Source organism: Kocuria sp. CH-021, from assembly GCF_049716185.1.
Taxonomy (GTDB): Bacteria; Actinomycetota; Actinomycetes; order Actinomycetales; family Micrococcaceae; genus Kocuria; species Kocuria cellulosilytica.
Genome location: NZ_JBNAFK010000014.1, coordinates 65,838 through 106,596 on the forward strand (window position 1 = coordinate 65,838; position 40,759 = coordinate 106,596).

A 40,759-nucleotide genomic window follows, 5' to 3' on the forward strand; every position below is an offset into this window, starting at 1 on the left:
CCCCACTGACCCCGTCCCCACTGACCCCGTCCCCACTGACCCCGTCCCCACTGACCCCGTCCCCACTGACCCCGTCCCCGCCCCGCCCGTCCGCGCTCGGGCACCGGGGACGGACGGTGTTCTCCACAGGGGTTGTCCCCATCTGTCGACAAGTTGCACCGGTGGAATTCCACACCTGTGATCAACGGTGTGGACAGCGCCGGGGCGGCTTCCACAGCTGTTAATAACGCTGTGGAGAGCGAGCTGTGCACACGGTTCTCCACACCTGTGGACAACTTTGTGCACCGGTTGGGGAGAAGATCGCGGCGCGGCCCGTCCGGAACGGTCTTCTCAACCGATCCTCAGCCCGCGTGCGGAAGACTGGGCCGGGGCGGGACCCTCCGCGCCCACGGACGAGAACGGGAGGACGCGTGCGCGTGCTGCTGGTGGAGGACGAGGCGGACCTCGCGGAGTCGTTGCGCCGCGGCCTCACGAACGAGGGCTTCGTCGTCGACGTCGCCCACGACGGGATCACCGGGGAGTGGCTGGCCCGGGAGAACCCCTACGACGTGGTGGTCCTGGACCTGATGCTGCCGGGCCGGAACGGCTACGCCGTGCTCGAGAACCTGCGGGCCGCCGAGAACTGGGTCCCCGTGCTGATGCTCACGGCCAAGGACGGCGAGTACGACCAGACCGACGCCTTCGACCTCGGCGCCGACGACTACCTCACCAAGCCCTTCAGCTTCCTCGTGCTCGTGGCCCGGCTGCGCGCCCTCATCCGCCGCGGAGCGCCCGAGCGGCCCGTGGTGCTCGCGGTCGGGTCCCTCCGGCTCGACCCCGTCCGCCGGACCGTGACCCGCCGCGGGCAGGCGCTCGAGCTCACCGCGAAGGAGTACGTCATCCTCCAGTACCTGATGCAGAACGCGGAGCAGGTCGTCTCGAAGCACCAGATCATGGACAACGCCTGGGACGCCGGCTTCGAGGGCTCCGAGAACATCGTCGAGGTGTACGTGGGCTACCTGCGCAAGAAGATCGACGCCCCCTTCGGCCTCTCGACGCTGCAGACCGTCCGCGGCATGGGCTACCGACTGGTCGCCGACGAGCCCGGGACACCGGCGGCGTGATCCGCAGCGGAAGGCGTCCCCTCGACCGGTGGGGAGTGCGGGAGCGCAGCACGGCGGCCGCGGCGCTGCTCATCCTCCTCGTGATGGCCGTGGCCGGGGCCGTGCTGCTCGAGGTCCTCAGCCGCGCGGCGGTGGGGGCCGCCCACGACCAGGCCGTGGCCCGCCAGACGGAGATCCTGCGGGACCTGGGTCTGCCGTGGGGGCCGCGCAGCGCCGGGGGCACGGCAGGGGAGACGGCCGTGTTCACGCGGACCGGCCTCGGCGAGCTGATGCTGCGGCTCGGCCGGCCGGGGGTCATCGTGCAGCTCCAGGACGTGGAGGGGCAGGTGGTGGCGGCGTCCCCCGCCAGCGCGCTGGACACGGACCTGTCCGTGCCGGTCCTGGAGCCGGGGGAGTCCTCCGACTCCGCGGCGACCGGGGAGGGGCCGGTGCCCGGGACCGACGACTTCGTGTATGTCGCTCACGGCATGTACATCAACGGGGAGCCCCTGACGCTGACGGTGGCGGTGCCCATGGCGCTGCAGCAGGGCACCCTCCGGACGGTGTCCCTGTTCCTGCTGGTCGGGGGGCCGGCGCTCGCGCTGCTCGGGGCCGCGCTCATGTGGTTCCTCGTCGGCCGCTCCCTCGCCCCGGTGCGGCGCATCACCGGGCAGGTCCGGCGGATCGGGACGGCCCGCCTGGGGGAGCGGGTCGACGTGCCGCCCACCCGGGACGAGATCGCGGAGCTCGCCACCACCATGAACGGGATGCTGGACCGGCTGGAGGCCTCCGACCGCGCCCAGCGCAGGTTCGTCGCGGACGCCTCCCACGAGCTCCGGAGCCCGCTGACCACCCTCACCACCACGATCGAGGTCGCCGCCTCGGACCCGTCCGGGGCGGCGTGGCCGGAGGTCGCCCCCGTGCTCAGGTCCCAGTCCCGCCGGATGGGGCGGCTCGTGGAGGACCTCCTGACCCTCGCCAAGATCGACGACGCCGGACTGCGGCTGCGCACCGCGGACACGGACCTGGACGAGGTGGTCCGGGAGGAGCTCGCCCGGATGCGTCCGGCCTCGCGGCACGAGGTGCGCGTGCAGGTGGACCCCGTGCGGGTGCGCGGGGACGCCAGCCGGCTGCAGCAGGTGGTGCGCAACCTGCTCTCCAACGCGGAGCGGCACGCGGACACCTGGATCGAGGTCTCCCTGCGGGCGGAGGGGGACGAGGCCGTCGTGGACGTGGTCAACGACGGCGACACCATCGCCCCGGAGGACCGGGATCGGGTCTTTGAGCGGTTCGTGCGGCTCGACGACTCCCGGGCGCGGGACACGGGCGGATCCGGACTGGGCCTGGCGATCAGCCGGGAGATCGCCGCGGCCCACGGGGGCACGATCAGCGCGGGCGAGGACCCGCGGGGACACTGCCGCTTCGAGGTGCGCCTCCCGCGGGAGAGCGGGGACGACGGGGGCTGAGCGCCCGGGCGGGCCGGCCACTGCCGTCCAGCGTCCGGCCGCACCTGTTCCCGCTGCTCCGTTCCCGCTGTTCTGTTCCCCCCTCCTCCTCGGGACGGTGCCACCAGGGTGCCCGGCCCGGACGGCACTCCGGTGACCGGAGGGTGGACCGGAGGCGACGGCTGCGCCGCCGGGGACGTCCGCCCGCACGACGACGCCGAGGACCCCGGCACCCGGTGTTCAGCTGCCGTTCGTCGTGGCGCCACCAGGGACTCCTACGGTGGTGCCGGTCGGCAGGAGCCCCCCATTCCTGCTCGGCCGGCACGGGTGCACCCCCGGGCAGCCGTGCCGGATGCCCCAGCCCGCCGACGGGCCGGCTGGGGCATCCGACCGCCCGTCGGCGCAGACGCGCTCAGCCCCGGACGGGATCGGCGGGAGCGCACCCCCGTTCGGTCCCCATCGTGGCGCCAGCCCCGGACCCCGGCCCAGCACCGTGGCCCGGCACCGTGGCCCGGCCCTGCGGCCCGGCACCGTGGCCCGGCCCTGCGGCCCGGCACCGTGGGCCGGCGCCTCGTCTCAGTACCCTGCGGAGGCGGCGTCCCACACCTGCGCGGTGAGCTCCTCGACGCGCTCCGCGGGCGTGCGCCGGGCGAGCAGCGCCTGGGCGACGAGCCGTCGCGCGGTCGAGGCGAGGTGCTCGCGCATGGCGCGCGCCGCCGCCTTCTCGTCGCGGGCGAGCACGGCCCGCACCAGGGCGTCGTGCTCCCGTGCGAGCTCGTCGACGGGCCGCCGCGACGCGGCGGCCACGACGCCCAGGAAGGCCGTGGTGGTGCGCAGCCGCTCGACGAGCTCGAGGGCCTGGGAGTTGCCGGCGAGCAGCAGCAGCAGCCGGTGCAGCCCCTCGTCGGCCCGGGCGGTCGCCTCGAGGTCCCCGGTGCGGGCCGCGTCGTGCATCGTCTGCCACTGGGCCCGGACGCGGTCCAGCTCCTCGGGCCCCGCGAGCCGGGCGGCCCGCCGGGCGGCGGGCACCTCCAGCGCCGTGCGCACCGCGAGGATCTCCGCGACGTCCGTGGGGCTGACCTCGACGATCTCGAAGCCGCGGTTGCGGTGGAACCGGATCAGTCCGGCCTCGCCCAGCCGCAGCAGGCCCTCCCGCACCGGGCTGCGGGAGACGTCCATGGCGGAGGCCAGCTGCTGCACCGAGTACAGCCGCCCGGGCTCCATCTCCCCCGCGGTGATCGCCCGGCGCACCGCGGCCATCACCTGCACGGCGAGCGAGCTCCCGGTCGTGGCGGCGACGGAGGGCAGCGCGGGCAGGGCCGCCCCGGGGCGGCCCTCGTCCGGCGACGGGGCGACGGCGCGGGGTGCGGTGGTCACGGGGTGATCGTCAGCTTGATGTCCCCGGGCCGGTGCTCCTCGGCCCGCTGCATGGCCTCCGCGATCCGTTCGAGGGGGTACTCGGGCCCGAGGCAGTGCTCCACGTCGATCTCGCCCTCGGAGATCCGGCGGAGGGCCTCCCGGAAGGACGTCAGGCCGGGCTCGGCCTGCGCCGCCACGGAGCACTGCAGTCGCAGGTTCTTGCGGAACGCCGTCCACAGCGGGACCTCGGTGGGCCCGTGCCGCTCCGGCAGGCCGAAGAAGCCGACGATGCCCCGGTCGGCCGCGAGCTCCACCGCCTGGTCGCGCAGCACGTCGTGCCCCACGGCCTCGATCACGAGATCGGCCCCACGGCCGCCGGTCACCTCGGCCACGACCGCGGCGAGGTCCTGCTCCGGCACCCGCACGGGGACCGCGCCCAGCCTCCGGGCGACCTCGAGCCTCCCGGCGTCCAGGTCGGAGGCGACGACGTGCTCGAAGCCCAGTCTCCGGGCCTCCTCCACGAAGAACAGCCCGGCGGAGCCCGCGCCCATCACCACGCACGTGTGCGAACGCCGCGCGGGCGTCTCCACGGGCCAGAACTGGCGCATGGCGTAGAGGCAGGTGCCGTACTGCTGCGCCATCATGAGCCGCCGCAGCTGCCGGGAGTCCGCCGGGTCCGTGCCGGCGGGCAGCTCGACGACGTGCAGGTCGTCCAGCAGCTGGAGCTCCGCGAAGCACCCGCCCATCTCGCCCTGGGGGACCGTCAGCACCAGGGCGCCCTCCGGAACCCGCTCCGACCGGGACGCGACCACCACGCCGACCCCCTCGTGGCCGGGGTAGCCGGGGCGGCGCGGCCCCTCTGCGTGGAGCAGCCCGTGGAAGGTCGCGTGCAGGTCGGACCCGCAGATCGAGGCGTGCAGCATGCGCACCACCAGCTGACCGGGCTCCCGGGCCTGCGGGTCGGGCCAGTCGGTGACGGTGATCGTGCCCGTCGCGGGGACGTGGGACCCTCGCATGCGCGCCTCCTCGTGTCGGGCGCGCCGGGCGCCGGTGGGTGACATGCTACCCACGGAGGTGCGTGCGGGACCTGCGTGACGCGGGATTAAACCCGGGGCGCGCCCGCGGCCGCGCCGACGGATCCGGCGGGGACGGCGAAGAGGGGCCGGGGGGACTGCAGCCGGGCCGGGGCCGGCAGCTCCCGGCGCAGGACCCGGTCCCCGCGCTCGAGCTCGAGGGAGAACCCTGCGACGGCGTGGTGGACGTTCTCGCTCAGCACCGTCCGTTCCACCACCTGCTCAGGGCCGGGCGCCCCGTGCAGGAGCAGCACGGGTTCGCCCTCCCGCAGCTCGTGCTCCACCCGGGCCACCGCCTGCATCCAGTGGCTCTCCCGCACACCCTCCGGGACGCGGAACGGCACGAGGACGGCGCCGCCCGCCGCCTCGTGCGCCGCCGGAGCCAGGACCCACGCCCGCCGGCCCTGCGGCGGTTCGGCGGGGGGAGTGCGGCCCTCCGCGGGCACGGGCCACACGTAGTCCAGCCCGGCGGGGTCGTCGGGGAAGACCTCGCGGTAGAACTCCTCGTCCTTGCGCAGCAGGTTCGACCGGTGGGAGCGGTGCAGCGCCTCGTCGCCGAGCCACGGGGGCGGCGGGGCCACGTCGTCGCCGGGACGGCGGTCCCAGGCCTCGGGGGCGAACTCGCGGATCTGCCACCCCGTGCTGTCGGCTCCGCCGCGTGCGGTCCACTCGTCGACCATCGCGCGGCCGTAGGCCACCAGGGCGGGAACGTGCCCCGCCCACATCGCCGTGGCCGGGTGGCGGTACCACCCGTAGCCGGGCACGGTGGCCGCGCGGAGCACCTGCAGGGTCTCCACCCGCTGCTTGCCGAGCCGCTTGCGGTCGAGGACGCGGGCGGAGCGGGCGAAGTCCGGGTACGGGAGGAACGTCTGCACCGCCCCAGTGTCCTACGGATCCGCGGCCGCCACCACCGGAGCGGCCCGTGCGCAGGGGACGGCACAGGGGGACACTGGGGGCATGCCCCTGCCCCGTGCGCTGGAGCCGTTCCGGCTCGGCCGGTACCGCGTGCTCGCCTTCGCGATGTTCCTCAGCGTGTTCGGCACGGGGATGTGGGCGGTGGCCCTCGTGAACCAGGTCCTGCAGCTGGACGGGACGGCCGTGGACCTCTCGGCCGTGACGGCCACGGGCGCCCTCGGCATGCTCGTCTTCGTGCTCGTGGGCGGGATCGCGGCCGACCGCTTCCCCCTGGCCTCGGTGCTGCGCCTCGTCGAGGCGGCCAACCTCCTGACGGCGGCGGCGGTCACCGTCCTGGCCATGGCCGGCGGGCTGCGGATGTGGCAGCTCGCCGCCGCGGCGTTCGTGTTCGGTGCCGGCTTCGGCTTCTTCTACCCGGCCTACTCGGCCTCGCTGCCCCGGATCCTGCCGGCTCGGCAGCTGCTCGCGGCCAACGGGACGGAGGGCACGGCCCGCCCGCTGCTGCAGCAGGCGGCGGGGCCGGCCGTGGCCGGCGTGCTCATCGGGGTGGCCGCGCCCGGTGGTGCACTCGCCCTGATCGCGCTCTGCCACGCGGCCGCGCTCGCCCTGCTGCTGCGCCTGGACGTGCCGGGCCAGGACGCCGGACCGGGCGCAGAGCCCACCGGGGGAGCGGCCGCGGAGCCCGCCGCGGGGCCTGCCGGGGGAGCGGCCGCGGAGCCCTCCGCAGACCCCGCCGGGGTGCCGCGCGCCGGGGCGCCGCTCCCGGCACCCGGCGCCGCGAGCGGTTCCCCGCCGCAGGAGCCCGCCGGCGCGCTCCGCTCCGTGCGGGACGACCTCATGGAGGGCGTGAGCTACACGGTGCGGACCCCGTGGCTGCTGTGGACGCTCCTGTGGGCGGTGCTCGCGGTGTTCCTGCTGCTGGGGCCCCTGGAGGTGCTCGTGCCCTTCCTGGTCCGGGACCGCCTGGGCGGGGACGCCTCCGTGTTCGGCTATCTGCTGGCGTGCTACGGCGGTGCCAGCGCGCTGGCCTCGCTCGTGGTCGCGTCGCTGCCCCTGCCGCGGCGCTATCTCAGCTGGATGATCGTGCTGTGGGGCTTCGGGACGCTGCCCTTCGGTCTCGTCGCCACCACCGACTCGTTCTGGGTCATGGCGCTGTGCCTGGCCTTCGTCGGCGCCGGGGACGGCGCGGGCATGGTGCTGTGGGGCACGCTCCTGCAGCGCCGGGTGCCGCGCCACCTGCTGGGGCGGGTCTCGAGCCTCGACTTCTTCGTCTCGATCGCCCTCATGCCGGTGTCGATGGCGGTCGCCGGGCCCGTGGCCCAGGTGGTGCCGCTGCCGGTGATCTTCTGGACCGTGGCCCTGCTGACCCCGGCACTCGGGCTCGGTGCCCTGTGGGCCGGACGGATGCGCGAGGACGAGCTCGCGCATCCGCTGACCGGCTGAGCGGCACCGCCGCGGGCCACAGGAGCACGGCCGGGGCCGCGTCCCGGGCGGGCGCGGCCCCGCCCGGGACGCCGTGCGGGGCGGTGGACGTCCGGCGGGTCAGTACGCCTTGACGCGCTGCTCCACGATCAGGTGGATCAGGGCGAAGCGGCCCTGCTCGTCGATCGCCTTCAGGGCGGCCTCGAGCGCGCCGGGGATCTCGGCGTCGGTCTCCACGCGCACGCCGTACCCGCCGAAGGCCTCGGCCATGAGGGCGAAGTCAGGGTTGACCAGCTGGGTGCCCGAGACCCGGTGCGGGTAGTCGCGCTCCTGGTGGGTGCGGATCGTGCCGTACTCCTGGTTGTCCATCACGATCACCAGCGGGGTGGCCCCGTACTGGGTGGCGGTGGCCAGCTCCTGGCCGTTCATCAGGAACTCTCCGTCACCGGCGATGGTCACCACCCGCCGGCCGGGGTGGCGCAGGGACGCGGCCACCGCGGAGGGCACCGAGTAGCCCATGGAGCCGTTGCGGGCCGAGATCATCGAGGCGTAGCCGCGGGTGGGGAAGTAGCGGTGGGCCCAGTTGGTGTGCTCCCCGGCCCCGAAGGTCACCATCGCGTCGGCGGGGAGGTCCTTGACCAGCTCGGCCATGAGGGTGTCCATCCGCGCCGGGCCGTCACCGGGGGTGGCGGTGGGGGTGGAGAACTCGACCTGCTGCGCCCGCAGCCGGGCGGTCCACTCCTTCCACGCCTCCTTGGCCGGAAGGTCGATGCGCACCAGGTCGCGGACGAACACGTCGGGCTTGGCCACGATCTGGTAGGACACCGGCCCGGAGCGCCCGCGCAGGGAGGGGTCGATGGTGACCAGGAAGTTCTTCTTGTTCCAGTCCTGGCGGACCAGGAACCCGTTGGTGATCACGTCCCCGGGCACGGTGCCCACGAAGACCAGCAGATCGGTCTCCTCGAGCATGTCGAAGGTCGGCTGGGGGCGGCCGTAGCCGATCGGGCCCACGTAGGAGTCCGAGTCGAACGGGACGGTGCCCTCGGTGCGCCACTCGGCCGCGGCCGGCAGGTGGTGCTCCTCCAGCCAGGTGGTGAGCCCGGCCGCGCCCTCGTGGGTCCAGTCGTTGCCGCCGGTCACGAACAGGGGCTTCTCCGCCGCCGAGAGGGCCTCGCGCAGGGCCTTCCAGTCGTTGACGGTCATCCCGCCGTGGGCCACGGGGATCGGCGGGTGCAGGGTCGCGTCGATCTCGGCCTTGATGATGTCCTCGGGCAGCCCGACCACCACCGGGCCGGGCCGGCCGGAGTTGGCGGCGAACATGGCCTCGGCCACGATCTCGGAGGCCCGCTCGGCGTGGTCGAGGACCATCACCCGCTTGGCCCCGGAGTCGAACCAGGCGTGCGGGTCGAACTCCTGGAAGGCCTCCTTGTCGCGGTGCTCGAAGGGGATCAGGCCCACGAACAGGACCATCGGGGTGGAGTCCTGCCAGGAGGTGTGCAGGCCCACGTGGGCGTTGGCCGCGCCGGGGCCGCGGGTCACCATCGCCACGCCGGGCACGGGGCCCATCTTGCCGTCGGCCTCGGCCATGTAGGCCGCACCGCCCTCGTGGCGGCACACGACCGTCTCGATCGGGGACCGGTGCAGCCCGTCGAGCACGTCCAGGTAGGACTCGCCGGGCACCACGTAGGTGCGCTGCACGCCGTGCGCCACGAGCGTGTCCACGATGACGTGGCCCGCCGACTTGCGGGCAGTGGTCTGTGCGGGGGATGCGGGGTCCGCGGTGGTCTGGGTCAACGTGGGTCCTTTTCGCCGTTGAAAATGGAGTGGTGGGGCTGGGCAGGCCGGAGCCGGGTCGGGGATCCCGGCCTCGCGCAGTTCTCTCGAAAATACCCGATGAAGGGGACGAACCGTGTCCTGGGGGTCACGGAGCGGTAAAGAAGCACGCACGGCGGCCGGGGTGCGCCGTGCGGTCCCGGGCCGGCACGGTGCTCCGTGCGGCCGGGCCCGGGAACGACGACGGCGGTGGTCCTCCCGTGAGGGGAGGTCCACCGCCGACGGTCCTGCGGGACGCTCAGTCCATCATGTCCTCGAGCTCGATGCCGGTGGTCTCACGGACCATCTTGACCGTGAAGAGCAGGGACATCAGCGCGAAGAAGGCGTAGAGACCGTAGGCGACGCCCAGGGAGAAGGCGGCCAGGGCGGGGAAGGTCACGGTGACCAGCCAGTTGGCGATCCACTGCACGAACCCGGCCACGGCCAGCGCGGCGCCGCGGATCCGGTTCGGGAACATCTCGCCCAGCAGGACCCACATCATGGGTCCCCAGGAGACGCCGAAGAAGACCACGAAGAGGTTGGCGGCCACGAGCGCGACCGGGCCGGAGGTCGGGCCGAGATCGGGCTGGCCGTTCACGACGTCCGCGGTGGCGAACACGACCGCGAGGGTGGCCAGCATCAGGGTCATGCCCGCCGAGCCGACGAGCAGGAGCCGGCGCCGTCCCACCTTCTCGACGAGGGCGATCGCCACGATGGTCACCGCGACGTTGACCACGGACGTGATCACGGTGATGGTGAACGAGTTCGACTCGGTGAAGCCCACGGCCTGCCAGAGCACGTTCGAGTAGTAGAAGATCACGTTGATGCCCACGAACTGCTGCAGCGCCGCCAGGCCGATGCCGACCCACACGATGGGCTTGAGGCCGGCCATCCGGCCCCTCAGATCGGACAGCCGGGGCTTGTGCTCGCTGCGGAGGGACTCCTTGATGAGGCGCACGCGTTCGGTCGCCGAGGCTGAGCCCTGCAGGTTGGCCAGCACGGCCTGGGCCTCTTCCGGCCGGCCGTCCTCCACCAGGTAGCGGGGGGACTCCGGGATCGTGAAGGCGCCGATCAGGTAGGCGAGAGCCGGAACGGCCTCCGCCATGAACATCCACCGCCAGGCGTCGAGGCCGAGCCACAGCTCCTCGGTGGAGCCCCCGGCGAGCCCGGCGAGCCAGGCGTCCACGGCGAGGGAGATGAAGATGCCGAGCACGATGCCCATCTGCTGCAGCGAGCCGAGCCGCCCGCGCACCGCGGCGGGGGCGACCTCCGCGATGTAGGCGGGGGCGATGACGGAGGCCACGCCCACGCCGACGCCGCCCACGATGCGCCAGAAGATCAGCCAGCCGAAGCTGTCGACCACGCCGCAGCCGATCGCGCTGACGAGGAAGAGCACCGCGGCGATCTTCATGACGGGGACGCGTCCCAGGGCGTCGGCCACCCGGCCGCCGAAGAAGGCGCCCGCCGCCGCGCCGAGCAGCGCGGAGGCCACGGCGAAGCCGAGGGGGCCCGGGCTGACGCCGAACTCCTCCTGGATCGCGGAGACCGCGCCGTTGATGACGGCGGAGTCGTAGCCGAAGAGGAAGCCGCCGAAGGCGGCGATGATGCTGATCCGGAGGACCGCCGAGGTGTTCGGGTGCTCCTCGACCGTGGGGGTCGTGGCGTCTTGGCTCATCGGACAGCTCCCTTGCTGGTGGGGAGATCGGCGTGGAGCCGGCCCGTGCCGACCGCCGCACCCCGGGGTGGACGCGCCCGCCGACGCCGACGGGTTCTTGTGACGCGGTCCACACTAAAACTCGGTGCGCAGAATGTCCATTAGTCGAAGACGAGCGTGGCGCGGCGCGTCATCCGCCCGGACCGGCCCCGGAGGGCAGCTCCGCGTGCTGCAGCGCGAGGATCACGGCGCCCGCCACGTGCGCCTCGATCCCCAGCCGGGCGGCCTCGATCCGCAGCTCCTGCACGCTGCCGCGCACGCCCTGGCGGGAGACGACCTCGCGCATCGGGGCGAGCAGCAGCTCACCGGCCCGGGCGATCTCACCGCCGACGACCACGAGCTCCGGGTTGATGGTGTTGCACAGGTTGGCCACCGCCGTGCCGAGCAGGCGGCCGGTGTCCCCGATGACCCGTCCGCAGCCCACGTCGCCCGCGAGGGCCGCCGCCACGAGATCGGGCACCGTCAGGTCGGCGCCGTGGGTGGCGGCCAGCAGCTGGGTGACGTCCCGGGAGGAGACGTAGGTCTCGAGGCACCCGCGGTTGCCGCACCGGCACACCCTGCCGTGCTCGTCGACGGTGGTGTGGCCGAGCTCCCCGGCGGACCCGGTGGCGCCGCGGAACAGGGTGCCGTTCAGGATCAGTCCCGCGCCCACGCCGTGGCCGATCTTGAGGTAGGCCATGTGCTGGGCCCCGCGTCCGGCGCCCCGGGCGTGCTCGCCCAGGGCACCCGCGTTGGCGTCGTTCTCGACGACGACGGGCAGCCCGAGCCGGCGGCCGGCCTCCTCGCGCACGTCGATCCCGCTCCACGCGGGCAGGATCGCGCTCGCGCTGACGAGCCGGCCCTCGAGATCCACGGGGGCCGGGAGGGTGAGCCCGGCGGCGAGCAGGCCGGACCGGGGCGTGCCGTGCTCCCGGAGCAGGGCGCCGAGGGTGCGGCCGACCAGCTCGAGGTCCTCGGCGAAGCGGTGCTCGTCGGGCAGCTCGTGGCGCCGCTGGGCGAGGATCCGCTGGTTCAGGTCCGCGACGGCCACCGTGACGTGGCGGTGGCCCACGTCGATGCCGACCACGTGGCCGGCCGAGCTGCGGAAGCCGACGAGCTGGCCGCGGCGGCCGGCACCGTCCGTCTCCATGACGAGCAGTCCGGCGTCGATCAGCTGGTGCACGATGTTGGACACGGTCGAGGGTGCCAGCGCGGTGCGCCGGGAGATCTGGGCCTGGGTCAGATGCCCGTCACGGCGCACCGTGTCGAGCACGCGGCGCTGGTTCGCGTTGCGCAGGGACGTCTGCGAACCGGGCGGAACGGGGAACCCCACGGGCTCGGACATCAGCGCCCTCTTTCACCGGTGAACGTCGAGAGGAATGTCATCCTAATCCGCGTTCACGGCTTGAAGACAGAGGGGCGACCCGGTTTCTCCCGTCCGCAGGGGGCTCAGAGCACCTTGGCGGCCTTCGCGATCAGTGCCCTGGTCGCGGCGACCTGGGCGGGGGAGGCCGCGACGAAGTGCTCGCTGCGGGTCACCACCGTGGGGACGGTGGCGTTGCCGTCGTTGAGGGACTCGACGAACGCGAGGGCGTCCCGGTCCTCCCAGATGTTCGTCCACGCGGCCCGCCCGGCGTCGGCGCCGAGCCCGCGCTCGAGCATGCCGCAGAAGGGGCAGCCGGGCCGCCAGTAGACGGCCACCCCGCCCTCCTGCACGTGCTGCACGGCCTCGGCGTGGGAGAGGGCCGGTCGGGTGCTGCGGGACGGGTCCTTCTTGAACACGGGTGCTCCTCGCGGGTCGGCGGCGGGGTGGGAGTGGCGGCCCAGTCTAGCGGCGCTCGGGACCGGCACGAGCTGTCCCCTGATCGGGGGACAGGTCCCCCGGGTGGTGTCGGACGCCAGTTCCCCGGCGGATGATGCATCCGACGTCCTGATCAGCCTTTGCGGATTGATCACGCACTTCTTCCATGCGGTTCCACGTGGAACGGCACGGAAGAAGAGAGACATCACCCTTTGCCGGATGATGGGCGCGAACAGGGGCCACGAGGGACGCAGAACGTCACACGAACGCCCGGGCAGAGGAATTCCCGGCCGCAAGCTTCATGATTTGTCATTCTCTGTACCGATTCGGGCAATTCTCCCCGAACTCTCTTGCCAACCGGGCGCGCGGGAATCCGGCCGACGTGACGTGTGCCATGGTGGTGGGCATGGCACAACCGGCGCAGCATTCTTCCCCCCGGCCGGCCCGCTCCACCTGGTCCCTCCCCCAGCTGCACCAGTGGGTGGTCGTCCCCTTCATCGTCGTGCTGGCCACGGCGACCGTGGGACGGCTCCTGGTGTACTCCCCGGGGATCGCGGCCCAGGAGACCGAGGTCCTGCACCGGCTCGACGCGGCACGCCTCGGCGTCCTCGACGCCCTGGCGCTCGTGCTGCACCACGCGTTCTCCACCCCCGGGGCGTTCGCGATCATCGCCGCCCTCACGGCCTGGCTCGCCCTCGCGCGCCGGCGCCCGTGGGACGCCGCCGGTTTCGCGGTCACCGCGCTCGCCGGCTGGGCCGCGGTCGGGATGGTGCAGGTCGCCGTCGGCCGCCCCCGGCCGGCGGCCGCGGCGTCCCCGGAGCCGCTCGTCCTCGTGGAGGGCCTCACGTCCTTCCCCTCGGGGCACGCGGGAGCCGCCCTGGCCATCGCGGTGGCCTTCGGCCTCGCCGTGCGCCGGTCGAGGCTCGCCTCCACCGCGCTCGTCGCCGGGCTGGTCACCGCCGTGCTCGTCGGGCTGTCCCGGCTCTACCTGGGCGTGCACTACCCCCTCGACGTCCTCGCGTCCTTCCCCGTCGCGTGGGCCGGCGTCGCCGTGGGCTGCGGGCTCGCCAACCACCTCGTGCCCGCCCTGGCCTACGGATTCGGCTGGCGGCAGGAGGACGCGGTGTGGCACGACGTCGACCAGGAGCCCGTCGCCGCGGGAAACCCCGCGGAGACCGCTCGTCCCGACACCGCCCGGGTGCCGGTCGTGGCCCGGCGGGCGGACCACCGCGCCGCCTGACGCACCGCCCGGCCCGGCCGGGAGGAGCGCCGGCCGCCGGATCGGCAGGGCCGCCCGGGACGCAGGGGCGTCACGGGTCCTGCGGCGGGGGCGCCCGGTGCGACGGCTCGGGCGCCACCGCTCAGGGCTCGGTCCGCCGGTGGAAGGGCCACCAGATGGCCCGGCCGATGTCGTAGGTCAGTGCCGGCACGAGCAGCGACCGGACGATCAGGGCGTCCAGGAGCACGCCGAACGCCACGATGAACGCCAGCTGCACGAGGAACATGATCGGGATGACGGCCAGTGCCGCGAACGTGGCCGCGAGCACGATGCCGGCCGAGGTGATCACCCCGCCGGTGAGGGTCAGTCCCCGGAGGATGCCCGCCCGGGTGCCGTGGACCAGCGTCTCCTCCCGCACCCGGGACATCAGGAAGATGTTGTAGTCGATGCCCAGCGCCACGAGGAAGACGAAGCCGAAGAGCGGGACCGAGGGATCCGCCCCGGGCAGGTCCAGGACGTGGTTGAACACCAGGGCGGAGACGCCCAGGGCCGTGAAGAAGGAGACCACGGTCGTGAGGATCAGCAGCACCGGCGCCAGGACGGAGCGCAGCAGCAGCATGAGGATCAGGGTGATGACCCCGAGGATCACGGGGATGATCAGCGTGCGGTCGGCGATCGAGGTCTCGTTGGTGTCGATGTTCGTCGCCGTGGTGCCGCCCACGAGGATCTCCTCGTCGGCCGCGTGCAGGCTCTCCCGCAGCTCGCGGACGGTCTGCTCGGCCTCCGGGGAGTCGGCGGCGTCGGACAGCGTGGCCTGGAGCTGGTAGAGCCCCTGGGCCTCGGTCGGCTCGGCCCCGGCGAAGGGCCCCGCCGGCGGGGGAGCGTCCTCCCCGAGGGGCAGGGTGCCGGAGGGCGAGTCCGCGGAGACGGCGACGACACCGGCGACCCCCTCGGTGTCCTCGACGACCTCGACCGCGGCGTCCAGGGAACCGGTGGGCACCAGCAGGACCGCGGGGCTGCCGGAACCGCCCGGGAAGTGCTGGGCCAGGGCCTCCTGGCCGTCCCGGGCCTGGGACTCGCCGAGCACGAGCTCGCTCTGCTCCACGCCCGAGGCCTGGAACTGGGTGCTGAACCCGGCGAGGACGAGGAGCACCACCGTGGTCACCACCCAGATCGCCCGCGGGGCCCGGGCCACGAACCGGGCCACCGAGGCCCACACGCCCCGGCCCTCGACGGTCGGGCGGCTGCCGGGACCGTGCTCGACCACGCGCACGCGCTCCGTGCCGGAGGCGTCGTAGCGGGGCCGGAACGGCCAGAAGGCCGCCCGTCCCGTGGCGTGGAGGACGGCGGGCAGGAAGGTCAGGGCCGCCAGGATGGACATGACGATGCCGACGGACGCCACCGGGCCCAGCGCCTTGTTGGAGGCGAGGTCGGACAGCAGCAGGCACAGCAGGCCCGCGATGACGGTGGCGCCGGAGGCGACGATCGGCTCGACCGAGCCCCGGAGGGCCGCCCGGGTGGCGTCCGTCCGTCGCCGGTGGTGCAGCAGGGCGTCCCGGTACCGGGCCGTGTACAGCAGCGAGTAGTCGGTGGCGGCGCCGACCACCAGGATGAACAGGATGCCCTGCACCTGCCCGCTGATGGTCACGAGCTCGTTGGCCGCCAGCCAGTACACGACCAGGATCGCGGCGCTGAGGGCGAAGACGGACGTGAGCAGCACCAGGACGGGCAGCACGGGGGACCGGTACACCACGAGGAGGATCACGAAGACCACGGCCAGGGCCACGCCCAGCAGGAGCCCGTCGATGCCGGCGAAGCCGGCCACGAGATCGGCCGTGAAGCCGGCGGGGCCCGTGACGTAGCTCTGCAGGCCCTCGGGGCGGTCCTGCTCGAACCGGTCCGCGAGGGCCTCGACGTCGTCGACGACCTCGCCGTCGGGCAGGGGCACGACGAGCTGGAAGGCCTCCCCGTCCTCCGACGGGATCAGCGGCGAGGTCTGGCCCTCGGCGAGGCCGCTCTCCTGCACGGCGGCGGCGGCCTCCTCGGTCCACGCCCGGTCCGCGTCGTCGAGCCCGCCCTCCCGGACGAGGAGGACGATCGCCGGGATCGCCTCCGAGTCCCGGAACTCGCTCTGCAGCCGCGTGACCTGCGTGGACTCGGTGGACTCGGGCAGGAAGCTGGACTGGTCGTTGGTGGAGACCTCGGAGATCTTCCCGAAGTAGGGCCCGCCCACGCCCGCCACCGCGAGCCACCCCACGATCAGCAGCGCCGGCAGCAGGATCCGCAGCAGCGTGGCCCAGCGGGGACGCCGGGGCGGCTCGGGGGCCTCGGCCCAGGGGGCAGGGCGGGATGCAGGAGGGGCCGAGGTGGTCATGGCGGGCCTTTCGGGTGCGGCTGGAACAGGTCGGAGCCGCGGAGACCGACGGACCCCCGCGCGGGACCGGAGGCGCCGGGGTCTGGGACCAGCCTAATATTTCGAAAACAGAAATAAAATCCCGGATCAGTCGTAGACGGCCTTGACGCACAGCACCGGGCAGGGGCTCTCGAGCAGGACGCGCTGGGCCGTGCTGGCCATGATGATCTTGCCCACGGGCGAGCGCCGCCGGATGCCCAGCACGATGAGCTCGGCCCGGGAGTCACGGGCGGTGTCGAGGATGACGTCGGCGGGGTCGCTGTCGTGCTCGGGCTCCCGCAGCTCGTAGCGCAGCCCCGAGCGGGTGAGCTTCTCCTGCTCCACGTCGATGTCCGCGCCGATCTCGGGGGGCTGGTGGCGCTTCGGCCGCGGCTGCACCACCACCAGGTCGGTGCCGCGGCGCTCGGCCTCCAGGATGGCCGCGTCCAGGGCGGCGTGTCCGGGGGCGGTGGGCATGTATCCGACGACGACGGTCACGGGTTCTCCTCGGGTAGCGGCGCGGCAGGGGGCGGTGGACGGCCGGCTCAGGGGCCGCGGTGCGGGTCGGTCCCCTCGGGTTCGTCCTCCATGCGGGCGAGGTCCTCCGGGTGCTCGAACCGGACCTTGCGGCCGAGGAACAGGCGGTCGTAGAGGAAGTTGACGAGCCACAGGGCCAGCCCGATCAGCAGCAGGACCACGGCGATCTGGTACTCGATGAGGTCCTGGGCCCACGGCCCCACGAGATAGGCGCAGGTGATGGCGCCCAGGTAGGGCAGGACCCGGGGGGCGTGGAAGTAGTCGTGGGTGGGGGAGTGGTCCTTCCGCAGGATGATCGCCGCGATGTTGACGATGGTGAACACGCCCAGGAGCAGGAGGGCCGTGGTGCCGCCGAGGGCGCTGGCCGTGCCGCTGCCCAGGAGGTTGTTGATCACGACGATCAGGGCCATCGCCAGGAGGGTCGTGAACACGATGGCCGACCAGGGGGTGCGCCGGCCGCGCAGCACGTGGCCCAGGAAGTCCGGCAGCACGCCCTGGCGGGACATGCCGTAGAGCAGCCGGGAGGCCATGAGCATGTTGATCAGGGCGGTGTTCGCCACGGCGAAGATCGTCAGGAACGGATAGATGGTGTCGATCGGGATGTTCGGGGCCCCGATCCGGACCATGTCCAGCAGCGGCGTGGTGGACTCGCCGAGCACCCCGATGGGCACCACCGCCACGGTGAAGATGGACACCAGGATGTAGACGACGCCTGTCAGGCCCAGGCCGAAGAGCATCACCCGCGGGAAGTCGCGGCTGGGGTTCTTGGTCTCCTCGACCATGTTCACGGAGTCCTCGAAGCCCACGAAGGAGAAGAAGGCGAGCGAGGTCACGGCGGTCAGCGCGAGGAAGATGCCCTTGTCCTCGGAGGTCTCGAAGACCATCGTCTGGCTGAAGTCGGCCTGGCCCTGGAAGGACGCCCAGAAGCCCACGAGGATCACGATGAGCAGCCCGGTGAGCTCGATGGACGTCAGCACCACGTTGAAGGCGAGACCCTCGGTGACGCCGCGGATGTTGATGGCGCACAGGATCGCGATGAAGACCACGGCGATCACGGTGATGGTCGTGGTGGTCACCTCGAGGCCGAAGCCGCGGGCGAAGTTCGACGCCACGGCCGAGGCGGCCGTCGAGGCGGAGGTCAGGCCCGAGCTGAGCACCGCGAACGTCACCAGGAAGGTGACGAAGTGGACGCCGAACGCCTTGTGCGTGTACAGCGCGGCACCCGAGGCGCCGGGGTACTTGGTCACGAGCTCGAGGTAGGAGAACGCCGTGATGGTGGCGACGATGAACGCCACGAGGATCGGGGCCCAGGCAGCACCACCGATCTCGCCGGCGATGTTGCCGGTCAGGGCGTACACGCCGGTGCCGAGGATGTCGCCGACGATGAACAGCAGGAGCAGGCCGGGGCCCATGACGCGCTTGAGCTCGGGCTGCGGGCGGGACCGGGTCTTGGAGTCGGCGGACTGGGCCATCGGATGCCTCGAATCGGTGGTGTCGGGCGGCGGACCTCGGCGGCGGGTGATCGTGGCCACAGCCTATGCCACGTCCTGTGCCGCGCCCAGGGGTGACGCGCCCCCTCCGTCTGCCTAGCCTGGTGGCATGGTGAGCACCCCGTACCTCTTCCGGCTGAACGACCTGTCCGTCCCGTTCGTGGGCGCGCCCATGGCCGGAGGGCCCTCGACCCCCGCGCTCGCCGCGGCCGTCACGGCCGCCGGCGGACTGGGGTTCCTGGCCGCGGGCAACCGCCCGGTGGACGGCGTCCGCGCCGACGTCGAGACGGTGCGGGAACTGACCGAGGGCCCCTTCGGCGTGAACCTGTTCGTCCCGCAGGCGGCGAACACCGCGGCGCCCGGGACGGCGGTCGATCCCGCCGTGCACCTGTCCGTCGGGGCCTACCGGGAGGCCCTGCAGGACACGGCCCGCCGGTACGGCGTGGAGCTGCCGGACACGGACCCGGCCGACGACGACGGATGGGCGGCCAAGCTCGAGCTCGTGGAGGAGCTGCGGGTGCCGGTCGTCTCCTTCACCTTCGGGCTGCCGGCGGCCCCCGTGCTGGAGCGGCTCGCGGCGGCGGGTGTTGCGACGTCCGTCACGGTGACCTCGGTGCCGGAGGCCGAGGCCGCGGTGCGGGCCGGCGCCCACCTGCTGACGGTGCAGGGCCCGGCCGCCGGCGGGCACCGGGGCACCCACCGCACGGAGGACGTCCCGGGCGAGGAGCCCCTGGCCGAGCTCGTCGCCGCGGTCCGCGCCGCCGTGGAGGTCCCGCTCGTGGCCGCGGGCGGCATCGCCTCGGCGGCGGAGGCGGACGCGGCCCGGGCCGCCGGCGCGGACGCCGTCCAGGTCGGCACGCTGCTGCTGCGCACGCCCGAGGCGGGGACCTCCGCCGCGTACCGGGACGCCCTCGGCTCGGGCCGCTACACGGAGACCGCCGTGACCCGGGCGTTCTCGGGCCGGTTGGCGCGGGGCGTGCGCAACGGCTTCGTCGAGCGCTTCACGAGCATTGCTCCAGCGGCATATCCGCAGGTCAACCAGTTGACGAAGCCCATCCGGGCGGCTGCGGCCGCGGCCGGGGACCCCGAGGCCATCTCTCTGTGGGCCGGCCCGCACTTCGCGGCCGCCCGGGAGGTCCCCGCCGCGGAGGTCGTGCGGGACGTCGTCGGCGGCCCGTCCGGCCCCTGACAGCGGGTGCCCGTCCCGGCCGTCAGCGCACTCCGCGCATCATCCGCCGGATCCAGCGGGACAGCACGAGCAGGGTGGCGCCGATGACGATCGTGACGGCGCCCAGGATCCCGAAGTACGCCGCCTCAGTCTGCTCGCTGTAGTAGCCGGCCAGCGCGCCGGACAGGGCCGTGCCCAGGGCCACCGACAGGTAGAAGAGGGCGACCATCAGCACGGGATAGGCCCGCGGGGCCAGCCGGGTGGACAGGGACAGGCCCACCGGGGAGACCATCAGCTCGCCCAGGGTGGCGACCAGCAGGATCAGCGCGGCCCACAGGACGGGCACCGAGGACACCCCGACCATGGGCAGGAAGATCAGGAACGCCGATCCCATCAGCACGATGCCGAGGCCGAACTTGGTGGGCGTGCCGGGCTGGCGGTCGCCCAGCCTCGTCCACAGCACCGCGAACACCGGCGCGAGCAGGATGATGAAGAAGGGATTGAAGGACTGGACCCACGAGATCGGCATGGTCCAGTCGCCGAGCGCGCGGTCCAGCCGGGTGTCCGAGTAGATCGTGATCACCGTGAACTGCTGCTGGAACAGCGCCCAGAAGGCGGCCGAGCCGATGAACAGCGGGATGAACGCCCGCACGCGGGAGCGCTCGTCGTCGTCGACCTTCCTGCTCGTGAGCAGGAGGGCGAACAGCGCCACGGCCGCCACCACGATCACGCCCACGACCACGTCGGCCAGGTTGGCCGCGTTCAGCGCCCCCGTGAGGACGGCGGCCACGACGACGACGACGGCGGCCACGGCGATCCCCGCCCACTTCCCGTACTGCTCGCGCGGCAGGGGGTTGGGCACGTGGTGGACCTCGTCGGGGAGCCGCCGGCGGCCCAGTGCGTACTGGGTCAGGCCGAAGGCCATGCCGACCGCGGCCAGGCCGAAGCCCAGGTGGAAGCCCCAGGTCTTCTGCGCGAAGCCCGTCAGGAGCGGTCCGAGGAGCCCGCCGATGTTCACGCCCATGTAGAAGATCGAGAAGCCGGCGTCGCGGCGGGGGTCCTGGCGGTCGTAGAGGGCGCCCACCAGGTTGGTGATCGTGGCCTTGAGCCCGCCCGAGCCGATCGCGATGAGGATCAGGCCCGCCGTGAGCCCCGCGACCGCGGGGACGAGCGCGAGCGAGACGTGCCCGGCCATGATGAGCACGCCGCTGACGAACATCGTCCGCTCGGAGCCCAGCAGCCGGTCGGCCACCCACCCGCCCAGGATGGCGAACAGGTAGACGGCGCCGCCGTAGGCGCCCACGATGCCCGCGGCCGTGGCGCGGTCGATGCCCAGTCCGCCCTCGGTCGCGGCGAAGTACATGTACAGCAGGACGATGCCCTGCATGCCGTAGAAGGAGAAGCGCTCCCACAGCTCGACGCTGAACAGGTTCGCCAGCATGCGGGGCTGGCCGAAGAACGTCTTCTCGTCGGGGCGGGGCAGGTCCGCGCCGGGGATGTTGTCGGGGTTGCCGTGCGGAGCGGTGGCGCTGGTGGTGCCGTCGCCCGCACGGGACGTGTCGTGGTTCATGACCATCATGGTTCACCCGCCGGCGCGGTTCGCGCCAATCGGCGCGCGGAGCCCGGCGCTCGGACTCCGGCGGGCGGCCCCGCCGCGCGCCCGTGCCGTCCGTCCCGGTCGGTGCCGCCACGGACGGCGCCCGGGGCGACGGTGCTCCCGCCGCCGCCCCGGTCGTCACGCCCGGGTCGTCGCGCCCCGGTCGTCACGCCCCGGTCGTCACCGGGAGGAGCCCCGGATCAGTTGAAGTCCTTCGGGTCCGCGCCGATCCGCCCTCCGTTGTCGAGGCCGTTGATCGCCTGGACGTCCTCGTCGTCCAGGCGGACGTCGAGGGCCGCGTAGTTCTCGCGGATCCGCTCCGGGGTGACGGTCTTGGGGAAGACCACGTTGCCGATCGCCAGGTGCCAGGCGATGATGACCTGCCCCGGGGTGGCGCCGTGCTTGCGGGCGATCGAGCTGATCACCGGGTCCTTGAGCAGGTCGCCGCCCTGGCCCAGCGGGGACCACGCCTCGGTGAGGATGCTGTGGGAGGCGTTGAAGTCCCGCAGCGCGGCCTGGTTGAAGTACGGGTGCAGCTCCACCTGGTTCACCACGGGGACCACGCCCGTCGCGTCGATGATCTCCTGCAGCTCCTCGCGGGGGAAGTTGGAGACGCCGATGGACCGGGCCTTGCCGCTGTCGCGGATCTCCTGGAGCGCCTTCCAGGTCTCCACGTACTTGCTGCGCTGCGGCGTGGGCCAGTGGATGAGGTAGAGGTCGACGTGGTCCAGGCCGAGGCGCTCCAGGGAGGCGTCGATCGCCTTCAGGGCGGCGTCGTGGCCGTGGTCGTCGTTCCAGAGCTTGGTGGTCACGAAGATCTCGTCGCGCGGGACGCCGCTCTTCGCGATCGCCCGGCCCACGCCCTCCTCGTTGCCGTAGATCATGGCGGTGTCGATGTGGCGGTAGCCGGCCTCGAGGGCCTGGCCCACCACGTCCTCGGCGATGTCGGCGTCGACCTGCCACACGCCGTAGCCGAGCTGCGGGATGGTGTGGCCGTCGTGCAGGGGGAGGGTCGGGGACTGCGTCGTGGACTGGGTCATGGACCGTGCCTTTCGTGGAGGGACAGCCCGGGGCTGTCGGGGAGGGCCGGGAGCAGGGCGACCGGCCCGGTGTCCGTCGATCAGTCTCCGCCCGCCGCCGCGCGCTGACAAGAAGGACAGCGTGCTTTCTGCTCTCAGCAATCGGTCCCCGGGCCGTCGCTCCCGGGCCGTCGGTCCCGGGCCGTCGATCCCCGGGCGGTCGGTCCCCGGTGCTCAGCAGCAGGCGGCCGGCGGTCAGTGGGTGGTGCGCGAAGGCGGGGCCGACGGGGGCCGGTCGTCCCGCGGGGGCAGCAGGCGGGGCAGGGCCTCGGCGGCCCCGGCCCGCACGGTGTGGTCCGCGTGCGGGGTGAGCACGGTGTCCTCGGGGTTGATCTCGACCACGGGCGTGCCCTGGCCGGCGGCGAGGAGCGGCAGGGACGCGGCGGGCTGCACGAGTCCGGAGGTGCCCACGACGAGCACGAGGTCCGCCGCCGCGACGGCCGAGGCGGCCCGGTCCACGGCCCCCTCCGGCAGCAGCTCGCCGAACCACACGACCCCGGGCCGCACCGGCCCGCCGCAGGCGCGGCACGCCGGGGGCAGCACGCGGGCGGGCTCCTCGGGCAGGGGCTCCCCGGCGCCGGGCGGCGACTCCGGGCCGTCCGGCGCCGCCAGGCCGGGGACGAGGTGCTCCGGGAACGGGGCGTCGCAGACGGAGCAGCGGAACGCGAACAGGCTGCCGTGCAGGTGGGCGAGCACCGTGGAGCCCGCCTGCTCATGGAGGTCGTCGACGTTCTGGGTGACCACGTGGACGTGGGCCCGGTCCGCCCACCGGGCGACCGCCCGGTGCCCGGCGTTCGGGCGGAGCCGGCGCAGCTGACGGGCCCGCCAGAGGTACCAGGACCAGACGAGCTCCGGATCGGCGTCCCACGCCTCGGGGGTGGCCAGCTCCTCGGGGGACCAGCGCGCCCACAGCCCGGTGCCGGCGTCGCGGAAGGTGGGCACCCCGCTCTCCGCCGACATCCCGGCGCCGGAGAGCACGGTCACGGTGCGGGCGGAGCGCGCCAGCTCGAGCAGCCCGGGGTCGAGGTCGTCCATGCCGCTGACGGTATACGCCAGGAGGCGCCCCGGCCAGGGCTCCCGGCGCCGCACCGGAGAAACGCCCGGCCGCGTTGGTCGATCCCCGCGCGCGCGTGGTGGAATGGAAACCATGAAGTTCAACGTCCAGCGCGTTCTGACCCCCGCCTACCTGACCTCCATCGCCCTCGTCGTGGTCGGAGTGGTCCTCGCCCTGGCGTGGTACCCCAGGACGGCATGGGTGTTCGTGCTCGCCGGCCTCGCGCTCAACGCGATGGCCGTGTCCGTCACCGAGATCAACGACGCCCCGCGCGCGCCCGGCGCGACCGCACGCCGCCGTCCGTCCCTGCCCTCCCGTCGCACCGGCGCCGGCCAGCACGGCGGCGAGCACGGGGACCGGGGGCCCACGAGCCCCTCCGAGCAGGCCGAGGGCGGGGCGGCCGTCGAGCCGGAGGCCGAGACGCAGGCCACCCCGGTCGTCCCCTCGGCGGGGTCGAGCTCCCTGAAACCGCGGCGCTGACACCGGGCGGACCCGTTCCGGGGTCCGCACCGAGGCCTCCGCCGGATCCGCCCACCTCGTTCCCTCCCTTCGACCGGACGGTTGCCAGGCGTGTCCCTCCTCGTCATCCTCGCTCTCGCGGTTCTGCTGGTGCCTGCGGCCGGCGTGCTCGGCCGCCTCGCGGGCCGGGACGCGGGCTGGCCGCTCGCCGCGGGCCTGCTCGCCCTCGCGGGTGGTCTCGGGTCCGTGTGGAACGACCGGACGGACCCGGAGGACGTGCTCCAGCAGGTCCCGTGGATGCCCACCCTCGGGATCTCCCTCCACCTGCGCCTCGACGGGCTCGGGCTGCTCTTCGGGCTGCTCGTGCTGGTGATCGGCGCGGTGGTCCTCGCCTGGTCCAGCCGCTACCTGGGCGACGGCGGCCACGCGTCCTTCTACACCCTGATGACGTTCTTCGCGGCGGCGATGCTCGCGCTGGTCCTCGCCGACGACCTCGTGGTCCTGTTCGTGGCGTGGGAGCTCACCACGCTGTGCTCGTTCCTGCTGATCGCCCGCTCGGGGCCGGAGGGCCGCGACCCCGCGATCCGGACGTTCCTGGTCACCGCGGCCGGCGGGCTGTGCCTGCTCACCGCGGTGGCCGTGATGTGGGCCGCGACGGGGACCACCCGGCTCAGCGCCGTGCTCACGGACGGTGTGTGGGACGCGTCCCCCGGCCTCGCGGCGCTGGTCGCCGTGCTCGTGGCCCTGGCGGCCTTCACCAAGTCCGCGCAGTTCCCGTTCCACGCCTGGCTCCCGGACGCGATGGTGGCGATCACGCCGGTGAGCGCCTACCTGCACGCGGCGGCGATGGTGAAGGCCGGCATCTACCTCATGCTCCGCTTCACGGAGGCGCTGCACGACGTGCCGGTGTGGAACGTGCTGCTCGTGTCGGTCGGGCTGCTCACGGCACTGATGGGGGCGGTCCTCGCGCTGCAGCGCCACGACCTCAAGGAGCTGCTGGCCTACTCGACGGTGAGCCAGCTGGGCTTCCTGACGGCGACCATCGGCATCGGCACCGAGTACGCGGCCGTCGGCGCCGCCGTTCACGTGGCCGCCCACGCGCTGTTCAAGGCGGCGCTGTTCATGGCCGTCGGCGTGATCGACCACCAGGCCGGCACCCGCGACCTGCGCGCACTGTCCGGGCTGGCCCGCAGCATGCCCGTGACCGCCGGGACCATGGTCCTCGCCGCGGCCTCGATGGCGGGTCTGCCCCCGCTGTTCGGCTTCGTCTCCAAGGAGGCGATGTTCAAGGCCATGGCCCACGGTCCCGCCCCGGCCGCGGCCGCGTGGCTCGTGGGGGCCGTGGCGGTGCTCGCCGCGGCCTGCACGTTCGCGTACTCGGCCCGGATGCTCACGGTGCTGTCCGGCCGGGTCCCGGCGGACGCTCCCCGGGAGGCGTCGGCGGCCTTCCTGGCGCCCGTGGCCGTGGTCGCCCTGGCGGGGCCGGTCCTCGGGCTCGCGGGCGCAGCGGCCGAACCGCTGCTGGGCGCCGCCTCGACCGCCGTGGCGGGGGACGGGGCCGAACCGCACCTCGGCCTGTGGCACGGGTGGTCCCCGGAGCTGTTCATGTCGCTGGCGGTGTTCGTCCTCGGCGGCGTGCTCGTGCTCGGGCGCCGGCCCGTGGACCGCGTCCTGGGACGGCGGTCGTTCCCCGTGACCGGCGTCGCCGTGGTGGAGGCCTTCCGCCGCGGGTCCATCGCCCTGGGGGAGCAGGTCGGCCGGCCCACCCGCTCCGACGTGCCCCGCCGGCACCTGATGCCGCCCGTCGTCGCGCTCGTGGCGCTCGCCGCCGTGGGCCTGCTGACGGTGGAGGTGCCCGGACTCTACGGCGACCCGTCCACCCTCACCGACTGGGTCCTGCTGGTCCTCGTGCTCATCGGGGTGGCGCTCGCCCTGCGGGCCCGCAGCCGGGTGGGACTGCTGACCATCGCGGGCGACGTCGGCTTCGCGGTCGCCCTGTGGTTCTACGCCCTCGGGGCCACCGACGTCGCCCTGACGCAGCTGCTCGTGGAGGTGCTCACCGTGGTGGTCATCGTCCTGCTGCTCAACCGGCTGCCCTCCACGTTCCACCGCACCGGCGAGGTCCGGGGATGGGTGGCGGCGGCCGTGGCGGTCCTGGCGGGCGCGGGCGCGGCGGCCGCCACCTGGCTGCTCACGGACCGGCGGGCGCTGTCCCCCGCCGGTCGGTACTTCCTCGAGCAGGGCGAGGAGCAGACGGGCGGCACGAACGTGGTCAACACGATCCTCGTGGACTTCCGCGCCCTGGACACCCTCGGCGAGCTGACGGTGCTGGGCGTGGCCGGCCTCGCCATCGTGGTGGCCATCGAGTCCCGCGGCCTGCTCCCCAAGCGGCCGAGCCCGATCACCGAACCGGACGACTCGCCGATCCGCAGCCCCCGGGAGAACATGGTGGTCCTGCGCGTCACCGCCCGCACCCTGGGCCCCGTCATCGTGGCGCTGTCCCTCTTCTTCCTGCTGCGCGGGCACGACGCCCCCGGCGGGGGGTTCATCTCCGCCCTGATCGGCGCCGCCGGCATCGCCCTGGTCTACCTCACGGCCGCCGACGACCGCGTCAGCCGCATGCGCCTGCCCTACACGCAGTTCATCGGCGCGGGCGTCGTGGTCGCCGTCGTCGTCGGGCTGCTGGGTCTGCTCGAGGGCTCCTTCCTCCGCCCCCTGCACGTCGACGTGCTCGGGCTGAAGGTCACCACGGCGCTCGTGTTCGACGTCGGCGTCTACCTCGCCGTGGTCGGGGTGATCGTCGCCGCCATCAGCCGGCTCGGCGTCGACGAGAAGGAGCCCCTTCCCCTGCGCCGCGCGGGCTCCGTCTCCTCGGTGCTGCGCTCCGGGCCCCTCGCCACGAGCACCACGTCCCGACCGCACAGCAGCGAGACGGCACCGGCCGGCACGGTGCACGACGAGCACGACCGCACCCGCCCGCCGCTGCCGGAACGCCCGGACCCCTTCCGCGCGGCGGGCCGGGCCCCCCGGAAGGAGCCCTGATGGCGATCGCCCTGACCGTCGGCGTGCTCGTGGCCGGAGGAGTGTTCATGATGCTGCGCCGGGGCATGGTCCGCGTGGTCATCGGCTTCATGTTCCTCAGCCACGCCGTGAACCTGATCATCCTGGCCGCCGGCGGGGCCGACCGGCGCGGCGAGGCGCTCGGGGGCGGCCCCGACCCGGCGACCACGGCCGACCCGCTGCCCCAGGCCTTCGTGCTGACCGCCATCGTCATCTCGTTCGCCGTGACGATCTACCTGCTGGTGCTCGCGGTGACCGGCGACGCCGACGACGACACCGATCTCGAGCTCACCGGCCGGGAGACGGAGACCCCGACCTTCATCGACGGCGCCGGGGGGTCCTCGGCGCTCGCGGCCGACGAGCTCCGCCCTCCTGCCGCGCGCCGCCGCGGCAGCCACCCGGCCGGGAGGAGACGGTCCCCGGGTGGTCGTCCGTGAGCGCGGAGCTGCTCCCGCTGTTCGTCGTCGTCCCGCTGCTCGCGGCGGGGGCGCTCGTGCTGCTGGGCGATCCCGGGCGCCTCGCCCGGACCACGCTGCTGGGCGTGCTGGGGGCGGACGTCCTGGCGTCCCTGTGGCTCGTGATCGCCCTGCGGGACGGACCGGCCGTCCTCGCCCACGCCGTGGGCCGGTGGCCCCCGGGGGTGTCCATCCCCTTCGCCGCGGACATGCTCACGGCGCTGATGCTCACGATGACGGGCAGCCTCACCCTGGTCTGCGCGAGCTTCGGGGTGGTCTCCCACCAGGCGCGCAAGCGGTTCTTCGCGCCGCTGGTGCTCGTGCTGACCGCCGGGTTCAACGGAGCGCTGCTGACGGCGGACCTCTTCAACCTGTTCGTGTTCGTCGAGACGATGCTCCTGCCCTCGTACGGGCTGATCATCCTCGCCCACCGGGGCCGCGGGCGGCTCATGCAGGTGACGTCCGCGCGGATCTACGTGACGGTCAACCTGCTGGCCTCGACCGTGCTGGTGGCCGGGGTCGCCCTCGTCTACGGCGTGGCCGGCACCGTGAACCTGGCCGAGCTCGCCGGCCGTGCCGCGGAGGACTCCGCGGTGGCGATCGCGGCCGCGGTCGTGCTCCTCGCCCTGTCGGTCAAGGCGGCCGTGGTGCCCGTGCACGGCTGGCTGGCCCGGAGCTACCCCTTCATGTCCCCCACGGTCACGGCCCTCTTCTCCGGGCTGCACACCAAGGTGGCGATCTACGCGATCTACCGGATCTACGCCGTGGTGTTCGACGGCGCGGAGGAGTTCCTGTGGGTCGGTCTGCTGCTGTTCTCCGTGACGATGGTGGTGGGTGTGCTGGGGGCGGTGGGCGAGCAGGACGCCCGCAGCGTCCTGGCCTTCCACATGGTCAGCCAGATCGGCTACATCCTGCTGGGGGTCGCCCTCTTCGGCCCCGCGGGCCTGACCGCCGGGATCTTCTACCTGCTGCACCACACGGTCGTGAAGGCCTCGCTGTTCCTGTCGATCGGCGCGGTCGAGATCGGCTACGGGCGCTACCCCCTGGGCCACGTCACGGGACTGCTCCGGCGCGAGCCCCTGGTCGCGGTGGCCTTCTTCGCGGCGGCCATGTCCCTGGTCGGCCTGCCGCCGTTCTCGGGCTTCGTGGCCAAGCTGTCCCTCGTGCTCGCCGCCTTCGGGGAGGGGCGGGCGGCGGTGGCGGTGCTGGCGGTGGTGGTGAGCCTGTTCACGCTGCTGTCCATGCTCAAGGTCTGGGGGAAGATGTTCCTGGGCGAGCCGGAGGACTCGGCCCGGGAGGTCCTCGAGGCCGCCGGCGTGCGGGAGCGGCGGATCCCCGCCCGGCTCGTGGCGCCGGCGCTGGTCCTGGTCCTGGTGACCCTGGTGCTCGGCGTGGGCGGGGAGCTGCTCCTGGGGGTCGCCGCCGTGGCGGCCGAGGGGCTCGTCGACACCCGGGCGTACGTGGAGGCGGTGTTCGGGACGTGAAGTGGGTGACGTGGTTGCCGCGCATCGTGGGGTTCCTGCTGTGGTTCGCCCGGGAGGTCCTGGTCTCCAACCTCGCGGTGATGCACGATGTGTTCACCGTGCAGCAGCGGTCGTCCCCGATCGTCGTGCGCTGCCGGAGCCGGTGCCGCACCGAGTTCGAGACCGCCACGCTGGCGGTGCTCATCTCCCTGACCCCGGGGACCCTGACCCTCGCCACCGCCGCCCGTGCCGGGGGCGAGGACGGGCTGCCCCCGGGGCACGACCTCTACGTGCACGTCATGTACGACAACGACCCGGACTCGGCCCGGCGCCGCCTCCGCGAGTTCGAGACCCGCCTGCTGCGCGCGGTCCGGGTGGAAGGAGCACCTCCGTGATCGGCATCCTCTTCGGCGTGCTGGTGCTGACGGCGTCCGTCGTGGTCGCTGGCGTCCGCATGTTCGTGGGTCCCAACGACGCCAACCGCGTGATCGCCTCCGACCTGCTGTTCTTCTCGGTGATCGGGCTGATCGCCCTGATCGGGGTCCTGGTGCGCAGCCGGGCCGTGTTCGACCTGGTGCTCGTGGCCACGCTGGTGGGCCTGCTGGCCACGGTCTCGCTCGCCCGGGCGCTGACCAACGGGAGGCGGTGAGCGTGGTCTTCGACCCGGTCCTGCACGAGCACCTGTGGATGAGCATCGCCGGCCAGGTGCTGATCGTGCTCGGCTCCCTCGTGTTCCTCACCGCCATGGTGGGGATCGTGCGGCTGCCCGACCTCTACACCCGGTCCTCGGCCGTGGCCACCGCCGCCGGCGTGGGCATCGCCCTCATCCTCCTCGGCGTCTTCTTCTTCGTCCCGGGGGTCACCACCGCGGTCAAGCTGGTGGCCGCGGTGCTGCTCCAGCTCGTGACCTCCTCCGTGGGGGCCATGGCGGTCGTCCGGTCGGGCTACCTGATCGGCTCGGCGGTGTATTCTCCGACCCACCACAACGAGCTCGAGGAGCGCACCGGCGGGGCTCCGGGCCCCGGGAAGGAGGACCGCTCATGACCGCCCGCGTCGAGAGCGTCAACGTCGGCCGGGCGGAGGCGAACCCTGCCAGGAGGAACCGGCCCACGGGCATCCACAAGCGCCCCGTGGACGGTCCGGTGCAGGTCCGCGAACCCGGACCGCGCCGGGGCGGCCTCGGCTCGGGCCTGGCCGGGGACTTCATCGGGGACGGCAAGTACCACGGCGGCACCGACCAGGCGGTGTACGCGTTCGCGCGCGAGGAGCTGGACTTCTGGGCACAGGAGCTGGGGCGGGAGATCCCCGACGGCTCGTTCGGGGAGAACCTCACGCTCTCGGGCTTCGACGTCGACGGAGCGCGGCTGGGCGACGTCTGGCGGATCGGCGAGGTGCTGCTGCAGGTCACGGACGCCCGCATCCCCTGCGGCACGTTCCGCGCGAGCATGGAGGTCCGCGGCTGGCTGCGCCGGTTCACGGAGCGGGGCCGCTCCGGGGCCTACCTCAAGGTCCTGTCGCCGGGCACGGTGCGGGCCGGCCTGCCGGTCGAGCTCGTCCGCCGCGCGGGCCACGGAGTGGGCGTGGCGGACGCCTTCCGGGCGCAGACCACCGAGCGGGAGCGGATGCCGGAGCTGCTGCGCGCGGGGGAGGACCTGTGCGAGCAGCTCCGGCGGCAGGTCGAGGAGGCGCAGCGGGCGGCCGCCCGGCGCAGCGGCTGAGCCGCCGCCTCCGGAGCCCGCGGACCGGCCGCGGAACCGTCCGCACCGTCAGCTGCGTCCACCGTCAGTTGAGGGCGGCGCCGCGGTAGACCTGGGCGACCTGCTCCTCGGAGAGCCGGGTGTCGATCACGGTGGTCCCTTCGGGGTCGTCGCGCAGGAAGCGGACGGGCCCGTGCGAGCCGACCTCCAGGAACAGCGCGGCCTCGGCGTCGTAGACGGCCTCCACGACCGTGCTGAAGCGGTCCCCCTGCACCGGGGTCACGGACAGCCCCAGCCGGGCACGGACCCGGCCGCCGTCCACGGCGGCGCTCCCGGCGCCGTTCTCGGTGACCTCCCCGGTGACCTCCCCGGTGCCGTCCTCGGTGGAGCTCGCAGCGGAGCTCGCAGGGGAACTCCCGGTGGCGGCCGCGTCCTCGCCGACCGGCTCGAGGGCGAGCTCCCGGACCACGCCCACGCCGTGGTCCACGACGTTCGCCAGGCGTGCGCCCAGCCGGCCCTGCGCGGTCGCGAAGGCCCGCCGGAGCCGGGCCGTCCACCACAGGGCGGTGGCCACGAGCAGCACGGCGATGAGGGCGAGGAGCAGCAGGGAGCCGGACCGGGACCACTGCTGCCACAGCAGCACCACGGCGAGCGCGGTCAGCACGGGGACCACCAGCAGCAGCGACGTGCCCAGGCGCTCGCCCAGGGAGGGCCGGCCGGCGGCCCCGTCGTCGCCGGAGGCGGTGCGCAGCCGCCGCATGACCTGGACGTCGAAGTCGCGATCGTCCGCGGGTACGGGCCGGGGCCAGGTGCCGAGGGAGTCCATGCGTCCCATTATGGGGCGCGCTCGGCGGCCGCGTTCCCATGATGCGTCAAGGACCGGCTCGTAGAATCGGCCCCATGACCGAGACCCGATGGCTGTCCCCCGAGGAGCGAGAGGCCTGGCTGGCGCTCGTCTCCATCATGTTCACGCTGCCCGGCAGCATCGAGTCCCAGCTGCAGGCGGAGGCGGACCTCAGCCTCGCCGAGTACCTGGTCCTCGCGATGCTCTCGGAGGCTCCCGACCGGCGGCGGCGCATGTCGGACCTCGCGGCGGCCACCAACACCTCCCAGTCCCGGCTGTCCCGGATCGTCGCACGCCTCGAGCGCGACGGCCTGGTGGTGCGCGCGGGCGGTGAGAAGGACAAGCGCGTGGTGCTCGCCGAGATCACCGACCGCGGTCTGGAGCGGGTCGAGCAGGTGGCCCCGGGCCACGTGGAGCACGTCCGGCGCACCGTGATCGACCGGCTGACGCCCGTCCAGGTGCAGCAGCTCGCCCTGATCGGCCGGATGGTCGACGACTCCGCGTCCGGTCCCACGGCCCGGGAGCTGGCCGCGGATCAGCAGTGACCCGCGGCACCCGCGGACAAAAAGCTTGACAGGGAAAGTAGTTTTCCCCTACGGTTGTGACATGTCCACAACTCAGGTGCCGCAGCGCACGTCCCCCGTCCGTTCCTCCGCCCCCGCCGCCGCCGACTCCTTCGCGGCCTCCATCGGCCTGACCGTCCTGCGCGTCGTCCTCGGCGTCACGTTCCTCCTGCACGGCTGGCAGAAGTTCACCGAGTGGACCCTCGCCGGCACCCAGGCCGCCTTCGCCCAGATGGGCGTCCCGGCCGCCGAGCTCGCGGCACCGGTGGTCGCCGTCCTCGAGCTCGTGGGCGGGCTGATGCTCCTCCTGGGTCTCGGCACCCGCGTGGTCGCCGCCCTGCTCGCCCTCGTCATGCTGGGCGCCCTCGTGCTCGTGCACCTGCCCGCGGGCTTCTTCGTGGCCGACGGCGGGATCGAGCTCGTCCTGCTGCTCGCCGCCGCGTCCGCCCTCTTCGCCCTGGCCGGTGCCGGCCGCTGGTCGCTGGACCACGTCGTCGCGGCGAAGCGCCGCGCGGCCGCCCGCGCCTGATCCCGCCCGAGCCCTCGTCCGGGGACGCCGTGCCACCGGAACGACGAGCCCCCGGCCCAGCAACACTCTGCGGGCCGGGGGGCTCGTCGTCGTCCCGGTGCCGCACCCCGTGCCGTCCTCCCGCGCCGATTTCCCGCACCGGCACCCCGTGCCGTCCTCCCGCGCCGATTTCCTGCACCGGCTCCCCGTACCGGCTCCCCGTACCGGCTCCCCGTACCGGCTCCCCGTACCGGCTCCCCGTACCGGCTCCCCGTGGGGAGGGCCCGTGCGAGGTCCGGGTCCGGTTCCGGCGGCGCTGCGCCGCGGCGGGTGCGGAGGTGTCGGCGCGGACGCGTAAAATCATTCCCGGCGCGGACGAGACCACCACGGGGCCGCGCCGGAGCCAGCGCGGGTGTTCCCCCGCAGATCGGGGCAGGCCCATGAGCATGCAGAACTCGCCGTACATGGTGCTGTGGCGCACCGTCCAGGGCCAGGAGGTCAAGGACCGGAAGATCGACCGCGGCACGCTCCGGCGCATCGTCGCCTTCGCGCGCCCGCACCGGTCGCGGCTCACGGTGTTCCTGGTCGTCTCGGTGCTCACGGCCCTGCTCGGCGTGGTCACCCCGATCCTGGCCGGTGACGTGGTGCGCGCCATCAACGCCGGGGACGAGGTCTCCGTGGTGGTGTGGCTCGCGGTGGCCATCGCGGTGGTGGCGATCGTGGACGCGGGGCTGAACGTCCTCAACCGGTGGCTGTCCTCCCTGATCGGGGAGGGGCTCATCCTGGACCTGCGCACGGCCGTCTACGACCACGTGCAGCGGATGCCGATCGCCTTCTTCACCCGCACCCGCACGGGGGCCCTGGTCTCCCGGCTCAACAACGACGTCATCGGCGCCCAGCGGGCGTTCTCCAACACGCTCTCGGGCGTGGTGAGCAACGTCGTCTCCCTGATCCTCACGGTGATCGTCATGGTCTCGATCTCGTGGCAGGTCACCGCGCTGTCCGTGCTCCTGCTGCCGATCTTCCTGGTCCCGGCCCGGGCCATGGGCGGAAGGCTGGCGAGCCTCCAGCGGGAGGCGGCCCAGCACAACGCGTCCATGTCCACGCAGATGACCGAACGGTTCTCGGCCGGCGGCGCCACCCTGGTCAAGCTCTTCGGCCGGCCCGACGCCGAGGCGGCCGAGTTCGAGCGCCGCGCCGGCCGCGTCCGGGACATCGGCGTGCGGGTGGCCATGCTGCAGACCGTGTTCGTCACGGCCCTCACGCTGGTCTCCGCGCTCGCCCTCGCCCTGGTCTACGGGCTCGGCGGCGCGCAGGCGATCCTCGGCAACCTGGACGCGGGCGCGGTGGTGACCCTCGCCCTGCTGCTCACCCGGCTGTACACCCCGCTGACCATGCTCGCCAACGCCCGGATGGACGTCATGAGCGCCGTGGTGAGCTTCGAGCGGGTCTTCGAGATCCTCGACCTCGTCCCCCTGATCCAGGAGCGGCCCGGGGCCCGGGCGCTGCCGGCCGGTCCGGCGTCGGTGGAGTTCGACGACGTCCGGTTCGCCTACCCCTCCGCCGAGGAGGTCTCGCTGGCCTCGCTCGAGGACGTGGCGGTGCTGGACAGCCGGGGCGGCGAGGAGGTGCTGCACGGGGTGGGCTTCACCGTGCTGCCCGGGCAGACGGTGGCTCTCGTGGGGTCCTCCGGCGCGGGCAAGTCGACCATCGCCCAGCTCGTGGCCCGGCTCTACGACGTCACCTCGGGGGCCGTGCGGATCGGCGGGACGGATGTGCGGGACGCCACCTTCGCCTCGCTGCGGGAGACCATCGGGATGGTGACCCAGGACGGGCACCTGTTCCACGAGTCGATCCGGGACAACCTCGCCCTGGTGCGCCCGGAGGCCACGGACGATCAGCTGTGGGACGCGCTGGCCCGGGCCCGGATGGAGCACGTGATCCGCTCCCTCCCGGACGGGCTGGACACCGTGGTGGGCGAGCGCGGCTACCGGCTCTCGGGCGGGGAGCGGCAGCGGCTGACGATCGCCCGCCTGCTGCTCGCGGCCCCGCGCGTGGTGATCCTCGACGAGGCCACGTCGGCGCTGGACTCCACCAATGAGGCCTACGTCCAGGCGGCCCTGGGCGAGGCGATGGCGGGGCGCACCGCCCTGGTCATCGCCCACCGGCTCTCGACCATCCGCTCCGCCGACCAGATCCTGGTGGTCGAGGACGGCCGGATCGTGGAACGCGGCCGGCACGCCGAGCTGCTCGCCGTGAGCGGGCGCTACGCGGAGCTCTACGAGACGCAGTTCGCGGACCAGGAGGTCTGACCCGTGCTCGAGGACGTCGTGGCCCTCCTCGGCGTGGACGCCCCCGGGGCACTGGCGGTGGTGGCCTCGGCCGTGGGCATCTATCTCGCGTTCCTGCTCATGGTGCGGCTCTTCGGCCAGCGCGTGCTCTCCCGGCTGTCGACCTTCGACGCGGTGGTGGCGGTCATGCTCGGCGCCGTGGCCGGGCGCGCGGTCCTGGGGGACACGCCCACCCTCGCCGCGGGCGTCCTGGGGCTCGGCACGCTGTTCGCGCTCGAGGCGGCCTTCGGCCAGCTCCGCGCGGGGATCCGCGTGTCGGCGCTGATGAACAACCAGGCGGTCCTGCTGATGGCCGGCGGGCGGGTGCTGGAGGCCAACCTCCGCCGGGTCCACGTGGTGGAGTCGGAGCTCTTCGGGGCCCTGCGGGAGGCGGGCGTGCGCAGCCCCGGCGAGATCGCGTGCGTGGTCTTCGAGGCCTCCGGCACGATCAGCGTCCTGCGGCGCGGCACGCCGCTCGACCCCCGGCTGCTCGCCGGCGTCAGGGACGCCCACCTGGTCCCGGAGGAGCTGCTGGGGGACCCGCACCGGGACTGAGCCCACCGCGCCCCGTTCGCGGGACGCTCCGTCCGCCGCACCCCGTGGCGAGGTCCCGTTCGCCGTGCGCCTCGCACCGAGTGGCCCTGTCTCCGGTGCGTCCGCCCCGCGGTGCGTCCGCCCCGCCGTGTGTCCGGCCCGCGGTCCCGCGCGGCCGGGGCGGCCTCACCGGGCGGCCGGGGCGAGCTCGGTCACCACCTCGCCGGTCGCGGTCGAGTCGTCGCGCAGCATCCAGCCCATGCGCTTGTGGGTGCGGACCCCCACGTCGGACTCCACGACCTGGACCCCCGGCGCGGCGGCCTGCAGCTCCGCCTCCACGTCGAAGATGTCCCCGGGGGTGCGCAGCCAGAGCAGGAACGTGAGGTTGGTGTCGCCGGTGGTCGAGGCGCACAGGCGCAGCGTCCGGTAGGTGCGCAGGGTGCGCACGGCCGCCTCGAGCTGCGCCGGCGGGACCCGGACGTACCACTGGCACGACACCGGGTAGCCGGAGTACTGCTGGGCCAGTTCGCAGCGGAGGGCCACGAGGCCGGTCTCGAGCGCCTGGCGCAGGTGCCGGGCGGCCGTCGTCGGATGGGTGCCCGTCGCGGCCGCGATCTCGGCGGCGGAGGCGCGCCCGTCGCCCTGGAGCACGGCCGTCAGCTCCTCGAGGCGGGCGGGAACGGCGCCGTGGGGACGGTGCGCCTCCGTCCGCAGGGCGCCCACGCGGCGCTGCTGCTCCGGGGAGAGGACGTCGAGGCGCCAGTTGTTGCCGATCGCGTGGAGCCGGGTGGCCACCGTGAGCTGGGCCCGCAGGATCGCCGGGTCCGCCCGCACCAGCGGCAGCACGTCCTGGGTCATCTGCTCCCAGCTGCGGGTGAGGACGGTGAGCCGGACGTCCCAGGCGCGCGCGGACTCCTCCACGGTGCCGATCTCCGGCACCGCGCACAGCCGCTCCAGCACCTCGGCCCGGCGGCCCGGGCGGCACTCGAGGCCGATGAAGGTGGCACAGCCCTGCGTGCCGGAGGTGCCGAGGTGGGCGGTGACCCAGGTGCGGCCGTCGGCCCGCAGCCGGTCCCAGCGAGCGGCGAGGGTGCTGGGGTGGCGGCCGAGCGCGGCCCCCAGCTGGGTCCAGGTCGCCCGCGGAGCGATCTGCAGGGCATGGACGAGCTCGAGGTCCTCCACGGGCAGTTCCATGCTGGTTCCTTCGGTCAGAAGCGGGGTCTGTGCAGGATTTCCAGGATATCCGGTCGAGGTGATCGGCGTCACGTCACGCTCGGAGAAAGCACCCGCCACCGATCCGACCACCACTGGGAGCTCCCATGAAACTGCGCACCGTTGTCGACGGCGCCTCCACCGACATCCTGTCCGTGGCGAACCTGCCCGTGCTGTGGATCTGTGCCCTCGGCGTCTTCGCCGTCATCGTCGTCCAGACCCTCATCTACGTCCGGGCCGCCCGCACGGCGGCTCCCGCCGCCGGGGTGAGCCCCGCCGAGCTCAGGACCTCCTTCCGCGCCGGGGCGGTCTCGGCGGTCGGCCCGTCCCTGGCCGTGGCCCTCGTCGCCGTGGCGCTGCTGACCGTCTTCGGCACCCCGGCCGTGCTCGTGCGGATCGGGCTGATCGGGTCGGTGTCCTTCGAGACCGGCGCCGCCAGCATCGCCGCGGGCAGCATGGGCGCCGATCTCGGCGGTCCGACCTACACGCAGGGCGTGTTCGCCGTGGCGTTCATGGCGATGAGCCTGGGCGGGGCGATGTGGATGCTCGCCACGCTGATCCTCACCCCGCTGCTCAAGCGCGGCGACGTCAGCCTGCGCAAGGTCAATCCCGCGGTGATGACGGTGGTCCCCGGGGCGGCCCTGCTCGCGGCCTTCTTCGCCCTCGGGCTCGGGGAGCTGCCCAAGTCCGGCAACCACGTGGTGGCCTTCCTCGCCTCCGCGGCCACGATGGCCGCCTTCCTCGGGATCGCCAAGGTGCTCCGGCGCCAGTGGATCCGCGAGTGGGCCCTGGGCATCGCCATCCTGACCGCCCTGGTCGTCACCTACTTCACCGTCGGCGCCGGCGTCTTCCCCAGCGTCTGAGCCCGCGCCCGAGACCACCGAAGGACTCCGCCATGACCACCGTGACCCACACCGACTCCGCCCTGCAGCGCTTCGACGCGACCACCGCCCGCTGGGGCCGTCTGACGATGATCGCCGGGCTGGTCTTCGCCCTGGCCGGCCCCGCCTACCTCGTCCTCTTCAGCGGTCTGGACGTGGACCAGGCCCGGATCTGGACGGCCCTGCTGGCGATCGCTGGCACCTTCGGGGTGCTCTGGGTCGTGGAGCCGCTGACCTACTACCCGATCCTGGGCCAGGCCTCGATGTACCAGGCGTTTATGATCGGCAACATCTCCAACAAGCTGCTGCCTTCGGCGCTGATCGCCCAGGCGGCCATCGGCGCCAAGCCGGGCACCCGGCGCGGTGAGCTCGCGGCGGTGATGGCCATCGGCGGCGCGGCGACGGTGCACCTCGTCTCGCTGCTGGTCTTCGTCGGCGTCCTCGGGACCTGGCTGGTCAGTGTCGTCCCGGCCGACGTCGTGGCCGTGGTCCAGACGTACATCCTGCCCTCGGTCCTCGGCGCGGTGCTCGTGCAGGCGATCGTCTCCACGCGCAGCCTGCGCATGACGGTCATCGCCGGCGTCGTCTCCGCCGCCGTCGTGTTCGTCCTCGTGCCCACCATCCCCTCGCTCGCCTTCTTCGGGACCGCCATCGCGGTGATCAGCACCGCCGTGCTGGCGTGGTTCCTGCGCGACCGCTCCGCCCCGGCCGACCCGGTCGCGGACAAGGTGCAGGACCCCGCGGACGAATTCCCCATCGACTAGTGCCGTTCCCTCGAAAGGACCCCCACGCCATGAGCACCACCACGGACCTGACGCCGACCGACGAGCTGCGCCGGCAGATGCACCAGCTGTACCGCGAGCTGCACGCGAGCCCGGAGCTGTCCATGCAGGAGCACGCCACCGCGGCCCTGATCGAGCAGCGGCTCACGGCCCTGGGCATCGAGAACTTCCGGTGCGGCGGCACCGGCGTCGTCGGGGTGCTGCGCAACGGCGACGGGCCCACGGTGGCCTTCCGCGCCGACACCGACGGCCTGCCGCTGGCCGAGGACACCGGCGTGGACTACGCCAGCACGGCCACCGGACGGCTGGAGGACGGGACCGAGGTCCCCGTGATGCACGGCTGCGGCCACGACACCCACGTGGCCGTGCTGCTCACGGCCGCCGAGCTGCTGGCCGGCGCGCGCGAGGCCTGGGCCGGGACCGTGGTGCTGATCTTCCAGCCGGGGGAGGAGACCGCCGCCGGCGCCCGGGCCATGCTCGAGGACGGCCTGTGGGAGCGGGCGCCGCTGCCGGAGGTCGTCCTCGGCCAGCACGTGATGCCCTCCCGGGCGGGCACGGTCAGCTACTCGGTGGGCGACGCCATGGCGCTGGCCGACTCGTGGCGGGTGACCGTGCACGGCGAGGGGGCGCACGCGTCCCAGCCGCAGGACGCCACCGACCCCATCGTGCTCGGGGCGCACATGATCACCCGGATCCAGACCATCGTCTCCCGCGAGATCGACGCACGCCGGGCCGCGGTGGTCACCGTCGCGACCTTCCACGGCGGGCTGAAGGAGAACATCATCCCGGCGTCGGCCGAGTTCACGCTCAACGTGCGCACCTTCGATCCCGCCGTCCGGGAGCACGTGCTGGGCGCGCTGCGGCGGATCATCGCCGCGGAGGCGGCCGCCTCCGGCGCCCCGGAGCCGGAGATCGAGGAGATCTCGACCTTCCCCCGCAACTACAACGACCCCGGGGCCACCACCGCTCTCGTCGAGCGGTTCCGGCAGGTGCTGGGGGAGGACAACGTGCTGGAGATCGAGCCGCCGATGGGCTCGGAGGACTTCGGTGCCCTCGGCGCGGCGATCGGCGTGCCCTCGGTGTTCTGGATGTTCGGCGGCCACGACGACGCCGCCCTCGCGGGAGAGGGCCCCGTGCCGGTGAACCACTCCCCGTTCTTCGCCCCGGTGATCGAGCCGACCCTCTCCACCGGGCTGCGGGCCGCCCTCACCGCGATCCTCTCCCGCGTGGGCCGCTGACCGAGGCCCGTGCCGGCGGCCTGCTGCGGCGGTGCGAGAACGCCGGCCCGGTTCCGGGAGGAACCGGGCCGGCGCTCGCACGTGCTCGGCCGGGACGGGCTCAGCACTCCACGACGTTGACGGCGAGTCCGCCCAGGGCGGTCTCCTTGTACTTGTGGCTCATGTCCTTGCCGGTCTCGCGCATGGTCACGATGACCTCGTCGAGGCTGACCCGGTGGGTGCCGTCGCCCCACATCGCCATCTTGGCCGCGTTGATCGCCTTGGCCGCGGCGATCGCGTTGCGCTCGATGCAGGGGATCTGTACGAGTCCGCCGATCGGGTCGCAGGTCAGCCCGAGGTTGTGCTCCATGGCGATCTCCGCGGCGTTCTCCACCTGGGCGGGCGTCCCGCCCAGGACCTCGGCGAGGCCGCCGGCGGCCATCGAGGACGCGGAGCCGACCTCGCCCTGGCAGCCGACCTCCGCCCCGGAGATCGAGGCCTGCTCCTTGTAGAGCACCCCGACCGCCCCGGCGGTGAGCAGGAAGCGGACCACGATGTCGCGCCTGGCCGCCTCGAGCGCCTCGGGGCTCTCCGCGGCGGCGGCGCGGGCCGCGGGGGAGTAGTGGGTGGCGTAGAACAGCACCGCCGGGATGATGCCGGCGGCCCCGTTGGTGGGGGCGGTGACCACGCGCCCGCCGGAGGCGTTCTCCTCGTTGACCGCCAGGGCCACGAGGTTCACCCACTCCGGCCAGAAGCCGGGGTCACGGTCCGGGTCCTCGGTGCGCAGCCGCCGGTGCCACTCGGGGGCGCGGCGGGCGACGTTCAGTCCGCCCGGCAGGGGGCCGGTGCGCCGCAGGCTGGAGTCCTTGCACTCCTCCATCACGGCCCAGATGTGCAGCAGCTGCTGCCGGATCTCGTCCTCGCCGCGCCAGGTCCTCTCGTTGGCCAGCATCACCCCGCTGATCGGCAGGCCGGTGCGCTCGCAGTGGGCCAGCAGCTCCCCGGCGGTGCGGAAGGGGTGGGGCACCTGGGCGCTGGCGGCGTCCAGGTCGGCCGCGGCGGCGTCCTCCTCGCCCTCCTGGACGATGAACCCGCCGCCCACGGAGAACCAGGTCTCGTCGGCCAGCACGGCGCCGGAGGCGTCCAGGGCCTGGAAGCGCACGCCGTTGGTGTGCCGCTCCAGGACCGTCAGCGGGTGCTGCACCATGTCCTCGACGCGGTAGGGGATGTCCTGGCGGCGCCCGAGGGCTGCGCACAGCCGCAGCGTCCCGGTGGCGGCGAGGTCGGCGAGCCGCTCGTCCACCTCGTCGGGCAGGACGGTCTCGGGGTCGTAGCCCTCCAGGCCGAGCAGGATCGCGGTGAAGGTGCCGTGACCGCGGCCGGTGGCGGCCAGGGACCCGTAGACGTCCACGCGCAGGTCCGCGGTGCGCTCCAGCAGGTCGCCCCCGGTCAGGGTCTCGGCGAAGCGTCGTGCGGCGCGCATGGGGCCGACGGTGTGGGAGCTCGAGGGGCCGATGCCCACGGTGAACAGTTCGAAGACGCTGATGGCCATGACGGTGATGCTCCAAAGGAGGGTGGTGCCCCGGTGCGGGGCGGGGTGGGTGGAACGGTCGTGG

The 40,759-nt window shown here is 73.5% G+C and carries 36 protein-coding genes; 20 read left to right on the forward strand and 16 right to left on the reverse strand.

The window, feature by feature from the left end; genetic code table 11:
* Window positions 1-410 precede the first annotated feature (410 nt).
* Together ACPYN7_RS12210 and ACPYN7_RS12215 are read left to right on the forward strand one after the other, a co-directional pair.
* Window positions 411-1,103, forward strand: a complete 693-nt coding sequence (locus ACPYN7_RS12210; protein ID WP_058873301.1) for a response regulator transcription factor — start codon at window positions 411-413, stop codon at window positions 1,101-1,103.
* Window positions 1,100-2,548 carry an ATP-binding protein gene (locus tag ACPYN7_RS12215; RefSeq protein ID WP_424347822.1) on the forward strand — a complete coding sequence of 483 codons (1,449 nt, stop codon included), beginning with the start codon at window positions 1,100-1,102 and terminating at the stop codon, window positions 2,546-2,548. The genes ACPYN7_RS12210 and ACPYN7_RS12215 overlap by 4 nt, the downstream gene beginning before the upstream one ends.
* Window positions 2,549-3,103: 555 nt before the next feature.
* Here ACPYN7_RS12215 and ACPYN7_RS12220 read toward each other — a convergent pair.
* From ACPYN7_RS12220 to ACPYN7_RS12230, 3 genes are all read right to left on the reverse strand, one after another.
* Window positions 3,104-3,904 (reverse strand): GntR family transcriptional regulator, encoded by an 801-nt coding sequence (locus ACPYN7_RS12220; RefSeq protein WP_058873303.1) that lies wholly within the window; start codon window positions 3,902-3,904, stop codon window positions 3,104-3,106.
* Window positions 3,901-4,902, reverse strand: coding sequence for a zinc-binding dehydrogenase (locus tag ACPYN7_RS12225; RefSeq protein WP_058873304.1), 1,002 nt, complete (start codon window positions 4,900-4,902; stop codon window positions 3,901-3,903). Before ACPYN7_RS12225 ends, ACPYN7_RS12220 begins: the two co-directional genes overlap by 4 nt.
* Before the next feature lie 86 nt (window positions 4,903-4,988).
* A complete protein-coding gene (locus ACPYN7_RS12230; protein ID WP_082696976.1) occupies window positions 4,989-5,834 on the reverse strand; it encodes an MSMEG_6728 family protein in 846 nt (281 codons plus the stop codon).
* 82 nt (window positions 5,835-5,916) lie between these two features.
* Here ACPYN7_RS12230 and ACPYN7_RS12235 point away from each other — a divergent pair, with 82 nt between their 5' ends.
* Complete coding sequence (locus ACPYN7_RS12235; RefSeq protein ID WP_424347823.1) at window positions 5,917-7,317, forward strand: MFS transporter; 1,401 nt, start codon at window positions 5,917-5,919, stop codon at window positions 7,315-7,317.
* Between the two features lie 99 nt (window positions 7,318-7,416).
* Here the strand turns inward: ACPYN7_RS12235 and ACPYN7_RS12240 are convergent, their stop codons facing one another.
* From ACPYN7_RS12240 to ACPYN7_RS12255, 4 genes are all read right to left on the reverse strand, one after another.
* On the reverse strand, window positions 7,417-9,090 hold the full coding sequence (locus ACPYN7_RS12240) for a thiamine pyrophosphate-dependent enzyme (RefSeq protein ID WP_058873306.1): 1,674 nt from the start codon (window positions 9,088-9,090) through the stop codon (window positions 7,417-7,419).
* Window positions 9,091-9,367: 277 nt separating this feature from the next.
* Window positions 9,368-10,783 (reverse strand): sugar porter family MFS transporter, encoded by a 1,416-nt coding sequence (locus ACPYN7_RS12245; RefSeq protein ID WP_058873307.1) that lies wholly within the window; start codon window positions 10,781-10,783, stop codon window positions 9,368-9,370.
* 169 nt (window positions 10,784-10,952) lie between these two features.
* Complete coding sequence (locus tag ACPYN7_RS12250) at window positions 10,953-12,146, reverse strand: ROK family transcriptional regulator (RefSeq protein ID WP_058873308.1); 1,194 nt, start codon at window positions 12,144-12,146, stop codon at window positions 10,953-10,955.
* A gap of 104 nt (window positions 12,147-12,250) precedes the next feature.
* A complete protein-coding gene (locus tag ACPYN7_RS12255; RefSeq protein WP_424347824.1) occupies window positions 12,251-12,583 on the reverse strand; it encodes a glutaredoxin domain-containing protein in 333 nt (110 codons plus the stop codon).
* A gap of 425 nt (window positions 12,584-13,008) precedes the next feature.
* Between ACPYN7_RS12255 and ACPYN7_RS12260 the strand changes: the two genes are divergently transcribed.
* A complete protein-coding gene (locus tag ACPYN7_RS12260) occupies window positions 13,009-13,842 on the forward strand; it encodes a phosphatase PAP2 family protein (RefSeq protein WP_424347825.1) in 834 nt (277 codons plus the stop codon).
* 121 nt (window positions 13,843-13,963) lie between these two features.
* Here ACPYN7_RS12260 and ACPYN7_RS12265 read toward each other — a convergent pair whose 3' ends face one another.
* From ACPYN7_RS12265 to ACPYN7_RS12275, 3 genes are all read right to left on the reverse strand, one after another.
* Window positions 13,964-16,195, reverse strand: coding sequence for an MMPL family transporter (locus ACPYN7_RS12265; RefSeq protein ID WP_424347826.1), 2,232 nt, complete (start codon window positions 16,193-16,195; stop codon window positions 13,964-13,966).
* A 126-nt stretch (window positions 16,196-16,321) separates the two neighbouring features.
* Complete coding sequence (locus ACPYN7_RS12270; RefSeq protein WP_424347827.1) at window positions 16,322-16,711, reverse strand: universal stress protein; 390 nt, start codon at window positions 16,709-16,711, stop codon at window positions 16,322-16,324.
* A gap of 47 nt (window positions 16,712-16,758) precedes the next feature.
* On the reverse strand, window positions 16,759-18,222 hold the full coding sequence (locus tag ACPYN7_RS12275) for an APC family permease (protein WP_058873312.1): 1,464 nt from the start codon (window positions 18,220-18,222) through the stop codon (window positions 16,759-16,761).
* Window positions 18,223-18,349: 127 nt separating this feature from the next.
* On the opposite strand from ACPYN7_RS12275, the gene ACPYN7_RS12280 reads away from it, so the two are divergent.
* Complete coding sequence (locus ACPYN7_RS12280) at window positions 18,350-19,429, forward strand: nitronate monooxygenase (protein ID WP_424347828.1); 1,080 nt, start codon at window positions 18,350-18,352, stop codon at window positions 19,427-19,429.
* A 22-nt stretch (window positions 19,430-19,451) separates the two neighbouring features.
* Here ACPYN7_RS12280 and ACPYN7_RS12285 read toward each other — a convergent pair whose 3' ends face one another.
* The 3 genes from ACPYN7_RS12285 to ACPYN7_RS12295 all read right to left on the reverse strand — a co-directional run bounded on the left by ACPYN7_RS12285 (window position 19,452) and on the right by ACPYN7_RS12295 (window position 23,119).
* Window positions 19,452-20,978, reverse strand: a complete 1,527-nt coding sequence (locus tag ACPYN7_RS12285; protein WP_424347829.1) for a peptide MFS transporter — start codon at window positions 20,976-20,978, stop codon at window positions 19,452-19,454.
* Window positions 20,979-21,205: 227 nt separating this feature from the next.
* Complete coding sequence (locus ACPYN7_RS12290) at window positions 21,206-22,045, reverse strand: aldo/keto reductase (RefSeq protein WP_424347830.1); 840 nt, start codon at window positions 22,043-22,045, stop codon at window positions 21,206-21,208.
* Window positions 22,046-22,279: 234 nt separating this feature from the next.
* Window positions 22,280-23,119: an SIR2 family NAD-dependent protein deacylase gene (locus ACPYN7_RS12295; protein ID WP_424347831.1), complete on the reverse strand. Its 840-nt coding sequence runs from the start codon at window positions 23,117-23,119 to the stop codon at window positions 22,280-22,282.
* Between the two features lie 112 nt (window positions 23,120-23,231).
* On the opposite strand from ACPYN7_RS12295, the gene ACPYN7_RS12300 reads away from it, so the two are divergent.
* The 8 genes from ACPYN7_RS12300 (at window position 23,232) to ACPYN7_RS12335 (ending at window position 30,293) form a co-directional block, all read left to right on the forward strand.
* A complete protein-coding gene (locus ACPYN7_RS12300; RefSeq protein WP_058873316.1) occupies window positions 23,232-23,618 on the forward strand; it encodes a hypothetical protein in 387 nt (128 codons plus the stop codon).
* A gap of 90 nt (window positions 23,619-23,708) precedes the next feature.
* Window positions 23,709-26,639, forward strand: a complete 2,931-nt coding sequence (locus ACPYN7_RS12305) for a DUF4040 family protein (RefSeq protein ID WP_424347832.1) — start codon at window positions 23,709-23,711, stop codon at window positions 26,637-26,639.
* Entirely contained in the window at window positions 26,639-27,094 is a 456-nt protein-coding gene (locus tag ACPYN7_RS12310; protein ID WP_424347833.1) for a sodium:proton antiporter, read from the forward strand. The genes ACPYN7_RS12305 and ACPYN7_RS12310 overlap by 1 nt, the downstream gene beginning before the upstream one ends.
* The gene (locus ACPYN7_RS12315) at window positions 27,091-28,596 is read left to right on the forward strand and encodes a monovalent cation/H+ antiporter subunit D family protein (RefSeq protein WP_058873317.1); all 1,506 of its coding nucleotides are present in this window, start codon (window positions 27,091-27,093) and stop codon (window positions 28,594-28,596) included. The genes ACPYN7_RS12310 and ACPYN7_RS12315 overlap by 4 nt, the downstream gene beginning before the upstream one ends.
* The gene (locus ACPYN7_RS12320; protein WP_058873318.1) at window positions 28,593-28,970 is read left to right on the forward strand and encodes a Na+/H+ antiporter subunit E; all 378 of its coding nucleotides are present in this window, start codon (window positions 28,593-28,595) and stop codon (window positions 28,968-28,970) included. The genes ACPYN7_RS12315 and ACPYN7_RS12320 overlap by 4 nt, the downstream gene beginning before the upstream one ends.
* Window positions 28,967-29,224: a monovalent cation/H+ antiporter complex subunit F gene (locus tag ACPYN7_RS12325; protein WP_058873319.1), complete on the forward strand. Its 258-nt coding sequence runs from the start codon at window positions 28,967-28,969 to the stop codon at window positions 29,222-29,224. Before ACPYN7_RS12320 ends, ACPYN7_RS12325 begins: the two co-directional genes overlap by 4 nt.
* A 2-nt stretch (window positions 29,225-29,226) precedes the next feature.
* Window positions 29,227-29,619 (forward strand): cation:proton antiporter, encoded by a 393-nt coding sequence (locus ACPYN7_RS12330; protein WP_424347834.1) that lies wholly within the window; start codon window positions 29,227-29,229, stop codon window positions 29,617-29,619.
* Window positions 29,616-30,293, forward strand: a complete 678-nt coding sequence (locus tag ACPYN7_RS12335; RefSeq protein ID WP_424347835.1) for an MOSC domain-containing protein — start codon at window positions 29,616-29,618, stop codon at window positions 30,291-30,293. The genes ACPYN7_RS12330 and ACPYN7_RS12335 overlap by 4 nt, the downstream gene beginning before the upstream one ends.
* A gap of 64 nt (window positions 30,294-30,357) precedes the next feature.
* Here the strand turns inward: ACPYN7_RS12335 and ACPYN7_RS12340 are convergent, their stop codons facing one another.
* Complete coding sequence (locus ACPYN7_RS12340; RefSeq protein ID WP_424347836.1) at window positions 30,358-31,098, reverse strand: hypothetical protein; 741 nt, start codon at window positions 31,096-31,098, stop codon at window positions 30,358-30,360.
* Window positions 31,099-31,172: 74 nt separating this feature from the next.
* Here ACPYN7_RS12340 and ACPYN7_RS12345 point away from each other — a divergent pair, with 74 nt between their 5' ends.
* From ACPYN7_RS12345 to ACPYN7_RS12360, 4 genes are all read left to right on the forward strand, one after another.
* Window positions 31,173-31,661 carry a MarR family winged helix-turn-helix transcriptional regulator gene (locus tag ACPYN7_RS12345; protein ID WP_424347837.1) on the forward strand — a complete coding sequence of 163 codons (489 nt, stop codon included), beginning with the start codon at window positions 31,173-31,175 and terminating at the stop codon, window positions 31,659-31,661.
* 61 nt (window positions 31,662-31,722) lie between these two features.
* A complete protein-coding gene (locus tag ACPYN7_RS12350; protein ID WP_424347838.1) occupies window positions 31,723-32,208 on the forward strand; it encodes a DoxX family protein in 486 nt (161 codons plus the stop codon).
* A gap of 443 nt (window positions 32,209-32,651) precedes the next feature.
* The gene (locus ACPYN7_RS12355; RefSeq protein WP_424347846.1) at window positions 32,652-34,499 is read left to right on the forward strand and encodes an ABC transporter ATP-binding protein; all 1,848 of its coding nucleotides are present in this window, start codon (window positions 32,652-32,654) and stop codon (window positions 34,497-34,499) included.
* Window positions 34,500-34,502: 3 nt separating this feature from the next.
* Window positions 34,503-35,072: a DUF421 domain-containing protein gene (locus ACPYN7_RS12360; RefSeq protein ID WP_424347839.1), complete on the forward strand. Its 570-nt coding sequence runs from the start codon at window positions 34,503-34,505 to the stop codon at window positions 35,070-35,072.
* A gap of 165 nt (window positions 35,073-35,237) precedes the next feature.
* Here the strand turns inward: ACPYN7_RS12360 and ACPYN7_RS12365 are convergent, their stop codons facing one another.
* On the reverse strand, window positions 35,238-36,245 hold the full coding sequence (locus ACPYN7_RS12365; RefSeq protein WP_424347840.1) for an AsnC family transcriptional regulator: 1,008 nt from the start codon (window positions 36,243-36,245) through the stop codon (window positions 35,238-35,240).
* A gap of 125 nt (window positions 36,246-36,370) precedes the next feature.
* On the opposite strand from ACPYN7_RS12365, the gene ACPYN7_RS12370 reads away from it, so the two are divergent.
* From ACPYN7_RS12370 to ACPYN7_RS12380, 3 genes are read left to right on the forward strand one after another with little or no spacing between them, the layout of a single operon-like run.
* Window positions 36,371-37,126: a DUF5058 family protein gene (locus ACPYN7_RS12370; RefSeq protein WP_424347841.1), complete on the forward strand. Its 756-nt coding sequence runs from the start codon at window positions 36,371-36,373 to the stop codon at window positions 37,124-37,126.
* A gap of 32 nt (window positions 37,127-37,158) precedes the next feature.
* Window positions 37,159-37,908, forward strand: coding sequence for a hypothetical protein (locus ACPYN7_RS12375; protein ID WP_424347842.1), 750 nt, complete (start codon window positions 37,159-37,161; stop codon window positions 37,906-37,908).
* 29 nt (window positions 37,909-37,937) lie between these two features.
* Window positions 37,938-39,164 carry an amidohydrolase gene (locus ACPYN7_RS12380; protein WP_424347843.1) on the forward strand — a complete coding sequence of 409 codons (1,227 nt, stop codon included), beginning with the start codon at window positions 37,938-37,940 and terminating at the stop codon, window positions 39,162-39,164.
* Between the two features lie 100 nt (window positions 39,165-39,264).
* Here the strand turns inward: ACPYN7_RS12380 and ACPYN7_RS12385 are convergent, their stop codons facing one another.
* A complete protein-coding gene (locus ACPYN7_RS12385) occupies window positions 39,265-40,695 on the reverse strand; it encodes an L-serine ammonia-lyase (protein WP_058873329.1) in 1,431 nt (476 codons plus the stop codon).
* Window positions 40,696-40,759: the final 64 nt, after the last annotated feature.

Bases quoted from the DNA above. Each gene is read 5' to 3' on its own strand.
- ACPYN7_RS12225 (WP_058873304.1), bottom strand. From the start codon at position 4,902: ATGCGAGGGTCCCACGTCCCCGCGACGGGCACGATCACCGTCACCGAC.
- ACPYN7_RS12235 (WP_424347823.1), top strand. From the start codon at position 5,917: ATGCCCCTGCCCCGTGCGCTGGAGCCGTTCCGGCTCGGCCGGTACCGC.
- ACPYN7_RS12245 (WP_058873307.1), bottom strand. From the start codon at position 10,783: ATGAGCCAAGACGCCACGACCCCCACGGTCGAGGAGCACCCGAACACC.
- ACPYN7_RS12250 (WP_058873308.1), bottom strand. From the start codon at position 12,146: ATGTCCGAGCCCGTGGGGTTCCCCGTTCCGCCCGGTTCGCAGACGTCC.
- ACPYN7_RS12260 (WP_424347825.1), top strand. From the start codon at position 13,009: ATGGCACAACCGGCGCAGCATTCTTCCCCCCGGCCGGCCCGCTCCACC.
- ACPYN7_RS12265 (WP_424347826.1), bottom strand. From the start codon at position 16,195: ATGACCACCTCGGCCCCTCCTGCATCCCGCCCTGCCCCCTGGGCCGAG.
- ACPYN7_RS12275 (WP_058873312.1), bottom strand. From the start codon at position 18,222: ATGGCCCAGTCCGCCGACTCCAAGACCCGGTCCCGCCCGCAGCCCGAG.
- ACPYN7_RS12280 (WP_424347828.1), top strand. From the start codon at position 18,350: ATGGTGAGCACCCCGTACCTCTTCCGGCTGAACGACCTGTCCGTCCCG.
- ACPYN7_RS12285 (WP_424347829.1), bottom strand. From the start codon at position 20,978: ATGAACCACGACACGTCCCGTGCGGGCGACGGCACCACCAGCGCCACC.
- ACPYN7_RS12290 (WP_424347830.1), bottom strand. From the start codon at position 22,045: ATGACCCAGTCCACGACGCAGTCCCCGACCCTCCCCCTGCACGACGGC.
- ACPYN7_RS12295 (WP_424347831.1), bottom strand. From the start codon at position 23,119: ATGGACGACCTCGACCCCGGGCTGCTCGAGCTGGCGCGCTCCGCCCGC.
- ACPYN7_RS12300 (WP_058873316.1), top strand. From the start codon at position 23,232: ATGAAGTTCAACGTCCAGCGCGTTCTGACCCCCGCCTACCTGACCTCC.
- ACPYN7_RS12310 (WP_424347833.1), top strand. From the start codon at position 26,639: ATGGCGATCGCCCTGACCGTCGGCGTGCTCGTGGCCGGAGGAGTGTTC.
- ACPYN7_RS12335 (WP_424347835.1), top strand. From the start codon at position 29,616: ATGACCGCCCGCGTCGAGAGCGTCAACGTCGGCCGGGCGGAGGCGAAC.
- ACPYN7_RS12340 (WP_424347836.1), bottom strand. From the start codon at position 31,098: ATGGACTCCCTCGGCACCTGGCCCCGGCCCGTACCCGCGGACGATCGC.
- ACPYN7_RS12345 (WP_424347837.1), top strand. From the start codon at position 31,173: ATGACCGAGACCCGATGGCTGTCCCCCGAGGAGCGAGAGGCCTGGCTG.
- ACPYN7_RS12350 (WP_424347838.1), top strand. From the start codon at position 31,723: ATGTCCACAACTCAGGTGCCGCAGCGCACGTCCCCCGTCCGTTCCTCC.
- ACPYN7_RS12355 (WP_424347846.1), top strand. From the start codon at position 32,652: ATGGTGCTGTGGCGCACCGTCCAGGGCCAGGAGGTCAAGGACCGGAAG.
- ACPYN7_RS12365 (WP_424347840.1), bottom strand. From the start codon at position 36,245: ATGGAACTGCCCGTGGAGGACCTCGAGCTCGTCCATGCCCTGCAGATC.
- ACPYN7_RS12370 (WP_424347841.1), top strand. From the start codon at position 36,371: ATGAAACTGCGCACCGTTGTCGACGGCGCCTCCACCGACATCCTGTCC.
- ACPYN7_RS12375 (WP_424347842.1), top strand. From the start codon at position 37,159: ATGACCACCGTGACCCACACCGACTCCGCCCTGCAGCGCTTCGACGCG.
- ACPYN7_RS12380 (WP_424347843.1), top strand. From the start codon at position 37,938: ATGAGCACCACCACGGACCTGACGCCGACCGACGAGCTGCGCCGGCAG.
- ACPYN7_RS12385 (WP_058873329.1), bottom strand. From the start codon at position 40,695: ATGGCCATCAGCGTCTTCGAACTGTTCACCGTGGGCATCGGCCCCTCG.